This window comes from Leisingera sp. JC11, assembly GCF_040704725.1.
Classification (GTDB): domain Bacteria; phylum Pseudomonadota; class Alphaproteobacteria; order Rhodobacterales; family Rhodobacteraceae; genus Leisingera.
This window is the reverse complement of record NZ_JBFCVS010000008.1, coordinates 1-55,652: the sequence shown is the minus strand read 5'-3', so window position 1 is coordinate 55,652 and position 55,652 is coordinate 1. Positions and strand designations below refer to the sequence as shown.

Annotated in this window: 49 protein-coding genes; 25 read left to right on the top strand and 24 right to left on the bottom strand. The window is 65.1% G+C overall.

What is annotated here, in order from left to right:
• Positions 1–186: 186 nt before the first annotated feature.
• The 3 genes from AB1A62_RS10765 to AB1A62_RS10755 all read right to left on the bottom strand — a co-directional run bounded on the left by AB1A62_RS10765 (position 187) and on the right by AB1A62_RS10755 (position 2,183).
• A complete protein-coding gene (locus AB1A62_RS10765) occupies positions 187–636 on the bottom strand; it encodes a MarR family transcriptional regulator (RefSeq protein WP_366661496.1) in 450 nt (149 codons plus the stop codon).
• A 5-nt stretch (positions 637–641) separates the two neighbouring features.
• Positions 642–935 (bottom strand): putative quinol monooxygenase, encoded by a 294-nt coding sequence (locus AB1A62_RS10760; RefSeq protein WP_366661495.1) that lies wholly within the window; start codon positions 933–935, stop codon positions 642–644.
• Positions 936–1,001: 66 nt separating this feature from the next.
• Positions 1,002–2,183 carry an NAD(P)/FAD-dependent oxidoreductase gene (locus AB1A62_RS10755; RefSeq protein WP_366661494.1) on the bottom strand — a complete coding sequence of 394 codons (1,182 nt, stop codon included), beginning with the start codon at positions 2,181–2,183 and terminating at the stop codon, positions 1,002–1,004.
• Positions 2,184–2,419: 236 nt separating this feature from the next.
• Here AB1A62_RS10755 and ftsW point away from each other — a divergent pair, with 236 nt between their 5' ends.
• The 14 genes from ftsW (at position 2,420) to AB1A62_RS10685 (ending at position 19,037) form a co-directional block, all read left to right on the top strand.
• Entirely contained in the window at positions 2,420–3,586 is a 1,167-nt protein-coding gene (gene ftsW, locus AB1A62_RS10750; RefSeq protein ID WP_366661493.1) for a putative lipid II flippase FtsW, read from the top strand.
• Between the two features lie 25 nt (positions 3,587–3,611).
• Entirely contained in the window at positions 3,612–4,703 is a 1,092-nt protein-coding gene (locus tag AB1A62_RS10745) for a UDP-N-acetylglucosamine--N-acetylmuramyl-(pentapeptide) pyrophosphoryl-undecaprenol N-acetylglucosamine transferase (protein WP_366661492.1), read from the top strand.
• Between the two features lie 5 nt (positions 4,704–4,708).
• On the top strand, positions 4,709–6,106 hold the full coding sequence (gene murC / locus AB1A62_RS10740) for a UDP-N-acetylmuramate--L-alanine ligase (RefSeq protein ID WP_366661491.1): 1,398 nt from the start codon (positions 4,709–4,711) through the stop codon (positions 6,104–6,106).
• 4 nt (positions 6,107–6,110) lie between these two features.
• Entirely contained in the window at positions 6,111–6,365 is a 255-nt protein-coding gene (locus tag AB1A62_RS10735) for a DUF2484 family protein (protein WP_366661490.1), read from the top strand.
• A 126-nt stretch (positions 6,366–6,491) separates the two neighbouring features.
• Positions 6,492–7,415, top strand: a complete 924-nt coding sequence (murB, locus tag AB1A62_RS10730) for a UDP-N-acetylmuramate dehydrogenase (RefSeq protein ID WP_366661489.1) — start codon at positions 6,492–6,494, stop codon at positions 7,413–7,415.
• A gap of 294 nt (positions 7,416–7,709) precedes the next feature.
• On the top strand, positions 7,710–8,630 hold the full coding sequence (locus AB1A62_RS10725; protein ID WP_366661488.1) for a D-alanine--D-alanine ligase: 921 nt from the start codon (positions 7,710–7,712) through the stop codon (positions 8,628–8,630).
• The gene (locus AB1A62_RS10720) at positions 8,618–9,511 is read left to right on the top strand and encodes a cell division protein FtsQ/DivIB (protein WP_366661487.1); all 894 of its coding nucleotides are present in this window, start codon (positions 8,618–8,620) and stop codon (positions 9,509–9,511) included. Before AB1A62_RS10725 ends, AB1A62_RS10720 begins: the two co-directional genes overlap by 13 nt.
• Position 9,512: 1 nt before the next feature.
• Positions 9,513–10,847: a cell division protein FtsA gene (ftsA, locus tag AB1A62_RS10715; protein WP_366661486.1), complete on the top strand. Its 1,335-nt coding sequence runs from the start codon at positions 9,513–9,515 to the stop codon at positions 10,845–10,847.
• Between the two features lie 383 nt (positions 10,848–11,230).
• Positions 11,231–12,967, top strand: coding sequence for a cell division protein FtsZ (gene ftsZ / locus AB1A62_RS10710; RefSeq protein ID WP_366661485.1), 1,737 nt, complete (start codon positions 11,231–11,233; stop codon positions 12,965–12,967).
• Between the two features lie 199 nt (positions 12,968–13,166).
• Positions 13,167–14,114 (top strand): UDP-3-O-acyl-N-acetylglucosamine deacetylase, encoded by a 948-nt coding sequence (gene lpxC, locus AB1A62_RS10705; RefSeq protein WP_366661484.1) that lies wholly within the window; start codon positions 13,167–13,169, stop codon positions 14,112–14,114.
• Positions 14,115–14,352: 238 nt separating this feature from the next.
• Positions 14,353–15,201, top strand: a complete 849-nt coding sequence (locus tag AB1A62_RS10700; protein ID WP_366661483.1) for an outer membrane protein assembly factor BamD — start codon at positions 14,353–14,355, stop codon at positions 15,199–15,201.
• 27 nt (positions 15,202–15,228) lie between these two features.
• Positions 15,229–16,878 (top strand): DNA repair protein RecN, encoded by a 1,650-nt coding sequence (gene recN / locus AB1A62_RS10695; protein ID WP_366661482.1) that lies wholly within the window; start codon positions 15,229–15,231, stop codon positions 16,876–16,878.
• A gap of 89 nt (positions 16,879–16,967) precedes the next feature.
• The gene (locus AB1A62_RS10690; protein WP_366661481.1) at positions 16,968–18,650 is read left to right on the top strand and encodes a chloride channel protein; all 1,683 of its coding nucleotides are present in this window, start codon (positions 16,968–16,970) and stop codon (positions 18,648–18,650) included.
• A gap of 195 nt (positions 18,651–18,845) precedes the next feature.
• Entirely contained in the window at positions 18,846–19,037 is a 192-nt protein-coding gene (locus AB1A62_RS10685) for a hypothetical protein (RefSeq protein ID WP_174147387.1), read from the top strand.
• Between the two features lie 152 nt (positions 19,038–19,189).
• Here the strand turns inward: AB1A62_RS10685 and AB1A62_RS10680 are convergent, their stop codons facing one another.
• The 3 genes from AB1A62_RS10680 to cobT all read right to left on the bottom strand — a co-directional run bounded on the left by AB1A62_RS10680 (position 19,190) and on the right by cobT (position 23,639).
• Complete coding sequence (locus tag AB1A62_RS10680) at positions 19,190–19,531, bottom strand: DUF427 domain-containing protein (RefSeq protein ID WP_366661480.1); 342 nt, start codon at positions 19,529–19,531, stop codon at positions 19,190–19,192.
• Between the two features lie 74 nt (positions 19,532–19,605).
• Positions 19,606–21,396 (bottom strand): aminopeptidase P family protein, encoded by a 1,791-nt coding sequence (locus tag AB1A62_RS10675; protein ID WP_366661479.1) that lies wholly within the window; start codon positions 21,394–21,396, stop codon positions 19,606–19,608.
• Positions 21,397–21,761: 365 nt separating this feature from the next.
• Entirely contained in the window at positions 21,762–23,639 is a 1,878-nt protein-coding gene (gene cobT, locus AB1A62_RS10670; protein WP_366661478.1) for a cobaltochelatase subunit CobT, read from the bottom strand.
• A 560-nt stretch (positions 23,640–24,199) separates the two neighbouring features.
• Between cobT and AB1A62_RS10665 the strand changes: the two genes are divergently transcribed.
• The gene (locus AB1A62_RS10665; protein WP_366661477.1) at positions 24,200–25,639 is read left to right on the top strand and encodes a hypothetical protein; all 1,440 of its coding nucleotides are present in this window, start codon (positions 24,200–24,202) and stop codon (positions 25,637–25,639) included.
• Between the two features lie 77 nt (positions 25,640–25,716).
• Here the strand turns inward: AB1A62_RS10665 and cobS are convergent, their stop codons facing one another.
• Both cobS and AB1A62_RS10655 read right to left on the bottom strand, forming a co-directional pair.
• A complete protein-coding gene (cobS, locus tag AB1A62_RS10660; protein WP_366661476.1) occupies positions 25,717–26,697 on the bottom strand; it encodes a cobaltochelatase subunit CobS in 981 nt (326 codons plus the stop codon).
• A gap of 411 nt (positions 26,698–27,108) precedes the next feature.
• Positions 27,109–27,732, bottom strand: coding sequence for a DnaJ domain-containing protein (locus tag AB1A62_RS10655; protein ID WP_366661475.1), 624 nt, complete (start codon positions 27,730–27,732; stop codon positions 27,109–27,111).
• 105 nt (positions 27,733–27,837) lie between these two features.
• Between AB1A62_RS10655 and AB1A62_RS10650 the strand changes: the two genes are divergently transcribed.
• Positions 27,838–28,092 carry a BolA family protein gene (locus AB1A62_RS10650; protein WP_366661474.1) on the top strand — a complete coding sequence of 85 codons (255 nt, stop codon included), beginning with the start codon at positions 27,838–27,840 and terminating at the stop codon, positions 28,090–28,092.
• Between the two features lie 41 nt (positions 28,093–28,133).
• Here AB1A62_RS10650 and AB1A62_RS10645 read toward each other — a convergent pair whose 3' ends face one another.
• The 4 genes from AB1A62_RS10645 to AB1A62_RS10630 form a co-directional block, all read right to left on the bottom strand.
• The gene (locus AB1A62_RS10645) at positions 28,134–28,631 is read right to left on the bottom strand and encodes a DUF4177 domain-containing protein (RefSeq protein ID WP_366661473.1); all 498 of its coding nucleotides are present in this window, start codon (positions 28,629–28,631) and stop codon (positions 28,134–28,136) included.
• A 184-nt stretch (positions 28,632–28,815) separates the two neighbouring features.
• On the bottom strand, positions 28,816–30,057 hold the full coding sequence (gene pepT, locus AB1A62_RS10640) for a peptidase T (RefSeq protein ID WP_366661472.1): 1,242 nt from the start codon (positions 30,055–30,057) through the stop codon (positions 28,816–28,818).
• A 197-nt stretch (positions 30,058–30,254) separates the two neighbouring features.
• Positions 30,255–31,766: an Asp-tRNA(Asn)/Glu-tRNA(Gln) amidotransferase subunit GatB gene (gene gatB, locus AB1A62_RS10635; protein ID WP_366661471.1), complete on the bottom strand. Its 1,512-nt coding sequence runs from the start codon at positions 31,764–31,766 to the stop codon at positions 30,255–30,257.
• A 179-nt stretch (positions 31,767–31,945) separates the two neighbouring features.
• Positions 31,946–32,680, bottom strand: coding sequence for a hypothetical protein (locus tag AB1A62_RS10630; protein ID WP_366661470.1), 735 nt, complete (start codon positions 32,678–32,680; stop codon positions 31,946–31,948).
• A gap of 105 nt (positions 32,681–32,785) precedes the next feature.
• Here AB1A62_RS10630 and AB1A62_RS10625 point away from each other — a divergent pair, with 105 nt between their 5' ends.
• Positions 32,786–33,118, top strand: a complete 333-nt coding sequence (locus AB1A62_RS10625) for a helix-turn-helix domain-containing protein (RefSeq protein WP_366661469.1) — start codon at positions 32,786–32,788, stop codon at positions 33,116–33,118.
• Positions 33,119–33,217: 99 nt separating this feature from the next.
• Entirely contained in the window at positions 33,218–35,572 is a 2,355-nt protein-coding gene (locus AB1A62_RS10620; protein WP_366661468.1) for a Tex family protein, read from the top strand.
• A 42-nt stretch (positions 35,573–35,614) separates the two neighbouring features.
• On the opposite strand, the gene AB1A62_RS10615 is transcribed toward AB1A62_RS10620, so the two are convergent.
• From AB1A62_RS10615 to pepN, 3 genes are all read right to left on the bottom strand, one after another.
• On the bottom strand, positions 35,615–36,898 hold the full coding sequence (locus AB1A62_RS10615; protein WP_366661467.1) for a hypothetical protein: 1,284 nt from the start codon (positions 36,896–36,898) through the stop codon (positions 35,615–35,617).
• A gap of 160 nt (positions 36,899–37,058) precedes the next feature.
• A complete protein-coding gene (locus AB1A62_RS10610; protein WP_366661466.1) occupies positions 37,059–37,517 on the bottom strand; it encodes a hypothetical protein in 459 nt (152 codons plus the stop codon).
• Positions 37,510–40,062, bottom strand: a complete 2,553-nt coding sequence (gene pepN / locus AB1A62_RS10605; protein WP_366661465.1) for an aminopeptidase N — start codon at positions 40,060–40,062, stop codon at positions 37,510–37,512. Before pepN ends, AB1A62_RS10610 begins: the two co-directional genes overlap by 8 nt.
• Positions 40,063–40,283: 221 nt before the next feature.
• On the opposite strand from pepN, the gene AB1A62_RS10600 reads away from it, so the two are divergent.
• Entirely contained in the window at positions 40,284–42,431 is a 2,148-nt protein-coding gene (locus AB1A62_RS10600) for a malate synthase G (protein WP_366661464.1), read from the top strand.
• A gap of 114 nt (positions 42,432–42,545) precedes the next feature.
• Positions 42,546–42,974 carry a heme-binding protein gene (locus AB1A62_RS10595; RefSeq protein ID WP_366661463.1) on the top strand — a complete coding sequence of 143 codons (429 nt, stop codon included), beginning with the start codon at positions 42,546–42,548 and terminating at the stop codon, positions 42,972–42,974.
• Positions 42,975–43,060: 86 nt separating this feature from the next.
• Here the strand turns inward: AB1A62_RS10595 and AB1A62_RS10590 are convergent, their stop codons facing one another.
• Entirely contained in the window at positions 43,061–43,540 is a 480-nt protein-coding gene (locus AB1A62_RS10590) for a fasciclin domain-containing protein (RefSeq protein WP_366661462.1), read from the bottom strand.
• A gap of 157 nt (positions 43,541–43,697) precedes the next feature.
• Here AB1A62_RS10590 and AB1A62_RS10585 point away from each other — a divergent pair, with 157 nt between their 5' ends.
• Both AB1A62_RS10585 and AB1A62_RS10580 read left to right on the top strand, forming a co-directional pair.
• Positions 43,698–44,318: a cupin domain-containing protein gene (locus tag AB1A62_RS10585; protein WP_366661461.1), complete on the top strand. Its 621-nt coding sequence runs from the start codon at positions 43,698–43,700 to the stop codon at positions 44,316–44,318.
• Between the two features lie 106 nt (positions 44,319–44,424).
• Positions 44,425–45,204, top strand: coding sequence for a gamma-glutamyl-gamma-aminobutyrate hydrolase family protein (locus AB1A62_RS10580; protein ID WP_366661460.1), 780 nt, complete (start codon positions 44,425–44,427; stop codon positions 45,202–45,204).
• Positions 45,205–45,245: 41 nt separating this feature from the next.
• Here the strand turns inward: AB1A62_RS10580 and AB1A62_RS10575 are convergent, their stop codons facing one another.
• The 4 genes from AB1A62_RS10575 to AB1A62_RS10560 form a co-directional block, all read right to left on the bottom strand.
• Complete coding sequence (locus AB1A62_RS10575; protein ID WP_366661459.1) at positions 45,246–45,716, bottom strand: SRPBCC family protein; 471 nt, start codon at positions 45,714–45,716, stop codon at positions 45,246–45,248.
• Positions 45,694–46,053, bottom strand: a complete 360-nt coding sequence (locus tag AB1A62_RS10570; RefSeq protein WP_366661458.1) for a metalloregulator ArsR/SmtB family transcription factor — start codon at positions 46,051–46,053, stop codon at positions 45,694–45,696. The genes AB1A62_RS10575 and AB1A62_RS10570 overlap by 23 nt, the downstream gene beginning before the upstream one ends.
• A gap of 140 nt (positions 46,054–46,193) precedes the next feature.
• Positions 46,194–48,434, bottom strand: a complete 2,241-nt coding sequence (locus AB1A62_RS10565; RefSeq protein ID WP_366661457.1) for a molybdopterin cofactor-binding domain-containing protein — start codon at positions 48,432–48,434, stop codon at positions 46,194–46,196.
• A 3-nt stretch (positions 48,435–48,437) separates the two neighbouring features.
• Complete coding sequence (locus tag AB1A62_RS10560; protein WP_366661456.1) at positions 48,438–48,902, bottom strand: (2Fe-2S)-binding protein; 465 nt, start codon at positions 48,900–48,902, stop codon at positions 48,438–48,440.
• Positions 48,903–48,995: 93 nt separating this feature from the next.
• Here AB1A62_RS10560 and AB1A62_RS10555 point away from each other — a divergent pair, with 93 nt between their 5' ends.
• The gene (locus AB1A62_RS10555) at positions 48,996–49,577 is read left to right on the top strand and encodes a helix-turn-helix domain-containing protein (protein WP_366661455.1); all 582 of its coding nucleotides are present in this window, start codon (positions 48,996–48,998) and stop codon (positions 49,575–49,577) included.
• A gap of 33 nt (positions 49,578–49,610) precedes the next feature.
• On the opposite strand, the gene kynA is transcribed toward AB1A62_RS10555, so the two are convergent.
• The 4 genes from kynA to AB1A62_RS10535 all read right to left on the bottom strand — a co-directional run bounded on the left by kynA (position 49,611) and on the right by AB1A62_RS10535 (position 52,998).
• Positions 49,611–50,444, bottom strand: a complete 834-nt coding sequence (gene kynA / locus AB1A62_RS10550) for a tryptophan 2,3-dioxygenase (RefSeq protein WP_366661454.1) — start codon at positions 50,442–50,444, stop codon at positions 49,611–49,613.
• A 149-nt stretch (positions 50,445–50,593) separates the two neighbouring features.
• Positions 50,594–51,787: a kynureninase gene (gene kynU, locus AB1A62_RS10545; protein ID WP_366661453.1), complete on the bottom strand. Its 1,194-nt coding sequence runs from the start codon at positions 51,785–51,787 to the stop codon at positions 50,594–50,596.
• An 81-nt stretch (positions 51,788–51,868) separates the two neighbouring features.
• On the bottom strand, positions 51,869–52,246 hold the full coding sequence (locus AB1A62_RS10540) for an MmcQ/YjbR family DNA-binding protein (RefSeq protein ID WP_366661452.1): 378 nt from the start codon (positions 52,244–52,246) through the stop codon (positions 51,869–51,871).
• A complete protein-coding gene (locus AB1A62_RS10535; RefSeq protein WP_366661451.1) occupies positions 52,246–52,998 on the bottom strand; it encodes an SDR family oxidoreductase in 753 nt (250 codons plus the stop codon). The genes AB1A62_RS10540 and AB1A62_RS10535 overlap by 1 nt, the downstream gene beginning before the upstream one ends.
• A 354-nt stretch (positions 52,999–53,352) precedes the next feature.
• Between AB1A62_RS10535 and AB1A62_RS10530 the strand changes: the two genes are divergently transcribed.
• Together AB1A62_RS10530 and AB1A62_RS10525 are read left to right on the top strand one after the other, a co-directional pair.
• Positions 53,353–53,802: an isoprenylcysteine carboxylmethyltransferase family protein gene (locus AB1A62_RS10530; RefSeq protein WP_366661450.1), complete on the top strand. Its 450-nt coding sequence runs from the start codon at positions 53,353–53,355 to the stop codon at positions 53,800–53,802.
• Positions 53,803–53,940: 138 nt separating this feature from the next.
• Positions 53,941–55,512 (top strand): Re/Si-specific NAD(P)(+) transhydrogenase subunit alpha, encoded by a 1,572-nt coding sequence (locus AB1A62_RS10525; RefSeq protein ID WP_366661449.1) that lies wholly within the window; start codon positions 53,941–53,943, stop codon positions 55,510–55,512.
• The last annotated feature ends 140 nt before the right edge of the window (positions 55,513–55,652 follow it).

Genomic DNA, 55,652 nt, shown 5'->3' with positions numbered 1-55,652 from the left:
GCCTCTGACCCGCCTTCACCTGGCCTTGGCCTGCCAGGGCTGCCGCGCGCGCCCAAGCGAAACAGCGGTATCCGCCTGCGGCGGAGCCTCCGCGATTTCCCTTGGCCCCGCCCGTCCTCCCCGGCCGTCTGTGCCCAAGCGAAGGCGGCTCCGAAGCGGAAAATCCCCAGGCAGCAGGCTGGAGGCTCAATCCCCGGCGGCGGGCGGCCGGGCCATTTCCTCCGACAGAATCCTGAAATAGCCGGGCAGGGCATCTTGCAGCTGCTGCCGCCCTGCCGCTGTCAGCGCGGCTTCTTTGGATCTCTTGTCGGTCTGGCTGGCCGCAAGGCTGATCAGCCCGTCCTGCTGCAGGGATTGCAGGGTGCGTGTCATGACTGGTTTTGACACATCAATGCGGCTGGCTATCTCATTCGGCGTCAGCGACTGGCGGTCCGGTTCCCGGTCAATAACGATCAGCACCAGAAAGCGCAGCTGCGACAGGCCATGCGCGGCAAAATAGGCATCGAGCCTGCGGATCAGCAGGCTGGCGCGGCGCATCATCAAGAGCGCGCTGGTGATATGTGCAGGATCGGCGCCGTAGGTTTCGGCGTAAGTGCCGACCATCTGCTGCGATGGCAGTTCCTTGAGGAAGAACATGAGGGTCAGGCCAGGGCGGTCATCTTGTGGATTTCCACGGGCTTTGCCAGCCAGTCTTCGTATTTGGCGAAGATCGGGGTGATATAATCCGCCGCGTAATGCGCTGCCAGGGCATCGTCGCTGGCCCATTCTTCGTCCAGGTAAAAGCAAGTGCCGTCGCGGCCTTCGAGCAAGCGGAACTTCAGGCAGCCGGCTTCTGCGCGGGTCGGCTCCAGAACATCCAGCAGGCTTTGGCGGACATCCTGCATGTGCTCGGGTTTCGGGGTGATCTTGGCGACAAGTTTAAAGGGGCTGGTCATAATAGGCTCCATTTATGTTATCATGGTAACTAAATGGGCGGTCCCGCGTCCAAAGTCAAGCCGGCGTCATCTGCCGGCAGCGATGGCGGTGCCAGCGGCATGGCCCGACGCCCAGGCCCATTGGAAATTGAAGCCGCCGAGCCAGCCGGTCACATCCACTGCTTCACCGATCGCATAAAGCCCGCGGGCGGCCTTGGCTTCCATGGTCTTGGAGGACAGGCCATCGGTGCAGATGCCGCCCAGGGTGACTTCCGCCGTGCGGTAGCCCTCGGTGCCTGCGGGCAGCAGATGCCAGGTCTGCAGCGCCTCGCAAAGGGAGGATAGCGCGGCGTCGGACTGGTCGGCGAGACGGCCCTTGAGGCCCAGTTGCGGGGCAAGGAAGTCCACCAGCTTGCCCGGCAGGTGACGGGAGAGCTCGGTGGTCAGGTCGCGGCGGCCCTCGGCCTGACGCTGGTCGCGCAGGAGATCGAAGAGCGGCGTGTCCGGGATCAGGTTCACCGTGATCTCCTCTCCCTCGCGCCAGTAGGAGGAGAGCTGCAGCACCGACGGGCCGGAGAGGCCGCGGTGGGTGAACAGCAGCGCCTCGTCAAACGAGGTGCGGGTGTTCGACAGCCGCGCGGGCAGGGAGACGCCGGCCAGCGGCTGGAAGCGTCCGTCCGGGAAAGTGAACGGCACCAGCGCCGGGCGGGTCTCGGTCAGCTCCAGCCCGAACTGGCGGGCGAGGTCATAGGCAAGGCCGGTGGCGCCCATTTTGGGGATCGACTTGCCGCCGGTGGCCAGCACCAGGTTGCGGCAGGTGACAGTCTGCGGCTTGCCCTCGCGCAGCAGCCTGACGGTGTAGCCGTCCGCGGTCTGCTCCACCGCCTCGACAGAGGTGTGCAGCCAGAGGTCCGCGCCGGCCTCGCGCATCTCCTCCAGCAGCATGGCTATGATCTGCTTGGAGGAGCCGTCGCAGAACAGCTGGCCCAGGGTCTTCTCGTGCCAGGCGATGCCGTGGCGGTCCACCAGTCCGATAAAGTCCCACTGGGTGTAGCGGGCCAGCGCCGACTTGCAGAAATGCGGATTGGCAGAGAGGAAGTTCTTCGCCTCCGCATACATGTTGGTGAAATTGCAGCGGCCGCCGCCGGAGATGCGGATCTTCTCGCCCGGCGCCTTGGCGTGGTCGATCACCAGAGTGCTGCCGCCCGAGTAGCGCGCGCACATCATGCCGGCTGCGCCGGCGCCGAGAATCAGGGTGTTTATCCGCATGGCGCGCATCCACCACGGAACCGCCGGCGGCGCAAGGGGAAGCCCGGACAGGCACCGGCTGGCGGAACGCCGCCGCCACGCGGGCAGCTTCCCGCCTGTCAAGACAGACCGCGGCGCGGGCGGTGGATTCTTGCCGAACTGTGTTCTTTTTCTGGCGCCGCGGCTCACGTTTCGTTACAGTTTCTGTGAGACCCCGAAAAATGGGGCGGAACGAGGCATATAGTGGCGGTATTCCCATGACTGAGATGGTCTATGGCGCGGTTCCCGTGCAGGCTGGTGAGCCGATTCTTCCCAAGTGGTGGCGGACGCTGGATAAATGGACGATGTCCTGCATCCTGATGCTGTTCGTGATCGGACTGCTGCTGGGGCTGGCGGCCTCGGTGCCGCTGGCGGAAAGAAACGGGTTCGGCAATTTCCACTATGTGCAGCGGCAGGCGGTGTTCGGGCTGACGGCGCTGATGGCGATGCTGGTCACCTCGGTGATGTCGCCGACGCTGGTGCGGCGGCTGGCGGTCATCGGCTTTGCGCTGGCCTTTGTGGCGCTGGCGTTCCTGCCGATCTTCGGCACCGATTTCGGCAAGGGCGCGGTGCGCTGGTACTCGCTTGGGTTTGCCTCGCTGCAGCCGTCGGAGTTTCTGAAGCCGGGTTTCATCGTGGTGGCCGCCTGGATGATCGCCGCCAGCCAGCAGATCAACGGCCCGCCGGGCACGCTGATGTCCTTCGCGCTGTGCATGATGGTGGTGATGATGCTGGTTTTGCAGCCGGATTTCGGCCAGGCAAGCCTGATCCTGTTTGGCTGGGGCGTGATGTATTTCGTGGCGGGCGCACCGATGCTGCTGCTTGTGTGCATGGCCGCCGTGGTCGTGATGGGCGGTGTCTTTGCCTATAACAGCTCGGAGCATTTTGCCCGCCGCATCGACGGCTTCCTGAACCCGGATGTCGATCCCACCACCCAGCTGGGTTATGCCACCAACGCCATCCGCGAGGGCGGGCTGTTCGGGGTTGGCGTCGGCGAGGGGCAGGTGAAATGGTCGCTGCCCGATGCCCATACCGACTTCATCGTCGCGGTGGCGGCTGAGGAATACGGGCTGGTGCTGGTGGCGGTTCTGATTGCGCTTTACGCCTCTATCGTGGTGCGCTCGCTGTTCCGGCTGATGCGGGAGCGCGATACCTTCATCCGCCTGGCAGGCACCGGTCTGGTCTGCATGTTCGGCGTTCAGGCGATGATCAACATGGGGGTTGCGGTGCGGCTTCTGCCCGCCAAAGGCATGACCTTGCCGTTTGTCAGCTATGGCGGATCCTCGCTGATTGCCACCGGGATCGCGGTGGGTATGCTCCTGGCCTTTACCCGGACGCGCCCGCAGGGCGGGATTGCCGATTACCTGAACGGCCGCGGCCGCTGACGAGATAGAGAAGAGACCAGCTGCGATGGCACAGAAATTGCTCTTGATGGCTGCCGGGGGAACCGGCGGCCATATGTTTCCTGCACAGGCGCTGGCCGAGATGATGCTGGCGCGCGGCTGGCGGGTGAAGCTGTCGACCGACGCCCGCGGCGCGCGTTACACCGCGTCCTTTCCAAGCGCGGTGGAAATCTCGCAGGTGTCCTCTGCCACCTTTGCCCGCGGCGGGCTGCTGGCCAAGGCGCTGGTGGGGCCGAAGATCGCCGGCGGCGTCTTGTCGATGGCAATGCAGATGCGCAGCGACCGGCCGGATGCGGTGATCGGTTTCGGCGGCTACCCGTCGATCCCGGCGCTGGGGGCGGCGACGCTGTTGAAGCTGCCGCGGATGATCCATGAGCAGAACGGCGTGCTGGGCCGCGTCAATCAGATCTTTGCCACCCGCGTGGCGGGGGTCGCCTGCGGCACCTGGCCGACCACGCTGCCGGACGGGGTCTCGCATGAGCATGTGGGCAACCCGGTGCGCGGCGCGGTGAAAGAGCGGGCCGGTGCCGGTTATATCCCGCCGGGCGATTACCCGATGTCGCTGCTGGTGATGGGCGGCAGCCAGGGCGCGCGCATCCTGTCCGACGTGGTGCCCGCCGCGGTGGCGGCACTGCCGGAGGGGATCCGCCGGCACCTGCGAGTGTCGCATCAGGCGCGCGGGGAGGACCTGGAACGGGTCAATGCCTTCTACGCCGAACATGGCATCAATGCCGATGTGCAGACGTTCTTTACCGATGTGCCCGCCCGCATGTCGGAGGCGCAGCTGGTGATCTCGCGCTCCGGCGCGTCTTCGGTCGCCGATATCTCGATCATCGGGCGGCCGTCGATCCTGATCCCTTTTGCCGCCGCCGCAGGCGACCACCAGACCGCCAACGCCCGCGGGCTGGTTGACGCCAATGCCGCCGTGATGATTCCCGAAAGCGCCCTTGATATCCCGGTGCTGGCAGAGCATATGGGCGCGATTCTGAGTAACCCGCAGGCTGCCGTGCAGATGGCAACCGCTGCACTGAGCGCCGGGGTCCCCGATGCCGCCGAACGTCTGGCGGCACTGGTGGAACAGCTGGCCGAGGAAGGATAAACGTTATGAACCCTGCAACCAAACTGCCCGGTGACGTCGGCCCGATCCATTTTGTGGGTATCGGAGGTATCGGCATGTCGGGCATCGCCGAGGTGCTGTTGAACCTCGGGTACATGGTGCAGGGCTCGGACCTGAAATCCTCCAAGATCACTCAGCGGCTGGAGAAGCTGGGCGCGCGCATCTTCGTGGGCCAGAAGGCAGAGAACCTGGAGGAGGCCGCGGTTGTGGTGATCTCCTCGGCGATCAAGCCGGGCAACCCGGAATTGGACGAGGCCCGCCTGCGCGGCCTGCCGGTGGTGCGCCGCGCCGACATGCTGGCGGAGCTGATGCGGCTGAAATCCAACGTCGCCATTGCCGGCACCCACGGCAAGACCACCACCACCACCATGATGGCAGAGCTGATGGTGGCCGGCGGCTTTGACCCCACCATCGTCAACGGCGGCATCATTCACGCCTATGGCTCGAACGCGCGGATGGGGCAGGGTGAATGGATGGTGGTCGAGGCGGATGAGAGCGACGGTTCCTTCAACCGGCTGCCCGCAACCATCGCCGTGGTGACCAATATCGACCCGGAGCATATGGAGCACTGGGGCGATTTCGACACGCTGCGCGACGGCTTCCTGGAGTTTGTCTCCAACATCCCGTTCTACGGTGTCGCGGTCTGCTGCACCGACCACCCCGAGGTGCAGGCGCTGGTGGGCCGGATTTCCGACCGCCGCGTGGTGACCTATGGCTTCAACGCCCAGGCTGACGTGCGGGCGGTGAACCTGACCTACAAGGGTGGTGTGGCGCATTTCGACGTCGTACTGCAGGCCGAGGACCGGGTGATCGAGGGCTGCACACTGCCGATGCCGGGCGACCACAATGTCTCCAACGCCTTGTCTGCCGTTGCGGTGGCGCGGCACCTGGGCATGAACAGCACCGAAATCCGCGAGGCGCTGGCCAACTTCGGCGGCGTGAACCGCCGCTTCACCAAGGTGGGTGAAGTGAATGGCGTCACCATCATCGACGACTACGGCCACCACCCGGTGGAAATCGCCGCGGTGCTGAAAGCGGCGCGCCAGGCCTGCGAGGGCCGGGTGATCGCAGTGCATCAGCCGCACCGCTACTCGCGCCTGTCCAACCTGTTCGACGATTTCTGCGCCTGTTTCAACGAGGCCGACGTGGTGGCGATTGCCGAAGTGTTTGCCGCCGGCGAGGAGCCGATCGAGGGCGCCAGCCGCGATGATCTGGTCGAGGGCCTGATCCGCCACGGCCACCGCCACGCCCGCGCCATCCTGAGCGAGGAGGACCTGGAGCGCCTGGTGCGCGAGCAGGCCCGGCCCGGCGACATGGTGGTCTGCCTCGGCGCCGGCACCATCAGCACCTGGGCCAACGGCCTGCCTGAACGGCTGGGGCGCTGAGGGCATGACGCTGTCGCTGACCCTGGCCGCCGTCTGGGCGCTGGCAGCCAATATCCTGGCGATGATCCCCAGCCGCGACAACCACTGGCGCCGCGCCTATGTGCTGATTGCGCTGGGCATTCCGCTCTTGGGCTATGTCACTTATGAAAACGGCCCCTGGTGGGGGCTGGCGGTGCTTTTGGCGGGGATGTCGGTGCTGCGCTGGCCGGTGCTGTATTTCGGGCGCTGGCTGCGGCGGGTTGCAAGCGCGGGGAAGTGATCGTGCCGATCCGGAATTTCCGGGCGGGATGGCAAAATACCGCCGCTAGCAATAGCGACTGACGCATTGTCTTGCTGTATGCTTCCTTGCTAGAGGCTTGCGGCAAAGCTGCGAGGGACGGGCGACATGAATTTGAATGGTATCCGGGGGAAGGTGACTCCCAACCGCGATCTTGCGGATCTGACCTGGCTGCGGGTAGGCGGGCCTGCGGAGCATCTGTTTCAGCCTGCCGACATTGATGACCTGGCGGATTTCCTGCGCCAGCTCGACCCGGCGGTGCCGGTGTTTCCGATGGGCGTGGGGTCCAACCTGATCGTGCGCGACGGCGGCATGCGGGCGGTGGTGATCCGGCTGGGCCGCGGCTTCAACAGTATCGAGGCAGACGGCGGCACCGTGACTGCGGGTGCCGCGGCGCTGGACGCGCATGTTGCGAAACGCGCGGCGGATGCAGGGATCGACCTCACTTTCCTGCGCACCATTCCCGGCTCGATCGGCGGCGCGGTGCGGATGAACGCGGGCTGCTACGGCAGCTATACCGCTGATGTGTTCGTGTCGGCCACCATCGTCACCCGCGAGGGCGAGGTCCGCGAGATCACCGCTGAGGAACTGGATTTCCAGTACCGCCAGACGGCGTTCCCGGAGGGTGCGGTGCTGGTCTCTGCCACCCTGCGCGGGCCGAAGGGCGACCCGGCGGAGCTGCACGCGCGCATGGAAGCGCAGCTGCAGAAGCGGGACGAGACCCAGCCGACCAAGGACCGTTCGGCCGGATCCACCTTCCGCAACCCGGCGGGGTTTTCCTCGACGGGACGTGCCGATGACGTGCATGACCTGAAAGCGTGGAAGGTGATCGACAACGCCGGCATGCGCGGCGCCCGCCGCGGCGGCGCCCAGATGAGCGAGAAGCATTCCAACTTCATGATCAACACCGGTGGCGCAACTGCCGCAGATCTGGAGGGGCTGGGCGAAGATGTGCGGAAAAAGGTTTACGAAGATTCCGGCATCACGCTAGAGTGGGAAATCATGCGGATTGGTGATCCGCTTCCCGAATAACCGGAAAACCCCTGCGCTGACAAAGGTTTGTCCGGCCGCAGCCTGAGGTGGACTGTCGCCCCGGAGCGGGCTTGGGAAGCGTGATTTCTTAACCGTGGTAAAGGCAGTGTTAACATCCCGGTAAGACTTCGGGCGTTAGGGTGCCGGAGAGGCGGCAATGCACTGCCGGATACAGGGGCGTAACGCCCTGCACGCATCAGCCGGCGGCAAGCCGGCGCAAAGAGATAAAACGGGTCTGTTGCAGGCCCTAAGAAACAGGGGCGCAAAGCCCCGCATATATTGAGGCGCTTCGTGGTGAGTAAGTCGAGCAGGGCACTCCCGAAAGTCGCGGTGCTGATGGGCGGACCGTCAGCCGAACGCGAGGTATCGCTGTCCAGCGGCCGTGAATGCGCGGCGGCGCTGCGCGGTGAGGGGTTCGAGGTTGTTGAAGTGGATGCAGGCGCCGACCTGCATGCGCGCCTTTTGGAAATCAAGCCGGATGTGGCGTTCAACGCGCTGCACGGGCGCTGGGGCGAGGACGGCTGCGTTCAGGGCGTGCTGGAATGGCTGCAGATCCCCTATACCCATTCCGGGGTGCTGGCCTCGGCGCTGGCGATGGACAAGCAGCGCTCCAAGGAGGTCTACCGTGCCGCCGGATTGCCGGTGGTCGAGAGCGGCCTGTTTGCCAAGGACGACGTGAGCGCCGGCCATGTGATGGCGCCGCCCTATGTGGTGAAGCCCAACAATGAAGGCTCCAGCGTCGGTATCTATATCGTGCATGAGGCCGCCAACGGCCCGCCGCAGCTGTCGGAGGAAATGCCGCAGCAGGTAATGGTCGAGACCTATGCGCCGGGGCGCGAGCTGACCACCACCGTAGTCGGCGACCGGGCGCTGACCGTCACGGATATCCTGACCGACGGCTGGTATGATTATGACGCCAAGTACAAGCCGGGCGGCTCGCGCCATGTGCTGCCCGCCGACCTGCCGCGGGAAATCTTCGACCTCTGCCTGGAATACGCGCTGACCGCGCATGAGGTGCTGGGCTGCCGCGGTGTCAGCCGCACCGATTTCCGCTGGGATGAGGCCCGCGGCGCCAGCGGTCTGGTGCTCCTGGAGACCAATACCCAGCCCGGCATGACGCCGACCTCGCTGGCGCCGGAACAGGCGGCCCATTGCGGCATGACTTTCGGCCAGCTCTGCGCCTGGATGGTGGAGGATGCCTCATGCAACCGCTGAGAGGCTGGTTCCGCAAGCCGGAGGAAGGGCGCTGCGATCCGGCGCCCTCGCGGCTGAAGTACCGTTTGCAGCGCTGGATGCTGACGCCGGGCATCCGTTTCGGCCTGCGCTTCGGGGTGCCGTTCTGCCTGATCTTTGCCGCGGGCAGCGCCTATCTGGCCGACGAGACCCGGCGCGCGGGGCTGGTGGGGCTTTACAATGACGCTCGCGCCGCGATCCAGGAGCGGCCGGAGTTCATGGTCAAGGTGATGGCGGTGGACGGCGCGGGCGCCAGCGTGGCGCGCGACATCCGCGAGGTGGTGCCGGTGGATTTCCCGGTCAGCTCATTCGATCTGGATCTGGAGCAGATCCGCGACGTGATCACCGGGCTGGACCCGGTGAAAGCCGCCAGCGTCAGGATCCGCCCCGGCGGCATCCTGCAGGTCGATGTCGAGGAGCGCGAGCCGGCGCTGATCTGGCGCAGCCGCGAGGGGCTGGCGCTCTTGGACGAAAACGGCATTCACGTGGCCGAGCTGGGCCGCCGCAGCCTGCACCCGGACCTGCCGCTGATCGCGGGCAAGGGCGCAGCCAAGCATGCGGCGCAGGCGCTGCGGCTGTTTGCGGCAGCAAAACCGCTGGGGCCGCGGCTGCGCGGGCTGGTCCGCGTCGGTGAACGGCGCTGGGACGTGGTGCTGGACCGCAAGCAGCGCATCATGCTGCCGGCCAAGGATCCGGTCCGGGCGCTGGAGCGGGTGCTGGCGGTCAGTGAAGTGCAGGATTTGCTGGAACGCGATGTGGCAGCGGTGGATATGCGTCTGGCTGGGCGCCCTACCGTGCGGATGACCGAAAGCTCAGTGGAAAACTGGTGGCGGATCCGGCAGTTGAACGGGGGCGGGCAGTAACATGACAGATCTCTATCAGTCGCAAAGGGCGATGCGGCAGATGCGGCGCCAGGCGATGCAGCGCGGCGTGGTCGCGATCCTGGACGTGGGCAGTTCCAAGATCGCCTGCCTGGTGCTGCGTTTTGACGGCACCGGGCGGCTCAGCGAGGACGGCTCCATCGGCGCCCTGGCCGGGCAGTCGGGGTTCCGGGTGATCGGAGCCGCCACCACGCGGTCGCGCGGGGTGCAGTTCGGCGAAATCAACGCCATGCAGGAGACCGAGCGCGCCATCCGCACCGCGGTGCAGGCGGCGCAGAAGATGGCGGAGGTGCGGGTCGATCACGTGATCGCCTGTTTCTCCGGCGCCAATCCGCGGTCTTACGGGCTGGATTCCAAGCTGGACCTGGAGGGGCAGGTCGTGTCGGAGCATGAGGTGGCGCAGGTGCTGGCCTCCTGCGAGGTGCCGGAATACGGGGCGGGCCGCGAGGTGCTGCACGCCCAGCCGGTGAACTTCGCGCTCGACAACCGCTCCGGCCTGGGCGATCCGCGCGGCCAGATGGGGCAGACGCTGGCGGTCGACATGCACATGCTGACGGTGGATGCCATCGCGGTGCAGAACCTGGTGCGCTGCATCCAGCGCTGCGACCTGGAGCTGGCGGGGATTGCCTCCTCGGCTTATGCCTCCGGCTTTTCGGCGCTGGTCGAGGATGAGCAGGAGCTGGGCGCGGCTTGCATCGACATGGGCGGCGGCTCCACCTCGATCTCGATCTTCATGAAGAAGCACATGATCTATGCCGACGCGGTGCGCCTCGGCGGCGATCACATCACCAGCGACATCTCGATGGGGCTGGGCATTCCGATGGCCAATGCGGAGCGGATCAAGACCTTCAACGGCGGGGTGCATGCCACCGGCGCCGACGACCGCGAGATCATCGACATCGGCGGCGACACCGGCGACTGGGAGCATGACCGCCGCACCGTCAGCCGGGCGGAGCTGATCGGCATCATGCGGCCCCGCGTCGAGGAAATCCTGGAAGAGGTGCGGGCGCGGCTGGATGCGGCCGGGTTCGAATACCTGCCCAGCCAGCAGATCGTGCTGACCGGCGGCTCCAGCCAGATCATGGGACTGGACGGTCTGGCGAGTCGCATCCTGGGCCAGCAGGTGCGCCTGGGCCGCCCGCTGCGCGTCCACGGCCTGCCGCAGTCGGCGACCGGTCCGGGCTTTGCCTCAGCCGTCGGCCTGTGCCTGTTTGCCGCCCATCCGCAGGATGAATGGTGGGACTTCGAGATGCCGGCGGGCCGCCATCCGGCGGGCACCCTGGGCCGCGCGGTGCGCTGGTTCCGCGACAACTGGTAGGCATCAGCGCGGGCGAAAATCAATTCAGCCGGAACGGGAAAAGAGGGCGTGACAGCGCCCCGGTCACCCGTTAAGTTGTGCTTAACGTCCGCAAAAATGCGGCGAGTCAGCAGGCCGGGCAGTGGCCAGCCAGATTTCGGAACCGACCCTCTCCGCAGAGCGATTTTGCGGCTGGAGAGGATTTGTTGTGTGTGGCTTGTGCTCAATCCGCAATATCTGCTAGGGACGGCGAAATACCGCGGTTTTTGCCTTAGAATGAGGCCTTATTTTGTGGTTCGTCGTGCTTTTTGGGATGACGAAACACCCTCTCCGCGGTAGATTATGGTGAATAGGACAGGAATAAGCCCTTTGCGGGAAGGGCAGGTAACACAGGCGGTATGAGCATGACGTTGAACCTTTCGATGCCCGGGAATGAAGAGTTGAAGCCGAAGATCACCGTGTTCGGTGTCGGCGGCGCCGGCGGCAATGCCGTCAACAACATGATCGCCAAGGAATTGGATGGCGTCGAATTCGTCGTGGCCAACACCGACGCGCAGGCGCTGCAGCAGAGCGCCGCCAAGAGCCGGGTTCAGCTGGGCATCAAGGTCACCGAGGGCCTGGGCGCAGGCGCCCGTCCGCAGGTCGGCTCCGCCGCCGCCGAGGAAAGCATCGAGCAGATCGTCGACCACCTGGCGGGCGCGCATATGTGCTTCATCACCGCGGGCATGGGCGGCGGCACCGGCACCGGCGCCGCGCCGATCATCGCGCAGGCCGCGCGTGAGCTCGGCGTGCTGACCGTCGGCGTTGTCACCAAGCCGTTCCAGTTCGAGGGCCTCAAGCGGATGCGCCAGGCCGAGGCCGGTGTCGAAAGCCTGCAGAAGGTGGTCGACACGCTGATCATCATCCCGAACCAGAACCTGTTCCGCCTCGCTAACGAGAAGACCACCTTCACCGAGGCGTTCTCGATGGCGGATGACGTGCTGTACCAGGGCGTCAAGGGCGTCACCGACCTGATGGTCCGCCCGGGCCTGATCAACCTCGACTTTGCCGACGTCCGCGCCGTGATGGACGAGATGGGCAAGGCGATGATGGGCACCGGCGAGGGTGAGGGCGAGGACCGCGCGGTCCAGGCCGCCGAGAAGGCGATTGCCAACCCGCTGCTGGACGAGATCAGCCTCAAGGGCGCCAAGGGCGTGCTGATCAACATCACCGGCAGCCACGACCTGACCCTGTTCGAGCTGGACGAGGCCGCCAACCGCATCCGCGAGGAAGTGGACCCGGATGCCAACATCATCGTCGGCTCCACCCTGGACACCGGCATGGAAGGCAAGATGCGGGTCTCCGTCGTTGCCACCGGCATCGATGCAACCGATGTGAACACCGACATGCCGGTGCCGCGCCGCCCGATGTCGGCGCCGCTGCGCCAGACCGTCAGCGTTGAGGAAAACCGCGCTGCGCCGCTGGAGCTGGAAACCCCGGTTCAGCAGCCCGCTGCTGCCGAGGCCGCACCGGCTCCGGTGCAGGAAGCCCCGGCCGCCGCTGCCGCCCTGGAAGAGCCGTCGCTGTTCGAAGAGCTGAACGTGCAGCAGGCTGCCGCCCAGGAGCAGTCCGAGGACGTGTTCGAAGAGGTGGAGCAGATGGACGACGACGGCCTGCCGCCGCCGGCCTATCAGCCGCAGGTGCCGGAGTTCCGCCCGCAGGCGGATACTGCTGAAACCCCGCAGGCTGCCTTTGTTGCGCCCAAGGCGCCCGCGCCGGGCACCCCGTCGCCGCAAGCGCTGGAGCGCCTGCAGGCCGCGGCCCAGCGGGTGCAGCAGCCGCAGCAGCAGGCCCCGCAGCCCGTGCGTCCGGCAGCCCCGGCCGCCCAGGCGCCGCAACAACAGCAGCCGCAGCAGCAGCCGCAACAGGCGCAGCAGCAGCCCGAGGGGCAGCGCCGCTTTGGCCTGAATTCGCTGATCCACCGGATGACCGGCAGCAATGACGCGCCTGCCGCGAAGCAGCAGCCGCAGGCGGTGCGCCAGCAGCCCGCGATGCACGCGCACGCTCCGGCGGCCCAGCCGCAGCCGGTGCAGCAGCAGCAGGCCGATCCGGATCAGGAACGCATCGAAATCCCCGCATTCCTGCGCCGCCAGGCCAACTGACGCATCACATATCACGCTGGAAAAGCCGCCTTCGGGCGGCTTTTTATTTTTTAATAACAGTCATTTACGTCGTTCTGAGCGGTGTTTTGCCGACCTGTTACATCCATGTTTCAATCCGTTACAAAGATTGAGTTGTGCGTATTTAAGCAAAACCTTAACTCTCATCCGCAACACGGCCCCGGAGGCCGGAAACAGTGGAATGAGGCGCAACGTGCAGAATACGCTCAAGGCATCGGTGGCATTCGAAGGGGTCGGCCTGCACTCCGGCAAATCCGCACGCATGGTTCTGATCCCGGCTCCGGCGGGGCACGGCATCGTCTTCAAGCGCACCGACATTGCATTGGGCAACACCGTGGTTCCGGCGCGCTGGGACCTGGTTGAGCGCAGCCCGCTCTGCACCCGCCTGGTCAATGAGGCCGGTGTCAGCGTTTCCACTGTCGAACACATCATGGCAGCCCTGGCAGGCTGCGGCGTGCACAACGCGCTGATCGAGATCGACGGACCGGAAGTGCCGATCGCCGACGGCTCCTCGGCACCGTTCGTACGCGGGATCATGCAGCACGGCGTGCAGCGCCTGGGCGCGCCGATCGTGGCCTATGAAATCCTGAAGCCGGTGACGGTGGAGAGGGATGGCGCCCGCGCCACCCTGCTGCCCAGCGACCGGCTGACCATCGAATTCCACATCGACTTTGCCGAGGCCGCCATCGGCCGCCAGAGCAAGGTTCTGGATATGCGCAACGGCAGCTTTGCGCGCGAACTGTGCGACAGCCGCACCTTCTGCCGCCAGGCAGATGTCGAAACTATGCAGGCCAATGGCCTCGCCCTGGGCGGCAAGCCCGGCGAGAATGCCGTTGTGTTTGACGGAGAACGGGTCGAGAGCGGCGCAGGGCTGCGCCACTCGGACGAGCCTGTACGCCACAAGATGCTGGATGCGCTTGGCGATCTGGCACTGGCCGGGGGGCCGATCTTGGGGCGCTATGTTGGCGAGCGCGCGGGGCACGCGCTGACCAACACTTTGCTGCGGGCCCTGTTTGCGGAGCCGGGTGCAGTCCGGGCCGTCGCTTGCGATGCAGCGATGACCGCACGGCTGCCGGGGCAGGGGCTGATTTGGTCGGAGATCCCGGCCGAACAGCGCCGCGTGGCATAAGGCAGAGAACCAAGGAACGAGCGGCAGACTGGCCCGGGACGCGAATTGTCCCGGGTCTTTTCCTGTGCGGCGGACGCGGAACGGGGCGGGAACGGATTGGCAGCCTTGACCATCGCCAGCTTTCTCTGCCATGTGAGTGCGGAAATGGCGAAAGGCGTTTTGCGCGCCATTTGAATATGCTAGAGACGGCATAACCGGGGCATACACCCGTAAGGCAATGACGGTGAGGTGAGGCATAATGAACGGCATCAGGGCAGGAGCCAAAACCCTCGGCGCGGTGCTTTTGATGGCGGCCCTTGCTGGCTGCGGCGGCGACGGCGGCGCGGTGAAGCGCGGCGAGTCTGTCGAAGCCTTCCCGCCCGATCAGATCTATGAGCGGGCCGAGTTCGAACTGGCCAACCGGCGTCCAAAGGATGCGGTCTATTACTTCGCCGAGATCGAGCGCCTGTACCCCTATTCCGAATGGGCCAAGCAATCGGTGATCATGCAGGCCTTTTCCTATCATCAGATCAAGGACTACGAGAACAGCCGCGCCGCGGCGCAGCGGTTCATCGACTTCTACCCGGCGGATGAGGATGCGGCTTACGCCCAGTATCTGCTGGCGCTGAGCTATTACGACCAGATCGACGAGGTCGGCCGCGACCAGGGGCTGACCTTCCAGGCGCTGCAGGCGCTGCGCACGGTGATCGAGGTCTACCCGGACAGCGAATACGCCAATTCGGCGATCCTGAAATTCGACCTGGCCTTTGACCATCTGGCCGGCAAGGAGATGGAGATCGGCCGCTACTACCTGCGCCGCGGCCACTACTCCTCTGCGATCAACCGCTTCCGGGTGGTGGTCGAGGATTTCCAGACCACCAGCCACACGCCGGAGGCGCTGCACCGGCTGGTCGAGTCCTACCTGTCACTGGGCCTGACCGCCGAGGCGCAGACCGCGGCGGCCATTCTGGGCCATAACTTCCAGTCCACCGATTGGTATGAAGACAGCTACCAGCTGCTGAGCGCTAACGGGCTCAAGCCCAAGGACCGCGGCAACAACTGGCTGAGCCAGATTTACCGCCAAACGGTGAAAGGGCAGTGGCTGTAACGGCCGCTGCGGCAATGGGGCGGGGCAATGCTGCGCGCGCTTGATATCCGGGATATCCTGATCATCGATCACCTGGAGCTGAATTTTCAGCCCGGTTTGAACGTGCTGACCGGTGAAACCGGGGCCGGAAAATCCATTCTTCTCGACAGCCTTGGCTTTGTGCTGGGCTGGCGCGGACGCGCTGAACTGGTGCGCCAGGGCGCCAAGCAGGGCGAGGTGCTGGCGGAGTTCGAGCTGGGCGCGGGCCATCCCGCGCATGCGATCCTGGAAGAGGCCGGGCTGCCGGGCGGTGACGAGCTGATCCTGCGCCGGGTCAATACTGCCGAGGGGCGCAAGACCGCCTGGGTCAACGACCGGCGCTGCTCCGGCGAGGTGCTGCGGGCGCTGTCGGAGACATTGGTGGAGCTGCACGGGCAGCATGACGACCGCGGGTTGCTGAACCCGCGCGGGCACATGGCGCTGCTCGATCAGTATGCCGGGGTGCAATCGCTGCTGGCGGCGGTGCGCGGCGCCTGGACAGAGGCCGCCGGGGCCCGCAAGACGGTGGCGGCCACCCGCGCCGCGCTGGAGGCGGTGCGGGCCGAGGAGGAGTTCCTGCGCCACGCGGTGGGCGAGCTGGACAAGCTGGATCCGCAGCCGGGCGAGGACGAGGCGCTGGACACCCGCCGCCGCCAGATGCAGGCGGCCGAACGCATCCGCGGCGACATCGCACGCGCCCATGCGCTCCTCAGCGAGGGCGCCGAGAGCGCCATGGGCGAGGCGCAGCGCTGGCTGGAAGGTGTCGCAGGGCAGGAAGCCGAGGGCGGGTTGGATGAACCGCTGGCGGCGCTCAGCCGGGCGATGATCGAACTGGGCGATGCCCAGGACGGGGTGGAGCGGGTGCTGGACAGCCTGGATTTCAATCCCGGCGAGCTGGAGGACTGCGAGGAGCGCCTGTTTGCGATCCGCGGGCTGGCGCGCAAGCATGATGTGCAGCCGGATGAGCTGGCAGGCTATGCCGAGACCCTGCGCGGCAAGCTGGCGGCGCTGGATGCCGGCGATCAGGATCTGGCCGATCAGGAGGCGGCGCTGAAGGCGGCAGAGGCGGCCTATGCCGAGGCCGCCAAGCAACTGGGCGCGGTGCGCCGCGAAAGCGCCGCGGCGCTGGATCAGGCGGTGATGGCGGAACTGGCACCGCTCAAAATGGAACGCGCGGTGTTCGAAACCCGCATCACCACCGCAGAGCCGGGGCCGGAAGGCATGGACGCGGTGGCCTTTACCGTCGCCACCAACCCCGGCGCCCCCGCCGGCCCCCTGAACAAGATCGCTTCGGGCGGCGAATTGAGCCGCTTCCTGCTGGCGCTTAAGGTCTGCCTGCGCGGCGAGGATGCCAGCAAGACGCTGATCTTCGACGAGATCGACCGCGGTGTCGGCGGCGCCACCGCGGATGCCGTGGGGCGCAGGCTCCGGAACCTTGCAAGCGGCGGCCAGGTCCTGGTGGTTACCCACTCGCCGCAGGTGGCGGCGCTTGGCGGCCATCACTGGCAGGTGCGCAAACAGGTGGTCGATGGCATGACCCTGTCGCAGGTGGTGCCGCTGGCGGAGGCGGAGCGGGTGGACGAGCTTGCCCGCATGGTCTCAGGCGATACCATCACCGAGGAGGCCCGCGCCGCGGCCCGCGCTTTGCTGGCGGGATGACCCGCCGGATCCATCGCCTGGGTGAGGGTTCTTTAACCGGACTGTGGCAGCTAGGGGCCGCAGAACAGAAAAAGATCCGCTGACAGGTTATGGTAGAAGAAATCCGCAGATCCCTTTCCGCAATTTTCCTGCAATGGCTGGCCGGCCTGAAGGACATCTGGCGGGTGCTGCGCCACCGCGGCCCCAGCCAGTTCCAGTTCTGGTTGATCGCGCTGCTGATCGGCATCGCGGCGGGGTTTGCGGCGCTGTTCTTCCGCAAGGGGATCGCGGCGCTGCAGGCCTGGGTCTATGGCGCGCCGGATGTCGATTACCTGCATTCCTTTGCGCAGGACCTGCCATGGTATGTGCTGGTCAGCATTGCGGCTGGCGGCGGGCTGGTGGTGGGGCTGATCCTCGACCGGTTCACCCCGGATGCGCGGGTGCGCTCGGTCGCCGACGTGATCGAAGGCGCGGCGCTGCATGACGGCCGGGTCGAGCACAAGGAGGGCCTCGCCTCGGCGCTGGCGTCCTTCATCACGCTCTCCACCGGCGGCTCCACCGGGCGGGAAGGGCCGGTGGTGCATCTGGCGGGGGTGATCTCCACCTGGGTCAGCAACCGGATCAACGCCGACGGCATCACCGGGCGCGACCTGCTGGGCTGCGCGGTGGCTGCCGGGGTCTCGGCCAGCTTCAACGCGCCGATTGCGGGCGCGCTGTTTGCGATGGAGGTGGTGCTGCGGCATTTCTCGGTCAACGCCTTTGCGCCGATCGTGGTGGCCTCGGTGGCGGGCACGGTGATCAACCGGCTGGAATACGGCGACGTGACCGAATTCACCCTGAACACGCCGGGCGCGCTGCAGTTCTATGTGGAGCTGCCCGCCTTCCTGATCCTCGGCCTGATCTGCGGCCTGGTGGCGGTGGCGCAGATGCGGGCGATCTTCTTTGCCGAGAAGGTGGGGAATACGGTGCAGGAGAGGCTGCATCTGCCGCGCTGGCTGCGCCCCGCCGTGTCCGGCGTGATGCTGGGCGTGATTGCCGTCTGGTTCCCGCATATCATCGGCGTCGGCTATGAAACCACCGTGCTGGCGCTCACTGGCGGGCTGCTGCTGGGGCAGGCGGTGATCTTCACCGTGGTCAAGACCGCCGCCGTGGCGATCACCATGGGCGGGCGCATGGGTGGCGGGGTGTTTTCGCCGTCGCTGATGATCGGGGCGCTGACCGGGCTGGCCTTCGGGCTGATTGCCACCTCGGTGCTGCCGGATGTGTCGGGCACCCACACGCTTTACGCCTTTGCCGGCATGGGGGCGGTGGCTGCCGCGGTTCTGGGGGCGCCGATCTCCACCACGCTCATTGTGTTCGAGCTGACCGGCGACTGGCAGATCGGCCTGGCGGTGATGGTGTCGGTCTCCATGTCCACCGCGCTGGCGTCGCGCATGGTGGACCGCTCCTTCTTCCTGACCCAGCTGGAGCGGCGCGACATCCATTGCGCCGCCGGGCCGCAGGCCTATTTGCTGGCGCTGATCCGGGCAGGCGCGGTGATGCGTCCGATGGGCGACAGCCGCTGTGCCAGCCTGGAGGACTGCCAGGCGCTGGTGGAGGAAGGCCTGTGCGTCCGCGCCTCCGCCTCGCTGGAGGCGGCGATGCCGGTGTTCGACCGCGCCGATGCCCCCTACCTGCCGGTGGTGATGGAGGAGGGCGGCACGGCGGAAGTCATCGGCGCGCTGTACCATGTGGATGCGCTGAAGGCCTACAACCGCGCCCTGGCTGCCACCGCGGCGGAGGAGCACCGGTAGGGCAGGCGGAAGAGTTGCGATTCTGCCCGCGCAAACCCGTGCCGGTTTAGGGGAAACTTTCCCCGTTGCTCCCCGGATATGTGCGATTTCGGATACAGGTTAAGGATTAATTAATCTGTGCATTGCTCTGCATCAAAGTCTGCCTGAACATTACGTGAGAATACCGCAAAAACACTCACATCGGCAGGCAACAAAATGCGAAACTTCGAAACTGGCCCGCAAGAGGCTGGTGCGAAACACAAGGCGGAAGAGCGGGAAAACGAGCGGGCGGCACTGGAAGCGGTGATCAACTACGCGATTCAGTGCGCGCGGGAAACGGATATTCTCGGCGCGGGAGACTCTCTGGAGCAAGCCAGACAGAACCTCAGCCGGGCTGTGCTGACCTGACGCTCCCAGGCCTTTTCCAACGGTAAGCGGCCGCTGCCGTTCTGCGCGGCGGCGCAAAAAAACACCGGCGCCAGGGCGCCGGTGCGGGATGTTTCAAACTGTCCGCCCAGTGGCGGGAAGCCCGGGGCTGCGCCGCAGCCGGGCGGGCCGGCTCAGACCTGCTCCACCTTGACGGAGTCGCTCAGCACAAAGGCCAGGTGGCCCTTGATCTCCGCCACCTCTTCCTTGGGATCCTCATAGCTCCAGGCGGCGTTTTCCGTCACTGAGGACTTGTTGGCGATCGAGAAGTAGCTGGCGTCGCCCTTGTGCGGGCAATGGGTGGTCTTGCTGGTGCGGTCCAGGAACGCCATGGCGATATCTTCGCGCGGGAAATAGATGACCGGATCCAGATCGCCCTCCGACAGCTCCAGTGCATTGGCGGTCTCCCCCAATACGGCGCCGCCGGAGCGGACGGTCCAGGTGCCTTCGGCCTTGCGGATACGGATAGTGGTCATGCGTGTTTTCCCATTCTCTTCGGTCTTGTCGTCTTTGGTTCAGTCTATGTAGCAGCCTATGTAACACCGCAGTGTCACAAGGGGGCGGTTGCGGCATCAAGCCACGCCTTTGCGGCGGGGCTGAGCAGCGGGCCGATTTTTGCCAGAACCTCCTGGTGATAGCTGTCGAGCCAGTCTTTCTCGTCTGCTGTCAGCATGGAGGCATTCACCAGCCGCCGGTCAACCGGGGCAAAGGTGAGCGTGCGCCAGCACAGCATGTCGCGCTCCGGGTCGCTGGTGTCAAGGGCCGGGGCGGTCTCAACAACCAGAAGGTTCTCGATCCGGATGCCGAATGCGCCCTCCCGGTAGTATCCAGGCTCATTCGACAGGATCATCCCGGGCTCCAGCGGCACATGGCTGGTGCGCGCCAGCCGCTGCGGGCCTTCATGCACGCTGAGGTAAGCGCCGACGCCGTGGCCGAGCCCGTGGTTGAAATCCTGCCCCGCCAGCCACAGCGGCATCCGGCCGATGCATTCGATGTCGCGGCCCGCCAGCCCCTTGGGCCAGCGCAGGCGGGACATGGCGATCATGCCCTGCAGCACGCGGGTGAAGGCGGCGCGCTCCTCTTCGCCCGGCGTGCCGATGGCGATGGTGCGGGTGATATCGGTGGTGCCGTCCAGATACTGGCCGCCGCTGTCCATCACCAGCAGGTGGCCGTCCTCCAGCCTTGTGTCGGTTTCCTCGGTCACGCGGTAGTGCATGACGGCGCCGTTCTCGCCGGTGCCTGCAATGGTTTCAAAACTGATGTCGCGCAGGGCCGGATCTTCGCTGCGCAGCGCTTCCAGCTTCTTCACGACGTCGATCTCGCTGATGGTGCCGGGGGCCTGCGCATCCAGCCAGGCCAGCATCTCCACGATGGCGGCACCGTCGCGCAGATGGGCGGCGGCGCTGCCCGCGATCTCAGCTGCGTTCTTGCGCGCCTTGGGCAGGGCGCAGGGGTCGCCTGCGGGCACCAGCCGTTCGCCAAGCGCATCGGCCACGATCTGCGGCACGGTGCCGGAGTCCGCTGCAACGGAGCCGTTGAGCGCCCCGGCGGCATTGAGGAAGTCTTCCGGGGCATGCACGGTGACGGAGCCGTCAAAGTGGCCCTCCAGCCCTGCCAGCTTCTCCGCCGCCATGAACAGGTCCACCCGCGCGTCGCCGTGCAGGATGGCAAAGCCATGCGCCACCGGATTGCGGGCCACGTCGCTGCCGCGGATGTTCAACAGCCACATGATGCTGTCGGGCAGGGTGATGACAGCCGCGGCCTGGCCCGCCTCGCGCAGGTCCTTGGCCAGCCGCGTGCATTTGTCCGCCGCGCTTTCGCCCGCGTAGTCCAGCGGGTGCGCCGCCACCGGCTGCATCGGCGGGGCGGGCTGGTCATCCCAGATCCGGTCCACAAGGTTCCCGCATTGCGCCAGGGTGATGCCGCTGCCCTTCAGCTCCTTTTCCAGCGAGGTGATCTGCCCCGCCGCATGCAGCCAGGGGTCGAAACCCACCTTGCCGCCGTTGGGCAGCTGCTCCTTCAGCCAGTCCGCCAGCTGCACATCGGGCCAGGGCACCGGTGTGTAGTCTGCCGCCACCTGGCGTTTCACCTGGGTGCGGTAGCGGCCGTCGATGAAGACGCCGGCAATGCCCTGCAGCACTGCGCAGAACCCGGCCGAGCCGGTGAATCCGGTGAGCCAGGACAGGCGCTCGTCATGCGGTGCCACGTATTCGCCCTGATGCGCGTCGGCGCGCGGCACCAGGAAGCCGTCGAGACCTTCCGCCGCCAGTTCCTTGCGCAGCGCGGCCAGCCGCGGCGGGCCCTGTTCCGGGCGGGCAGTCACATCGAAGGTCTGGTACATCGGCGTCTCTCCAGCAGAAGGGCGGGGCGGCAGCAGGGGAAACCCTGAGGGCCGCGGCAAAGAAAAGGCGCGGGGCTGAGAAGCCGCGCGCCCCTTCTTGTCCCAAATACCCCTGCGGCTGGCAAGGGCGGCGGCAGAGAGATTTGCCGGGACCTGACGGAACAAGCGGGAAGGCTTGGAACGGGAGTGCTCCCGCCCGGCCTTGGCGCATCTTAGATGCCCCGCGGCCCGTTGGGCCACGCGCCGGATGCAGGGCATCCGGCGCTGCCGCGCGCGTCAGCGCGCGGCCATGCCCAAGGCTGAGGGCGGCATCTTTGATGCAGGCCAAAGGCGCGGGAGCGCCCCTGGCCGTTTCCGGTGCGGGATCAGCTGGCGCGCTTGATGCCCATGACGCGGGCGCGGGCGCGCGGGTCGCTGTCGAACAGGGCGGCCAGCTGCTCTGTCATGGCGCCGGCCAGCTGTTCGACATCCGTGATCGTCACCGCGCGCTCGTAATAGCGGGTCACGTCATGGCCGATGCCGATCGCCAGCAATTCCACCTGCTTGCGCTTTTCCACCATCGCAATCACGTCGCGCAGGTGTTTCTCCAGGTAATTCGCCGGGTTCACCGACAGCGTCGAATCATCCACCGGCGCGCCGTCGGAGATCACCATCAGGATCTTGCGGGCCTCGCGCCGCGCCACCATGCGGCGGTGCGCCCATTCCAGCGCCTCGCCGTCGATGTTCTCCTTCAGCAGGCCCTCTTTCATCATCAGGCCCAGGTTGGCGCGGGTGCGGCGCATCGGGGCGTCGGCGGCCTTGTAGATGATGTGGCGCAGATCATTCAGGCGCCCGGGCTGCTGCGGACGGCCCTCGTTAAGCCAGGCCTCGCGCGCCATGCCGCCTTTCCAGGCGCGGGTGGTGAAGCCGAGAACCTCAACCTTCACGTTGCAGCGCTCCAGGGTGCGGGCCAGAACATCGGCGCAGATCGCCGCGATGGAGATCGGGCGGCCGCGCATCGAGCCGGAGTTGTCGAGCAGCAGCGTCACCACGGTGTCGCGGAACTCGGTGTCCTTTTCGACCTTGAACGACAAGGGCGTGGTCGGGTTGGCAACCACCCGCGCCAGGCGGCCGGCATCCAGGATGCCTTCCTCGCGGTCGAACTCCCAGCTGCGGTTCTGCTGCGCCTGCAGGCGGCGCTGCAGCTTGTTGGCGAGGCGGCTGACGGCGCCCTTCAGCGGCTCCAGCTGCTGGTCGAGATAGGCGCGCAGGCGCTCCAGCTCAGCAGGCTCGGCCAGTTCCTCGGCGTTGATTTCCTCATCATGGGCATCCAGGAACACCTTGTAGTCCGGGTCGGCGTCAGAGACCGGCGGCGGGGCAGGCGGCTCCAGCGGCGCCTCGCCGTCAGGCATCTCGGTGTCCTCGGCCAGATCATCATCGGCCATCTCGTCCATCGAGACCTGGGCCTGGCTTTCGTCCTGCTGCTGCTCCTGGCTCTGCTCGGGGGATGCGTCGGCCTGCTCCTCCTCGCTATCGTCCTGGCCGGTGCTGTCCGGGTCCTGCTGCTCCTCGGCGTTGTCCTCGGCCTCGTCGTTTGCCTCGTCGTCCAGCTCATCCGGGTCATCGCCCAGCTGGTCGCCGTAGCCAAGATCAGAGATCACCTGCCGCGCCAGCTTGGCGAATGCAGCCTGGTCGGCAATGGTCTCGTCCAGGTTCTCCAGCGTGCCGCCGGCCTGGGATTCGATGAAGCCGCGCCACAGCTCCATGATGTTGCCCGCGCCCTCGGGCAGCTCGCGCCCGGTGGCCAGGTGGCGGATCAGATAGCCCGCGGCCGCCGCCAGCGGCGCCTCGGAGGAGGATTTCATCTGGTCATAGCCGCGGCGGATCGACTCGTTGCGGATCTTGACGTCGATGTTCGAGGCGGTGCCGGGCATATGCCGCGCGCCCATCGCCTCGCAGCGGGCGGTTTCCATCGCCTCATAGAGATCGCGGGCCATTTCGCCCTGCGGCACGTATTTGGCGTGGGTGGCGTCGTCGTGGAACTTGTGGCGCAGCGCCAGCGCATCCGCCGTGCCGCGGGCCAGCAGCACCTCCTCGCGCGTCATCCGGCGGGAGACCTGCGGCAGCCGCATGGAGTCTCCGGACAGGCCCGAGGGATCAACCGTGTAGCTGACCGAAAGCTCCGGATCGTCAGCCATCACCTTGGTGGCTTCGGCCAGCGCCTTCTTGAACGGGTCGGCGGGGTTGTCGTTCGGCTTTTTCATCTGCTTCTGGTCCGCATCTCAAGGTTTCAGCGCAACCTAGAATCTATTCAACAGCTTGGCCATAGGTCCAGGTGTGAATCCCGGTGCGGCCAGGGGCCGAAAACAGCCCGTCCGGGGCGGCGGCGGGATGCCGGCGGCTCATGATGGCCCCTGTGCGGCTCCGCGGCGGAACAGGCTGGGAAGGGCGGGCGCAGCGCCGGTTCCTGCGGAATGCAGGCCAGACGAAGGCCCGGCTGCGGACAGGAGAATCAATCCAGGATTGTATCGCTTTGCAGGGAATCCCTGAAGCTGCCGCCATTTGCGGAGATTTGATGTGGCTTGGCGGGCAAGCAAACTCCTGAATTATTGCTTGGATTGCAGGCGGTTGAGTTGGGGCTTGAGGAGAGGTTGCCCGCATTTTAGCCAAAACCTGCCTACTCCTGCAGTTGGCGTGCGGAATATTTGTGCAACCTGAAATTGCGCTCATGGCCGGGGATTGCCGCGGGAAACCGGCATCCCCGTTCCCGGCTGAGCGGTCATTCGATGCAAAAGTAAATCTCTAGCAAAAAAGGAAGTGCCGAATGGACGGAAGCAATTTCAACGAAGTCACACCTGCCGATCAGATCATCGACTATCTGAAGGATCAGGCCAACACGATCCTGTCCTCGGCGCTGGGATCGTCCAAGCTGCAGGGGTTTGCAGTGACCAGCCTTGGCAACATGCCCTATGTCTGGCAGGACCCTTCCACACTGAAGTTCAACAGTCAGACCTACACCTGGATCAAGAGCAACCTGCGCTCAAGCACGGTGCCGTACCAGTTCGATCCGGGCACGGACTTCACCAACCAGTATCTGAACACCGCCTCCAAGATCGGCTGGTCGCTGAGCAGCGGCGATCAGGCGAAACTGAACGCAGCGGCGGCAAATGCAACCCAGCAGCAGGCCGCGGTGCTGAACACCTGGCAATCCCAGATGGGCGCTCTGCCGCCGGGCAAGCAGCCGATCGACGGCATTGCCGAAATCGTCACAACCGAATGGGCGGATCCGCCCACCACGCTGACCGCGCTGCAGAATTCGATCAATCCTGATCAGCTGCTGAACAAGGTGCCGGCCTCGGGCGGCCCGGTGGTGCCGGTGTTCATGAACTGGATCAACGCGCTGGGGGCCGCGGTGCCGCTGCAGAACCAGATCACCATGAACAACGCCTATCTGAAGCGGGCGATCCAGGCGATCCAGCAGCCCAGCGAAACCAATGGCGGCCTCACCCTGAACGACGGGTCCATGCAGCCGGCCTATGCGGTCAATACGCCGGTCGCCGATATCGAGAACGCGCTGAAGAACGCCAGCAACAAGATCGAGCTGAGCATGGATGTGAAGCGCACCACCTCGGATGAGTTCCAGGTGTCGATTTCCGGCGGTGGCGGATTCTCGGTGCCGGTGTTTGATTTCCTGACCTTGGACGTGGGAGGCAGCAGTAGTTACTTCTCTTCTGACATTGCCACCACCAGCAATGAAACAACGGTGAACATGACCTTCACCGGGGTCAATCTGGTGAACTATGGCCCGCCCGCCTTCAGCCAGGCAGGCCAGACCAAGTACTGGTTCTGGATGGATCCGGTGAACGAGGCGATCAAGAACGGCTATCCGGCCAAGGATGTGTCCGCTTTCAAGTTCGTGTCTCAGCCGCCGGTGAGCGATTGGGGCGACAGCGGCCCGTTCGGCTATCTGGCGGGGGCGGCGATTTCCAACTACCCGTCGATCGAGATCGTGGTGAAGAGCTCGAGCTACCAGCAGATCGAGAAGACCTTCCAGCAAAGCGCCAGTGTCGGGATTTCCTTCTTCGGCATCCGGCTGGGCGGCGGCAAGGAGGGAAGCTACTCGCACAGCGTGACGACGGATTCCTCGTCCTCGACGGTGACGATCACCCTGACCCCGCCTGCCAGCATGGTGGCAGGCACGGTGGTGGACTCGCGCGGCTGGGTGCTGGGCGTGCAGCCGATATTCCCGGCCTCGAAAGCCTGATCCGGAGGACCCGGCACAGAGCAAACAACAAGGGCCCGCGCATCGCGCGGGCCTTCCCGTTCAATCGGCTTGCCGCCTCAGGCGACGTTGGCGGCGCTCTCCGGCAGCTCCTCGTCAAAGCAGCGCTGGTAGAACTCGGCCACGGTCTGGCGCTCCAGCTCGTCGCATTTGTTCAGGAACGACAGGCGGAAGGCATAGCCCACATTGCGGAAGATCTCGGCGTTCTGGGCCCAGTTGATCACCGTCCGGGGCGACATCACGGTCGACAGGTCGCCGTTCATGAAGGCGGTGCGGGTGAGGTCGGCAACGGTCACCATCTGGGAGATCTTCTTGCGGCCCTCGGCGGTGTTGTAATGCGGCGCCTTGGACAGGATGATGGCGCTTTCGGCGTCATGGCTCAGGTAGTTCAGGGTCGAGACCAGCGACCAGCGGTCCATCTGCGCCTGGTTGATCTGCTGGGTGCCGTGATAGAGGCCGGTGGTGTCGCCAAGGCCGACGGTGTTGGCGGTGGCAAACAGCCGGAAGAACGGGTTCGGGGTGATGATCTCGTTCTGGTCCAGCAGGGTCAGCTTGCCGTCATGCTCCAGCACCCGCTGGATCACGAACATCACGTCGGCGCGGCCGGCGTCGTATTCGTCGAACACGATGGCAACCGGGTTGCGCAGCGCCCAGGGCAGGATGCCCTCGTGGAATTCAGTCACCTGCTTGCCGTCGCGCAGCTTGATCGCGTCCTTGCCGATCAGGTCGATCCGGGAGATGTGGCTGTCCAGGTTCACCCGCACGGAGGGCCAGTTCAGCCGCGCCGCGACCTGTTCGATGTGGGTCGACTTGCCGGTGCCGTGGTAGCCCTGGATCATCACACGGCGGTTGTGGCTGAAGCCCGCCAGGATCGCCAGCGTGGTTTCCGGGTCGAACTTGTAGGTGTGGTCCATGGCCGGCACCCGCTCCGAGCCCTCGGCAAAGCCCTTGACCGTCATGTCGGTGTCGATCCCGAACACATCGCGCACCGAAATCGTCTCGGTCGGTTTCGCATTCATATCCACAAATCCGTCGGTCATCGCAGTCGGTCCTTATCCCTCTTCCCTGCCGTCAGGGGCCAATTCGCGGGATTGGTGCCTGATCTGGCGGCCAAGGGCAAGTGAAACCGTCGCGGCAAACCAGCTGAGACGGTGATTGGTGCGGAACTGGACAGGCTGAACGGCGCAGGCAGACCGGATTATTGCTGCCGCATCAGCGTCAAAGCGCCCCCAGCCGGGCAGCAGGGGGCGCGTTTTGCCGGATTTTAATGCGCTTTTGGGGGGACAGCTGCATCCGGCATGTCCTTGCGTAACCGGTCGGGACCGCACGCGTCAAAGAAATAAAATGTCTATCATAAACTTTCGGCAAAAGACCGCCCATCGCAACCTATGATGCCGCAAAGAAAAAAGGGCGGCCGCTGCCGCCCCGGTTTCCGGAAATCTGCGCTTGGATCACTTGAAGCTGCGGCTGTCCTTGATCTGGTCCCAGGCCCAGCGGACCTCCTGCAGCTGCTCCTCCTGGCTGCGGTCGCCGCCGTTCATGTCGGGGTGCAGCACCTTGATCAGCTTCTTGTAGGCCTTGCGGATGTCGGCCTTGGACCAGTCGTCCTTGGCCTCCAGGATCTCGATGGCGCGGCGCTCGGTGGGCGGCAGGCGGCGGCCCGCTTTGGCGGCGCGGCCCGGGTTCTGCGTCGCATTGGCGCCCAGCACCTGATGCGGGTCCTCGATGCCCAGCCGCGCCCAGGCGCGCGCTTCCGGGTCGCCCATCGGCTTGGTCTCGCGCTCCCACACCTTGTCCTTGGAGCGCTGCGCGTTCAGCTCCGCCTCGGTGGTGCCTTCGAAGAAGTTCCACTGGTTGTTGTACTCGCGCACGTGCTCCTGGCAGAACCAGTAGAAATCATCCAGCACATCCGGCGCCTTGGGCGCGCGGAACTTGCCGGCCTCGTTGCAGCCTTCCTTGTCGCAGACGCGCTGAGACGTCTCGGAAGCGCCCGTGGCAGCGCGCCGCCCGCGCGGGTTCTTCTTCTTGGCGGAGCGGACGGACATATCGAAGCCAAAGGGATCGGATTTGGACATGGGCGCACCTTCTAGACGCATCTGTTCGACTCGGAGGCAGCAGTTTAGTCTAAGGGGCGCCAGATTGAAGGGGGCGCAGGCAAAAAAGATGGGGATGAGCGGAAAATGAGCGTTCAGCAGGAAATGGAAGCGGCGCTGCAGGCGGCCTTTGCGCCCACCGCGCTGGAAGTGGTCAACGAAAGCCACAAACACGCGGGCCACGCCGGTGACGATGGCTCGGGCGAGAGCCATTTCGCGGTGATGATCCGGGCCGGCGCCTTTCAGGGCATGAACCGGGTTCAGCAGCACCGGGCGGTGCACAAGGCGCTGGGGGACATTGTGCCGCGCATCCACGCGCTGGCGCTGGATATCGGCGCCTGAGGCGTGCTGCGGCGGGCGGCAGCGCCCGCCGTTTGCCGGGGTTACTTGTCGCCGTCTTTCAGACCGGCCCGCGCCTTCAGCGCTGCGGTCATGCCGGACACCGGGCTCAGCTCCTCGACCCCGTCATCGGCCTGCATCTTTGCGGCGCCGGGGCCGGGCACCTGTTCCGCTTCCGGCGGTGCCTCCGGGTCGCCGGCTGCTGCCGTCAGCCGCGGTGCCGACGCTTCGCTGTGGCGGAATTCGACGGAAGGCGCGGCGGGCTCTTTGCGGCCTGTTTCCGGCGCCTTGGCGGACTTTTCCTCCGCGGCCAGCGGGCGGCGGAACACCATCACGTTGCGCCAGTTGGTGGCAGAGCCCATCATGCCGGAGCGCTCCTCGCTCGGCAGCAGCTCGGCGCGCTGGAACTCCCAGCCTTCGGCGGCCATATCGTTCAGCAGGATCTCGATCGAATTGGCAAAGCGCGCCTCCGGTGTCTTCACCCCTTTGGCCTTGGTGCCCTTGGCCGGGGCGGGAACAACCTTGTACTCAAATGCTTGCATGAACGTCTCCTGTCTCAGGCCGCAGGTTTAGCGGAATGGGGGGAACGGTCAAGACGCGGCAAGGGTCCCATGCGCGGCAGCTGGCCGGTTTCCGTCGCGGAGTGAGGCAAGAAAATGCTCCAGTGGAGCATTTTCGCGGCCGAACGGCCTGGAAGGCTCGTGTTTTCCGGCTCCGCCAGCCGGTTCAGGTCTTTTCTGCCGCCATCTGCACTAGGGTCAGGCAGACCTCCGTGGCCTTGGCCATGTCCTGCACCGAAATCCACTCCAGCGGCCCGTGCACGTTCTGCATGCCGGTGAAGATATTGGGTGTCGGCACCCCCAGCTCGGTAAGCCGCGAGCCGTCGGTGCCGCCGCGGATCGGGGCCGAGACCGGCTCGATCCCATGCACCTTGCAGGCCGCAAGCGCCAGCTCCACCGGGGTCATGTCGTTCTCCAGCCAATAGCGCATGTTGCGGTATTGCGGAAAAATTTCGCAGGCGATTTCCGCCCGCGGTTCCGTGGCCTGCACCGCCTCGCAGACACTGCGCAACAGTGCGCCCTTGGCCGCCAGCCCGTCGAGCTCAAAGTCGCGCAGGATCAGCTTGATCTCCATCTCCGAGGAGCCGCCGTTCATGTCGGTGATATGGAGGAACCCCTCGCGCCCGTCGGTGGTTTCGGGCGTCATCGTGGCCTGCGGCAGGGTCTGCACGATCTTGGCGGCCAGATGCGCGGCGTTGACCATTTTCTCCTTGGCCCAGCCGGGGTGGATCGACACGCCCTTCACGCTCACCACCGCGCGGTCGGCGGAGAAGCTCTCATAGACGATCTCGCCCGCTTCGCCGCCGTCGAGCGTATAGGCGAAATCCACGCCCAGGTCCTTGGGCAGCTCTGCGCCGACGCCGCGGCCGATTTCCTCGTCCGGGGTAAAGGCGAGGCGGATCTTCGGGTGCTCGATCTCCGGGTTCGCCAGCAGGTGCCGCGCCAGGGTCATGACGATCGCAACCCCTGCCTTGTCGTCGGCGCCCAGCAGGGTCAGGCCGGAGGCAGTAATCAGGTCATCCCCCTGCTTGGAGGCCAGATAGGGCGATTTCTGCGGCGACAGCACCAGGTCCGGGTTGTCGGGGAAAGTGATGTCAGAGCCATCGTAGCCCTTGATCACCCGCGGCTTGACGCCGGCGGCATTGAACTGCGGCGCGGTATCGACGTGAGCCAGAAGGCCGATGGCCGGCCCCGGCGTGGTGGCGGGAATGGTCGCCAGCACCACGCCGTAATCGGTGAGTTTGACGTCCTCGGCGCCAATCTCCTGCAATTCCGCCACCAGCAGGTTCAGCATATCGAACTGGATTGCGGTGCTGGGAGTGGAAGAGGACGTCTCGTCGCTCTGGCTGTCGATGGCGGCATAGCGGACCAGACGGTCCTCGAGTTCCTGATCGAAAATGCGTTCCATGAAACCTCCGGGCTTTTGGCGGGAGCAAAGCCGCTGGCTCGGCGAAGGTCAAGGCGGGGAATTCCGCTGCAGCGGCGGTAAAAGGCACCACCCGTTGCATAGGGGGTGCACAGGGGGTGTACGCATGTCACCCCAGGTTTCAGGCACGAAAAGGGGCGCCCCGAGGGGCGCCCTTTCGGTAACGGATGTGCGGCAGATCAGCCGCCCAGTTTCTTGGCGACCAGTTCGTTCACCGCCTTGGGGTTGGCCTTGCCGCCGGTGGCTTTCATCACCTGGCCGACAAACCAGCCTGCCAGCTTCGGGTTCACCTTGGCCTTCTCCACCTGCGCCGGGTTGGCGGCGATGATCTCATCCAGGGCGGTCTCGATGGCGCCGGTGTCGGTCACCTGCTTCATGCCGCGCTCCTCGACGATCTGCGCCGGGTCGCCGCCTTCGGTATAGACGATCTCGAACAGGTCCTTGGCGATCTTGCCGGAAATCGCGTCCGAGGAAATCAAGTCAATGATGCCGCCCAGCTGGGCAGGGGAGACCGGGGATTCGGTGATCGCGTGGTCTTCTTTCTTGAGGCGCCCGAACAGTTCGTTGATCACCCAGTTGGCGGCCAGCTTGCCGCTGCGGCCCTTGGCGGTTTCCTCAAAGAAAGCTGCCGATTCCACATCCGCGGTCAGCACCGAGGCGTCATAGTCGGAAAGGCCGAAGTCATTGATGAAGCGTGCCTTTTTCTCGTCCGGCAACTCCGGCAGGTTGGCGGCGATGTCATCGACCCAGGCCTGCTCGATTTCCAGCGGCAGCAGATCCGGGTCGGGGAAATAGCGGTAGTCATGCGCCTCTTCCTTGGAGCGCATGGAGCGGGTCTCGCCCTTGTCCGGATCATAGAGGCGGGTTTCCTGCACGATCTCGCCGCCAGCCTCGAGGATGGCGATCTGGCGGCGCGCCTCGACCTCGATGGCTTGCTGGATGAAGCGCATGGAGTTCATGTTCTTGATTTCGCAGCGGGTGCCGAGGTGGCTGAAGTCCTGGGTTTCCTGGTACTTCTCGTACTGGCCCGGCAGGCAGACCGAGACGTTCACGTCGGCACGCAGGTTGCCGTTCTGCATGTTGCCGTCGCAGGTGCCCAGGTACTGCATGATCTGGCGCAGCTTGGCGATATAGGCCGCCGCTTCCTCCGGCCCGCGGATGTCGGGGCGGGAGACGATCTCCATCAGGCAGACGCCGGTGCGGTTCAGGTCGACAAAGGACATGTGCGGGTCCATGTCGTGGATCGACTTGCCCGCGTCCTGCTCCATGTGGATGCGCTCGATCCGCACGGTGCGCGCGGTGCCGTCGCCCAGTTCCACCAGCACTTCGCCTTCGCCCACAATGGGGTGATAAAGCTGGGAAATCTGGTAGCCCTGCGGCAGGTCGGGGTAGAAGTAGTTCTTGCGGTCAAAGGCGGACCACAGGTTGATGTCGGCCTTCAGGCCCAGGCCGGTGCGCACGGCCTGCTCGACGCAGAACTCGTTGATCACCGGCAGCATGCCGGGCATTGCCGCGTCCACGAAGGCCACATTGGAGTTCGGCTCGGCGCCGAACTTGGTTGAAGCGCCGGAGAACAGCTTGGCGTTGGAGCTGACCTGGGCGTGTACCTCCATGCCGATGACCAGTTCCCAGTCATGCTTGGCGCCAGCGATCACCTTGGGCTTGGGGAGTTCATATGTCAGGTCGAGCATGGTTTTCCGCCGTATCCGAATGTCCAATGTTGGCAAGCGTTCTAGGCCAGTGCGGCAAGGGGGGCAAGAGCCGCAAGGATGGGAAACAGCGGCCAAGGGGCGGAATATGGAAAGTTGCATCCAGATGGTGAAGCGGGCACCGGACAGCGGCGGCTCCGAAGAGCCGCCGCGGCGTGCAGTCAGGCGGTGGCCAGCTGCCTGCTGCTGCGGCGCAGGGCGCCCAGGGAGAACAGCTGGAAGGCAATGAACACCGGTACGAAGTATTCCGGGAACAGGGCCAGAGGATAGGCGTTGATGATGTTGGGGTTGTCAAAGGCCATCAGCTGCAGGGCCCCTGCCGAGGTTGCGATGCCAAGGCTGACCGCCACTGCGAAATCCAGCAAGCCGATGTAGCTGGCGCGGCGGACCAGGGACTCGGCGTTTGCATCGCCGCGGTTCAGTGCGCGCATCGCCTGGATCGCCGCGATGCCCGCCAGAATGTCGCCAATGCCCGCGGGCAGCGCGAATTGCCAGGGCAGGTCCCCCATCAGCCAGCCGATCAGAAACACGCCGCCCATCAGCCGGAGGCTTTGAATGCTGATAAGATGCGCGTGGCTGAGGCCGTCCAGGATGGCCCGGCCCGTGACCGTCAGGCGGCCCATGGCCCAGAGAAGCACGGCCCCGCCGATAAGCGGCATCAGTGCGTAAGGCGGATCGGTGATCTCCAGGGGCGGCATGAGAATGCCGGCTTTGGCCAGGATTGTGACCAGCGGATACCACAGCCCGAGCACGGCGGCGGTGACGGCGACACCTGCCGCCGCTTGCTTCAGCGGCAGGCCCGACTTGAAAGCGCCGATGCTGACAAGGCCGATTGCAAAGGCTGGCAGGATGACCGCGAAGGTCTGAACGTAAACGGCGGCGAGAGATTCGAACATCTTCCTTACTCCTACTGGACTGGCTGCGTGTTAGTCCTGTTGTGATAGTAACTACCAAATAAGTAGTAACTTCACATTTGCAAGCTGGATGCCTAAATTACTCTCATGAGCCAGCAGCCACGAGAAAATTGCCCGGTTCTGCGGGCGTCGAATGTCATGGGGGACCAATGGGTCCTTCTGATCCTGCGCGAGTTTTTTCTGGAGGGTCCGCGCCGGTTCCAGGATTTGCAGGACGTTTTGAAGATCTCCCCGAACACCCTGTCAGGACGGTTGCGCAGGCTGGAGGAAAACGGCGTGCTGGAGCGGCAGGCCTATTCGCAGAACCCGCCGCGGTGGGAATACCGTCTGACCAGAAGCGGCGAGGCGCTGGCCCCGGTCATGAATGCGATCCGCGCTTGGGGGGAGGCGCATACCCCGGATCTGCCGGACGCGCCCTGACACCGCTGGCGGGCGGCCGCCGGACACGCATTGAGCCCTTGGCGCGGCGCGGGCAGGCAGCTAGAACTGGCAGCCCGAGCAGAATTTCAGGAGGCCGCCTTGGACACATCCGCCCGCATCAGCCAGACCATTGCCACGGAAATTGGCGCCGCTGCCAAGCAGGTGAGCGCCGCCGTTGCGCTGCTGGACGAAGGCGCCACCGTGCCCTTTGTCGCCCGCTACCGGAAAGAGGCGACCGGCGGGCTGGACGACACCCAACTGCGGACACTGTCGGAGCGGCTGGCGTACTTGCGGGAGCTGGAAGCGCGCCGTGCGGCCATCCTCGAGTCGATCAAGGGGCAGGACAAGCTGACCGACGATTTGGCGGCTTCGATCGTCAAGGCGGAGACCAAGGCGCAGCTGGAGGATATCTATCTGCCCTACAAGCCGAAGCGGCGCACCAAGGCGATGATTGCCCGCGAAAACGGGCTGGAGCCGCTGGCGGATGCTATCCTCGCGGACCGCAGCGCCGACCCTGAAAAGCTGGCGGAAGGCTATATGACCGAGGCCGTAGCCACGGTGAAGGACGCGCTGAACGGCGCGCGCGATATCCTGACCGAGCGGCTGACCGAAAACGCCAACCTGCTGGGCCGCCTGCGGGAGTTCCTGCAGCGGGAGGCGGTGCTGACCGCCAAGGTGGTCGAGGGCAAGGAACAGGAGGGCGCCAAGTTCTCCGATTACTTCGCCCATTCCGAGCGCTGGGCAGATGTGCCCTCGCACCGGGCGCTGGCGATGCTCCGCGGCTCCAACGAGGGCGTGCTGACGCTGGATGTGGGGCCGGAGCCGGAAGAGGGCGTGGCCCGGGCGGAAGGAATGGTCGCGGCGGAGCTGGGCGCGGGCGGCCACGGCCCTGGCGACAAGTGGCTGCGCAAGGTGGCGGGCTGGACCTGGCGGGTGAAGCTGTCGCTGTCGATGATGCTGGAACTGATGGGTGATCTGCGCGGGCGGGCGCAAGAGGACGCCATCCAGGTTTTTGCCCGCAACCTCAAGGACCTGCTGTTTGCAGCTCCGGCCGGTGCGCGGCCGACCCTCGGGCTGGACCCGGGCATTCGCACCGGTGTCAAGGCGGCGGTGGTTGATGCAACCGGGAAACTGGTGGCCACGGAAACCCTGTACCCGTTCCAGCCGAAGAACGATCTGCGCGGGGCGCAGGTGTCGATTGTGAAGCTGATCGCCGAACACGGGGTGGAGCTGATCGCCATCGGCAACGGCACCGCCAGCCGCGAGACCGAGCGGATGGTGGCGGAGGTGCTGAAACATCTGCCTGCCAAGATCAAGGCGCCGACCAAGGTGGTGGTGTCTGAAGCCGGCGCCTCGGTCTATTCGGCCTCCGAGCTGGCAGCGCGGGAGTTCCCGGATCTGGATGTGAGCTTGCGCGGGGCGGTGTCGATTGCCCGGCGCCTGCAGGATCCGCTGGCGGAGCTGGTGAAGATCGAGCCCAAGAGCATCGGCGTTGGCCAGTACCAGCATGACGTGGACCAGCATAAGCTCTCGAAATCGCTGGAAGCGGTGATCGAGGATGTGGTGAACGCCGTTGGCGTCGACCTCAACATGGCGTCGGCGCCGCTGCTCTCTCATGTCTCGGGCCTTGGCCCCGGGCTGGCAGAGGCGATTGTGGCGCATCGGGACATGAACGGTGCGTTCGCCTCGCGCAAGGAGCTGCTGAAGGTCGCCCGGCTGGGGCCCAAGGCGTTTGAGCAATGCGCGGGCTTCCTGCGCATCCGCGACGGCAAGGAGCCGCTGGATGCATCCTCGGTCCACCCCGAAAGCTATGATGTGGCGCGCAAGATCGTGGCTGCCTGCGGGCGGGATATCCGCCAGATCATGGGCGACGGCGCGGCGCTGAAAGGCCTGCGAGCGGAGGAGTTCGTGGGCGGTGACGTCGGCCTGCCCACCGTGCGCGACATCTTTCAGGAACTGGAAAAGCCGGGCCGCGACCCGCGCCCGTCCTTTGTGACGGCCTCCTTCAAGGACGGAGTAGAGGAGATCACCGACCTGAAGCCCGGCATGGTTCTGGAGGGCACGGTGACCAATGTTGCGGCCTTTGGCGCCTTTGTGGATATCGGCGTGCATCAGGACGGGCTGGTGCATGTGAGCCAGCTGGCTGACCGCTTCGTGAAGGACCCGCATGAGGTGGTGAAGACCGGCCAGGTGGTGAAGGTGACGGTGACTGAGGTCGATGTGCCGCGCAAGCGGATCGGGCTGACCATGAAGAAGGACGGCGGCGCCTCTGCCAAGGAGGACCGCAATGCGCGCGGGTCCTCCAGGGGCGCAGTCCCGCGCCGCGGCGGCAAGCCGGGCAGTCCTCAGGGGGGGAAGGGCAAAATGCCTGCTGGACCAAAGGGCGGTCAGCCCAGGGATCAGGGCACCGGCGCGCTGGGCGCGGCCCTGATGGACGCCTTCAAGAAGAAATGAGGAAACGGGGCCTTGGCCCCGTTTTTCATGTTCGCAGCGTGGTTACGCGGGGCTGAATTCCAGCCCTTGTTCGGTAAAGGCCACCTTCTGCCCGCCTTCGATCTCCTCCCGGAACTGGGTGGCGATGGCCGTCAGCGCCCCAGCGTGGCCGCGGGCGGCAAAGCGGCTGACAGACCGGATGCGGGCGCTGTTGTCGAAGCCTTCTTCTGCATGGGCCCAGACCAGCGGGTGCAGTTCCGTCAGGTGGTCGCGGATCAGCCAGTTTGCGGCCTCGGCGATCTTCAGCCGGGGCGCGCCGGCCTGCGGGTCCTGGCTCATCCCCTTGGGCAGGGCAACGGTGCAATAGGCCGTCAGTAGGTTGATCATCTCCTGCGACGGGTTGGCCTGCACAATGTCGCGGAGCCCGTCCAGGAAGAAGCGGGTGTCGACGCGGGCGCAGGCCTGATCATCGATGGTGATGGCGTCGAAGTAGACCCATGTATAGCCGCCCGCGCCCCAGGCGGCTTCGGTGCGCGCGGCGGTGCGGCGGGCCTCCAGCTCCAGCGCGGCATAGGAACCGGAGCTGCGCGGCAGCATCTGGGTGCCGAGCGCGCGCATGTGGCGATGGTTCGCGGGCGCCAGATCAATCAACGCGCTGTAGGCGTCTGCCACCTGCATGGTTCCGCCGCGGTGCCCGGCAAAGAGCGCGCATTTCGCGGCCAGCAGGAACGGGCTGTTCCGGCTGGCCTCTGCAATCGGGTCCAGCAGGGCAGCAGCGCGGTCGAAGTGGGCGGCGCAGCGGCGCAGGTTCGGCTGCGGCGTGTCCTGTCCGTCTGTGCCGCGCCAGGCCCAGCCGATGTCGATATGGGCCAGCGCGACCAGAGCCGTCAGATAAGGATCGTGGCGGTTCTCTGCGCGCAGCGCCTCAAATGCCATCAGGCCGCGGATCAGGGCGCGGCTGTCTGCGTTTTCGTTCTCGGACAGGGCGTGTTCGGTGGCTGTCACCACATCGGCGCGGGCGCCATAGGCGATGAGATCGGCCAGCGGCATCCCGCAGCGGGCAGCGGCCCGGGTTTCGTCAGCCTCGCGGATCTGCCGGGACAGGTCCTCCCAGCGTTCCTGCCGGGCCAGGAACTGGCCGCGGTCCTGCGCTTCGATGCATTCCGGGTCGCCGTGTTCGCTGCGGACCGGAATGGACAGGCTGTCTTCCAGGCTCCGGGCCAGAAACTGTTCGGCAGGGGCCGGGGAGGGGGCTGGAGACTGGCGCGCAGCGGGCCGGGACCGGCTGGAAACCAGGCCTGAAATCCGGGACAGAAGATCCCGTGCCTGTCGAGACTGTGTAAGCATTTGTGCTTCCTGATACGTGGCAGCTTATCGTTGTTCACAGTTTCGTCAGGCAATGGGGCGCAAAGATGGCGGCACTGAGGAAGTTAACGCCTGCAGGCGGTTAATCGCGCAAGCCTGTTTAAAATCCGAATTGGAATTGGCGGGGTTTTGACGGGCGGGCTCAGAACGCAGTGAAGTGGTGGCGTTCCGTGCGGATACCGCGCAACTGAAATTCCGCGTCAGCCTCGGCATGCGGCGGGGTGGCCTCTTGCGGCAGGCGGATTCGTTTGCCGCTCTTCAGGATCAGCGTGGCGCGCACAGAAAAGTCCCAGCGGGTGTCGAACCGCACCCGGTCTATCTCGTCCAGCTGGGCCTGTCCGGTCAGCTTGCCGGTGAACCATTCGATGCGGTTCCGGGAAATCTTCAGCCCGGACAACGGGTTGCGGATCAGGTCGGCGATGGCGGGCAGAACGGGCAGGGCCAGCAGGATCACCAGCCACAGGGCCGCATCCAGCAGTTGCCACAGCACCAGAAGCGCCGCCAGCCAGCCGCCTGCCGCCATGATGGCGGTGGCAGAGCGGCCCCGGCGGGAGAAGCTGTAGTCCTCCGCCGGGGCTGGTGTGCCGGGGGCCTCAGGCATCCAGGATCCGGGTGACCATTTCATTGGTGTCGCGGCTGAGGCCTTCGGTGCCTGCAATCCGGCTGAGCTGGGCGCGGATCAGCGACTGGCGGCCCGCGTCATAGCGCTTCCAGGTCTGGAAAGCCGCGCACATGCGGGCGGTGGTCTGCGGGTTCAGCTTGTCCAGCGCAATCAGGTTGTCCGCCAGCAGCTGGTAGCCCTCGCCGCTGGCATGGTGGAAGCCCGCATGGTTGCCCGCCAGCGCGCCAAAGACGGCGCGGAAGCGGTTGGGGTTCTTCATGTCAAACAGCGCGTGCTGAGTGAGGGCCTTTGCGGTGGCGGCGGTCTTTTCCGGCGCGGCGCAGGCGATCTGCAGGGCAAACCATTTGTCCATCACCAGCCGGTCGTCCTGCCATTGGTCAAAGAAGGCCCGGCTTTGGACCTCGCCCTTCTCAGCCTTCAACAGCGCGGCGAGGGCGGCATACTGCTGGGTCATGTTGTCCGCGGCAGCGTACTGGCGCGCGGCCTGGTCGCCGCCGTCGAGCCGGGTCAGCAGCGACAGGATGCGGCCGTTGAGGGCGCGCTTGCCGGCACTTTCAGCATCCGGGGAGTAGAGGCCTTCGACCGTCGTGGCCGCGTAAAGCCGGGGCAGGCTGGTTTCCAGCTGCTGCGCCAGGGTCTGGGTGAAGGTCTCAGCCGCGTCGTAGATCTTCTGCGGATCGGGGGTATAGCCGCGCTCATGCAGGGTCTGGGCGATGTCGGACTGGCTGGGCGGCGACAGCACCAGCGCCCGGAACGCCGGGTCCTGATCATCGTCGCGCACCAGTTTTTCCAGCGCGTCCAGATAGGCCGCATCAGGCGCAGCCCCGTCCAGCACCATGGCCACGCGGGTTTCCTTGGCCAGCGCGTTGCCGGCCTCCCATCGGTTGAACGGGTCGGTATCATGGGCCAGCAGGAAGGCGCGTTCGGCGTTGGTTGTCTCGCGCTCCAGGATCACCGGGGCGGAGAATTCACGCAGGATCGAGGGCACAGGTTTTGAGGCGAGGCCCTCGAAGGTGAAGCTCTGCTTGGCTTCTGTCAGTTCCAGTACCTCAGTCGCGCGGACTTCGTCGCCGTTGGGCGACAACAGGCCCACCGCCATCGGGATCACCCGCGGTGCCTTGTCGGGCTGGCCGGGCGTCGGAGGCGTCGATTGCTCGAATGTCAGGGTATAGGTGCCGCCGGCATAGTCCTCGGAGACCTTGACCCGCGGGGTGCCGGCCTGGCTGTACCACAGTTTGAACTGCTGGAGGTCGCGCCCGGTGGCGTCCTCGAACACCTTCAGCCAGTCCTCGATGGTGCAGGCCTGGCCGTCGTGGCGTTCGAAATAGAGCTTCAGCGCCTTGTAGTAGTTCTCATCCCCCACCAGCCGCTTCAGCATGCCGATCACCTCGGCGCCTTTTTCATAGACGGTGGCGGTGTAGAAGTTGTTGATCTCCTGGAACTGCTCCGGGCGCGGCGGATGGGCGAGGGGGCCGTTGTCCTCCGGGAACTGGCGGGCGCGGAGCGTAATTACGTCGTCGATCCGCTTCACCGGTTCCGAGCGCATGTCGGCGGTGAACTGGGCGTCGCGGAAGACGGTCAGGCCTTCCTTCAGGCAGAGCTGGAACCAGTCACGGCAGGTGATGCGGTTGCCGGTCCAGTTGTGGAAATACTCATGCGCGATGATTGCCTCGATGCGTTCGAAATTGGCATCTGTGGAGGTCTCGGGCGATGCCAGAACGCAGGAGGAGTTGAAAATGTTCAGCCCTTTGTTCTCCATCGCGCCCATGTTGAAGTCGTCGACGGCGACAATATTGAACAGCTCCAGGTCGTATTCGAGGCCATAGACGTCCTCGTCCCATTTCATCGACTTCTTCAGCGCTTCCATGCCGAAGGCGCATTTGCCCTCATCACCCGGGCGGACCCAGATATTCAGCTCCACCTCCTTGCCGGATTTGGTGGTGAAGCTGCCCGGGTGGTTCACCAGATCGCCCGCCACCAGCGCAAACAGATAGGCCGGTTTCGGCCAGGGATCGTGCCACTCGGCCCAGCCTTCGCCCGCGCCCGCGGGGTTGCCGTTTGACAGCATCACCGGCTCGTCGCCCTCGATCCGCACGGTGAAGGTGGACATCACGTCAGGCCGGTCGGGGTAATAGGTGATCTTGCGGAAGCCCTCGGCCTCGCACTGGGTGCAGTACATCCGGTTGGACATGTAGAGCCCCTCCAGCGCGGTATTGCCGGCCGGGTTGATCTCCACCTCGGCTTCCCAGGTGAAGGGGGCGCTGGGCACATCGCATTTCAGGCCGCCCTCGATTAGCTCCGGTGTCACGGTCTCGCCGTCGATCTTGGCCGAGATCAGCTGCAAATCCTCGCCGTGCAGGAAGAAGGTCTTGTCTGCCGCGTCCGGTTTCGGGGCAAAGCGGATTTTGCTCAGGACGCGGGTGGTTTCCGGCGTCAGGCGGAAGGTCAGGTGAACGCTTTCGACGTCGAACCCGAAGGGGGTGTAGTCTTTCAGGTAGAAGGTCTGGGGCGTGTCCTTGGCCATTCTCGTTCTCCTCTGCACTGCTTTGTTCAGGTGTAGAGGATGCGGGCGCGACTGCAAGCGGATTGGCGGCAGAATTGCGGGTTCAGAAAAATCCGCAGCACTTTCTTGAAAATCAAGAAATTGAGTTCGGTTTCATCGATGGGGTGTTTTGTTGCTGATCGGAAACTTCTGCCCTAGTTAGATGTCAGCATACAGTGGTGTACCGCCGGAAGGAGCAAGTCATGAGCCGCGTCGAAAAACAGGGAATTCAGGTTGCGCCGGAGCTGGCGGAGTTCATCGAGAAGCAGGCGCTGCCGGGCACCGGAATCGAGGCCGAGGCATTCTGGAAGGGCCTGGCGGAACTGGTGAACGGCTTTGGCTCGGAAAACCGCGCGCTGCTGGCCAAGCGGGAAGAGATCCAGGCCAAGATCGACGCTTGGCACATCGCCAACCGCGACAAGCCGCACGACCACGAGGCCTATAAGGCGTTCCTGAGCGATATTGGTTATCTGCTGCCGGAAGGCGGCGATTTCGAGATCGAAACGCAGAATGTGGACCCCGAGATCGCATCGGTGCCCGGCCCGCAGCTGGTGGTGCCGATCACCAACGCGCGCTACGCGCTGAACGCGGCGAATGCGCGCTGGGGCAGCCTTTATGACGGGTTTTATGGCACTGACGCGATGGGCACCCCGGCCCCCAAGGGCGGCTATGACAAGGGCCGCGGTGCGCGGGTTGTGGCGCGGGCGCGGGTGTTCCTGGACGAGGCATTCCCGATTGACGGGGCCAGCCATGCGGACGTGCGCCGGTATCACGTGCAGGACGGTCAGCTGCTGGTTGACGACCTGCCGCTGGCGCAGCCGGAGAAATTCGCAGGCTATCGCGGCAACCCCAAGGCGCCGGAATCCGTGCTGCTGCGCAACAACGGGCTGCATGTGGAGCTTGTGTTCGACCGCGCCCATGCGATCGGCGCCCGCGATCAGGCGGGCCTGGCCGATGTGCGGCTGGAAAGCGCGATGTCGGCGATCATGGACTGCGAGGACTCGGTCGCCTGCGTCGATGCCGAGGACAAGGTGCTGGCCTATTCCAACTGGCTGGGCCTGATGAAGGGCGACCTGGAGGCCAACCTGGAGAAGGGCGGCAAGACCATCACCCGCCGCCTGAACCCGGATTTCGGCTATACCGCGCCGGACGGCTCTGCCATGTCGGTGAAGGGCCGCGCCCTGTTGTGGGTGCGCAATGTGGGCCATCTGATGACCAACCCGGCGGTGCTGGATCAGGACGGCAATGAGGCATACGAGGGCCTGCTGGATGCGCTCATCACCGTGATGATCGCCAAACACGACCTGAAGCGCGACGGCGGCAACTCCGCCCACGGCTCGGTCTATGTGGTGAAGCCCAAGATGCACGGGCCGGAGGAGGTCGCCTTTACCGACCGGATCTTCGATAGGGTCGAGGACATCCTGGGCCTGCCGCGCCACACCGTGAAGATCGGCATCATGGACGAGGAACGCCGCACCTCGGTGAACCTCAAGGAATGCATCCGCGCCGCCAAGCACCGGGTGGCCTTCATCAACACCGGCTTCCTGGACCGCACCGGCGACGAGATCCATACTTCGATGGAGGCGGGACCGTTCTCCCGCAAGGATTTCATCAAGCGCAAGGCCTGGATCGGCGCCTATGAGAACCTGAATGTGGATATCGGCCTAGAATGCGGCCTGTCCGGCAAGGCGCAGATCGGCAAGGGCATGTGGGCGATGCCCGACATGATGGCGGCGATGCTGGAGCAGAAGATCGAACACCCTAAATCCGGCGCCAACTGCGCCTGGGTGCCGAGCCCGACCGCTGCAACGCTGCACGCGCTGCATTACCACAAGGTGGATGTGCTGGCGGTGCAGGCCAAGCTGAAAGAGGTCGGCCGCCGCGCCCATGTGGACGGCATCCTGGAAATCCCGCTGGCGACCTACCGCAAGTGGACCCCGCGCCAGATTGCCCGCGAAGTGGACAACAACGCGCAAGGCATCCTGGGCTATGTGGTACGCTGGGTTGACCAGGGGGTGGGATGCTCCAAAGTGCCGGACATCAACGACGTCGGCCTGATGGAGGACCGCGCCACCTGCCGGATTTCCGCCCAGCACATCGCCAATTGGCTGCACCATGGCGTTGTTTCCGAGGAGGAGGTGATGGGCTCTCTGCGCAAGATGGCAAAGGTGGTGGATGAGCAGAACCGCGGCGACAATACTTACCGCCCGATGGCGCCGGGCTATGACACCATTGCCTTCAAGGCGGCCTGCGATCTGGTGTTCAAGGGCCGGGTGCAGCCGTCGGGCTATACCGAGCCGGTACTGCACGCCCGCCGCCTGGAGCTGAAGGCCCGGGAAGCCGCAGGCTGACCGCGGCAAACTGACCGGATGAAACAGTTTCCCCGCAGAAAGGGGTAGTCAAAGGGGGTCTTTTGGCCTCCTTTTCTGTTCCGTAACGTCACGCGAACGGAAGGGGCAGGACCCATGGCTGATATTTCACTGGAACAGGCACGCACCATTATTCGGGTGGCCTTGGAGAAAGGACGCGAACTGAACCTGAAGCCGCTGTCGGTGGTGGTGCTGGATGCGGGCGGCCATGTGCAGGCGTTCGAGCGCGAGGACGGAGCCGCGCCGGGCCGTTTCCCGATTGCGCATGGCAAGGCCTACGGCTCAGTGATGCTGGGAATGGCGGGCAGCGCCCAGATGGCGCGGGCAGAGGCGCAGGCCTATTTCATGGCAGCGGTGAATGGCGTTTACGGCGGCCAGGTGGTCCCGGTGCCGGGCGGCGTGCTGGTGCGCGGCGCGGAGGGTGCGGTGATCGGCGCGGTCGGCGTGACCGGCGATACCTCCGACAATGATGCCATTGCAGCCCTTGCCGGCATCGAGGCCGCTGGCCTGCAAGGCGAAATCTGAAAAGAAGCCCCTCCCGTGGGGGCGGGAGGGGCTGCTCTTTGAGCGGAAGTTCTGCCCTGATCCCAGGGCTGAGGGGGGCTCCGCTCCTAGGGCAGGATGACGGTGTCGATCACATGGATGACGCCGTTTGCGGTTTCGATATCCGCAGTGGTGACCGTGGCGTCATTGACCTTGACACCGCCGTTCATGGACACCGTGATCTCCTTGCCCATCACGGTTTCCGCTTTCATCCCGTCGCTGAGATCCGACGACATCACCTTGCCCGGCACCACGTGGTAGGTGAGAATCTGGGTCAGCTGCTCGCGGTTTTCCGGCTTGAGCAGGTTTTCAACCGTGCCTTCGGGCAGGGCGGCGAAGGCTTCGTCGGTGGGAGCGAACACCGTGAACGGCCCGTCGCCCTTGAGCGTGCCCACCAGGTCCGCGGCGGTCAGGGCTGCGGCCAGGGTTTCAAAGCTGCCGGCCTCAACCGCAGTGTCGACGATGTCCTTGGATGCGGCAGGAGCGGTTGCCGGCAGGGCCAGGCCGATGGCGATCGCGAGGGCTGTCAGGGAAGGGCGGTTAAACATCTTGGAAAATCCTCTTGTCACTGGCAGGAGCAGAAAGCCCCTTGGTGAATGCAGCGTTTCATGCAAAACTTTTGCATACAGTGCACATTTACGTGATGTGCATGATTTTTGCATGAAGTTAAAAATGAGGGCGTAAGTTTGCTCTGGAGGTGAAACCGTGAACCGGACAGCGCTGTCAGACACCCTGCAGGACGGGCTGGAAGCCTACCGAATCGGCCCCAAAGTGCGGGCCTTGCGCCTGGCCAAGGACATGGGGCTGGCGCAGCTGGGGGAACATACCGGCCTGTCGGCGGCCATGCTGTCGCGGATTGAGCGCGGGCAGGTGTTCCCGACCTTGGCGACGCTGCTCCGGATTGCCCTGGTGTTCGGCGTCGGGCTGGATCATTTCTTCGGACCCGGAGAGGAAGAGCCGGTGTTCGAAGTGGTGCGGGCCAGCGACCGGCTGAAACTGGGGGATAAGACGGACGGGCCGGTGTCCTATTTGTTTGAAAGCCTGGACTTCCCGGTCGCGAAAAGCCGGTTTCAGGCATATCTGGCGGAGTTTTCGGCAACAGCGGTGCAAAGCAAGCCGCACAGCCACGAGGGTGCCGAGATGCTCTATGTCATCGAGGGCAGCCTGCAACTGGCCATTCATGGAAGGACGGAAGTGCTGCAGAAGGGGGACTCGGTCTACTTCGATGCGGGTTTCGAACACAGCTACCGGGCTGCAGACGGCCAAAGATGCAAGGTGATCGCCGTCGTGTCCGGCAGCAATCCAGCAGGCCGGGAGGGCGGCTGAGCCGGGGCCTGTGCACATGTGAACAATCTGTTGCGCCGCTGGCGCTGTTGAACCCTGGCAGTGGCAGAGCTAGGTTTTCTTTAGGACATGGACATACAGGCGGATCATGGCGCGACCCAAAGTAGGCATTATCGGCAATTCCTATCTGCTGAACGATCAGTATCCCGTGCATGCGGGCGGGACGATGAATTCGGAGGCCATTGCCGAGGTCGCAGGCTGCATGCCGCTGATGATCCCGTCGGACCCGCGCTTTGTCACCGTTGAGGAACTGCTGAACACATTCGACGGCTTCCTGCTGACCGGCGGGCGGCCCAATGTGCACCCCAACGAATACGGCGAGGCCGAGACCGAGGCGCATGGCGCCTTTGACCGGGCCCGCGACGCCATCACCCTGCCGCTGATCCGCGCCTGCGTGGAGCGCGGCCAGCCGTTCCTGGGCATCTGCCGCGGTTTTCAGGAGGTGAATGTGGCAATGGGCGGCACGCTGCATCCGGAAATCCGCGACCTGCCGGGCCGGATGAACCACCGGATGCCGCCGGATGGCACGCTGGAGGAGAAATTCGCGCTGCGCCATACGGTCAAATTCAACTCCGGCGGCGTGTTCCACCGTCTTTTCGGCGCCGAGGAAGTGATGACCAACACGCTGCACGGCCAGGGCATCAAGCGCCCCGGCGCGCGGGTGGTGATCGACGGCCACGCGCCCGATGGCACGCCGGAGGCGGTCTACATCAAGGATGCGCCGGGCTTCACCCTGTCGGTGCAATGGCATCCGGAATGGGAAGCAGCCGCAGACCCGGTGTCTCGGCCGCTGTTCGAAGCCTTCGGCACGGCCGTCCGGGCCTGGGCACAAGGCGGTCCGCAGGCCGGTTTGCAAAAGTCAGCCTGAAGACCGCAGCCGCCGTTCGGCAGGGACCAGGCCTGGCGGCGTTACCGGATAAGTGTTCTGGCGTAGGCTTCGAGCTGCTCCGCAACTGTGCCCCAGCCATCGTAGAAGCCCATCTTCTCATGTGTTTCCCGCGCCTCCGCGGACCTGTGGCGGGCAATTGCGGTATAGGTTGTGCCGCCTTTTCCGTCATCCTCAAACAGCACCATCGCGGTCATGAACGGGTCCGGCGCGGGCTTCCATCCTTCGCTGTAGGTGTCTGTGAAGACAAGTTTTCTCTGGTCGATGATCTCCAGGAAGACACCGGTGTTCTGCATTTCGTTGCCTTCGACCTCAAAGGTCGTGTTGAACCGGCCGCCAACCCGCAGGTCGATGTCGCAGGCCGTCACCTTGTGCGGCTTGGGGATGAAAAACTGCATGATGTGCTTGGGCGTGGTCCAGCATTCCCACAGGAGCGGCACCGGCGCCGCCAGGCTGCGGGTGAAGCTGAGGTCAGTCTTCGGGTCCAGGTCCATGTTCGCGTTCCTTCATGAGTTGCATTACATAGTCGTCCAATTGCTCCAGCCGCTTTTCCCAGACAGCCTTCTGCACATCCAGCCAGTTGCGGGCGGGGCGCATTGCGTCCGGCAGAAGTGAGCAGGTCCGGACGCGCCCGGACTTGGCAGTTTCTATCAGGCCGGCGTCCTCAAGCTTCTTCAGGTGGCCCAGAAAGGAAGGCAGCGCCATATCATGCGGGGCGGCAAGTTCGCTCACGCTGGCGGGGCCGCGCGCCAGCCACGACAGGATTGCGCGCCGGGTCGGGTCGCCAAGCGCAGTGAACAGGAGGTCGAGGTCCGGGTCATGCTTAGCCATGTGCCTAAGTATTGCCTGCGCGCAGCCTTGGTCAAGAAAAACTTAGGCAATCAGCTATCTTTTGGCCGGACCTGGCGCCCGGAACGGTTGCGGCCCGCGCAAAGGCGGGCCGCAACTGCTGCTTGGTGAGTGGAAACGGGTCAGATGAGCAGATCGAAATCATGCATCAGCGGCAGCCGCCGCGCGCGCTTACCGGTGAGGTCGAACAGCGCGTTTGCCAGGGCCGGGGCGGCCGGCGGGGTGCCGGGTTCGCCCGCGCCGCTGATATGGGTCTGCTCTTCCAGAATGCGCACCTCCACTTGCGGCATGGTGTGCATGCGGATGGCGTCGTAATCGGGGAAGTTGCCTTGCTCGGCGGCACCTTCGGCAAAGGTGATTTCTCCGAACATCGCCGCTGACAGCCCATAGGCCATGCCGCCGAACATCTGTGCTTCCAGGTTCTGCGGGTCGAGCGCAACCCCCAGGTCGGCGGCGATCCAGGCCTTCCTGAGGCGGATCAGCCCGTCTTCCTCTGCCACCTCGATCACCTGGGCGACCGGGGTGCCGAAGCTGTAGGTCATGGCGACGCCCCGGCCCACGCCGTCAGGCGTCTTGCCGGTCCAGCCGGACATCTCCTTGACCGCTTCCAGAACCTTGGCCGCGGGCGCCCATTCCTGGCGGGTGAGGGCCAGGCGGAACTCCAGCGGGTCGGCGCCGGCTGCATGGGCCATCTCGTCCAGGAAGCTTTCCATGAAGAACCCGTTGAAGGAGGCCCCGACCGACCGCCAGGCGCCAATCGGGACCTGCAGCTCGGCTGCATGGCCGCGGATGCGGAAGTTGGGGATGCCGTAGGGCTGGTTGAAGGCCCCGTCGACCAGCGTTGTGTCCGGGCCGGCGGGGGTCATGCCGAACCAGCGGTTCATCAGTTGCGGGGTCAGCGCCTGGCTGGCGATCTGGCCGTCCAGCAGGACCGCGCTGCCGTCCTTCACCGCGCCCCGCATCCGGGCCATGGCGCCGGGGCGGTAGAAGTCATGGGTCATGTCCTCTTCCCGGCTCCAGGTGAGCTGCACCGGGGTGCCCCGCATCTGCCGCGCCAGCTTGGCGGCGTAGACTGAGAAATCCATCTCGCCGCGCCGCCCGAAGCCGCCGCCCATCAGCGGGGTGTTCACCTCGACCTGTTCGGGGTCGATCCCCAACGCATCGGCGCAATGGTTGCGGGTGAGAAGCGGCCCCTGATTACCGCTCCAGAGCTGCAGTTTGCCGCCGTCGTACAGCGCGGTGGCATTGAGCGGCTCCATCGTCGCGTGGGCAAGGAAGGGTACCTCGTATTCGGCGGTCACTTCCTGCGCGCCCTGGGGAAGCGCCGAGACATCGCCATCATCGCGCAGGGTAGAGTTCGGCTCGGCGTCAAAGGCGGCACGGATGGCGTCCTGGATTTCCGTTTGTGTCTCCGGAATGGGCGCGGGGTCCCAGTCTGCCACTACTGCCTCGGCGGCTTGGATCGCGAGCCATGTGTTGTTTGCAACCACGGCAAAGGCATTGCCCAGGTCCACAACTTTCTCAACGCCCGGCATCTGCAGCGCATCGCTTGCGTCAAAGCCGTTCATGGCGCCGCCAAGGTGCGGGTTGGCCTTGAGGGCTGCGAATTTCATCCCCGGCAGGCGCACGTCGATACCGAACTCTGCGGTGCCGGTGGCCTTGCCGGGCATATCCACACGCGGCTGCGCCTTGCCCAGCAGTTTCCACTCGCTGCGGTGGCGCAGCTGGGCCTCGACCGGTTCCAGCTCGGCGGCCTCAGAAGCCAGATCGGTATAAGCAATCTCAATGTTGCCGGGCGCAATCACCTTGCCGTCCTTGGTCGACAGCTGGCTGGCGGAAATACCCAGCCGGTTGGCCGCGGCCAGCTTCAGTGTTTCCCGGGCAGAGGCGCCCGCCGCCCGCATCCGCTCATACCCGTCCTTCATCGAGGAGGAGCCGCCGGTCACCTGCATGTCCATCAGCTTGCCCGCATGGCCAAGCGCCTCGCCCAGCGAATGCATGAAGCGGGACTTGTCGTAGCCCTTGGAGGGGATCACCTCCCCCAGCAGGGCAGAGTTGTAATAGGCCGTGGCGGCAGGCCCGTGGATGACCTCCACCTGATCCAGCGTCACGTCCAGTTCCTCGGCGATCAGCGCGGCCCAGGTGGTGTGCACGCCCTGGCCCATTTCGGCGCGCGGGGCGATCAGGGTGATCTTCTGGTCCGAGATCATCACAAACGGGTTGAAGGCCGCTTCGCCTTCTGCCGGTTTCAGCGGGTTCGGGGCCGGACGGCTGACGTAATAGGCGCCAAAGGCGACCCCGCCAACGATGGCGGCGGACCCGATCAGGAAGGAGCGGCGGGCGATTTTCTTGAAGCTGGCCATGACTTACGCCTCCTGGATCTTCTTGGCGGCGGAATGGATGGCGGCACGGATGCGCGGGTAGGTGCCGCAGCGGCACAGGTTGCCTTGCATCGCCTCGTCAATCTCCGCGTCCGAGGGGGCCGGGTTCTCTGCCAAGAGGCTGGCTGCCTGCATGATCTGGCCGGACTGGCAATAGCCGCATTGGGCCACCTGGTGCTCCACCCAGGCCTGCTGGATTGCTGCCATCGCGTCTGGCGTGCCCAGGCCCTCAATCGTGGTTACTTCGCCCCAGACATCCGAAAGCGCCACCTGGCAGGAGCGCACCGCCTCGCCGTCGATATGGACGGTGCAGGCGCCGCAGGCGGCCACGCCGCAGCCGAACTTGGTGCCGGTGAGGCCGACCTCGTCCCGCAGAACCCAGAGGAGGGGCACATCATCAGGCAGATCCACCTGATGGGTTTTTCCATTGATGCGCAGGTCTGTTGGCATGGCGGGGCTCCCTTGCTGTGCTTCTGACAAAAATAACGAGTTTTGTCAGGGTGTCAATTGACATTTTTTACAAACAATGTCAGAAGCGGAAATATGAACATGGCAGGCATTGATCCGAAACAGCAGGCAATCCTTGAGGCCGCCTGGGCGGCGTTCTCAACTTACGGGTTCCGCAAGACCTCGATGGATGACATCGCCAAGGGGGCGGGTATGTCGCGGCCCGCGCTCTATCTGCATTTCAAGAACAAGGAAGCGATCTTCCGGGCGCTGGTGGCCGCCTATTACGGCACTGCGGCTGCCGGGGTGCGGGCCGCGCTGGCGGAACCGGGGCCGCTGCCGGAGCGGCTGCTGGCGGCCTTTGAAGGCCAGGCCGGGGAGGGCGTGCAAATGATGATGTCCTCGCCGCACGGGATGGAGTTGTTCGAGATCACCAAGAGTGTCGCAGGCGAAGTGATCGCAGAGGGCGAAGCCGCCCTGAGCGGCATCTATGCCGATTGGCTGCAGAAGGAGGCCCAGGCAGGCCGGGCGGTTCTGAGCGGCGATGCCGCAGAAGTCGCCCGCACCATCTGCGCCTCCCTGAAAGGGATCAAGCAAACGGCCGGCGACTATGCCGAGTATCAAACCGGGGTGCGCCAGCTGGCGGCCCTGGCCGGGGCCGGACTGACGCCCCGGTGATGAGCGGGCCGTCAGTGCGGCCCGTCAACTATTTCAGAGCTCGGTGCGCAGGTGCCAGAGCTCGGGGAACAGCTCCACCTCCAGCATCCGTTTCAGATAGCTGACGCCGCCGGTGCCGCCGGTGCCGCGCTTGAAGCCGATGACGCGCTCCACCGTGGTCACATGGTTGAAGCGCCAGCGGCGGAAGTAATCCTCGAAATCCACCAGTTTCTCGGCCAGCTCATACAGCTCCCAGTGGGCCTCGGTGTCGCGGTAGACCTCGGTCCAGGCGGCCTGCACCGCCTCATGCGGCTTATAGGCTTCCGACACATCCCGGTTCACCACCTCATCGGGCAGCGCAAAGCTCTGCCCCAGCGCCTTCAGCGCCACATCATAAAGCGACGGCTGCGCCAGTTCCGCCTCCAGCAGCGCCAGAATGTCCGGGCGGTGGGCATGCGGGCGCAGCATCGCCTTGTTGCGGTTGCCCAGCATGAATTCGATCTGCCGGTACTGGTGCGACTGGAAGCCTGAGCTTTGGCCCAGCTCGTCCCGGAACGCGGTGTAATCCGAGGGGGTCATGGTGCGCAGCACGTCCCAGGCAGAATTGAGCTGCTCGAAGATGCGCGCCACCCGCGCCAGCATCTTGAAGGCCTGCCGCGCCTGGCCGCCCAGCAGCCGTTCGCGGGCGGCGCTGATTTCGTGAATGGCCAGCCGCATCCACAGCTCAGAGGTCTGGTGCTGGATGATGAACAGCATTTCGTCATGGGTATTGGTCCATGTCTTCTGCGCGTTCAGCAGCATGTCGAGCGACAGGTAATCGCCATAGGACATGCGCCCGTCAAAGGACATCTGGGCGCCGTCGTCGGCGGGATCGTAGGGTTGGGTCATCGGAGTCGTTCCTTTTCCTAAGTGTAGCATAAGTCAGGGAAAGGAAGCCGTCCTCCGGTTCAGGGTGCCGCATTGGGCCAGGCGGCGCCACAGCGCAACCCAGCCCGCCGGGCGGCAGAGAGGAATGTGGTATGCTCGGCGCAGGCGCATCAGGTGACCGCGTGGCGGACCATGTATTCCGGCCGGTCCCACAGGGCGTTTGTCATGACATCTGCAATGATCTCGACCGCGGTGCGCACGTCGCCCTCGTCAATATACAGCGGGGTGAAGCCGAACCGCATGATATCCGGCGCCCGGAAATCGCCGATCACGCCGCGGGCAATCAGCGCCTGCATCGCGGCATAGCCCTCGTCGAACTTGAACGACACCTGGCTGCCGCGGAAGGCCGGATCGCGCGGCGAGGCTAGCTCCAGCTGCGGGCAGCTCTTCTCAACTTCGGCGATGAACAGGTCGCACAGCGCGATGGACTTGGCGCGCACGGAGTTCATGTCGGCCTTGTCCCAGATATCCATCGCCGCCTCCAGCGCGGTCAGCTGCAGGATCGGCGGGGTGCCGACGCGCATCCGGTCGATGCCGCTGCCGGGCCGGTAGTCGAGGTCGAAGGCAAAGGGCGCCTCATGCCCCAGCCAGCCCGACAGGGCGGGGCGGGCGGTCTCCGCGTGGCGCGGCGAAACATAGATGAAGGCCGGCGCGCCGGGGCCGCCATTGAGGTATTTATACGTGCAGCCCACCGCAAAATCCGCCTTGCACCCGGCCAGATCCACCGGAATGGCGCCCGCGGAATGGGCCAGGTCCCAGACCGTCAGCACGCCATGGGCGTGGGCCTTCTCGGTCAGCGCCTTCATGTCGTGCTTGCGGCCGGTGCGGTAGTCCACCTCGGTGATCATCAGCACCGCGATGTCCTCGGTGATGGCGTCCTCGACCGCCTCCGGGTCGACGACCCGCAGCTCATAGTCCGGCCCCAGCGACTTCAGCAGCCCGTCTGCCATATACAGGTCGGTGGGGAAGTTGCCGTTGTCCGACAGCACCACCTTGCGGCCCGGATTCAGCTCCAGCGCCGAGGCCACCGCCTGGTAAACCTTGATCGACAGCGTGTCACCCATCACCACATGGCCGGGCTCCGCCCCGATCAGCCGCCCGATCCGGTCCCCCAGCGACTTGGGCTTGTCCATCCAGCCGGCCTTGTTCCAGCCGGTGATCAGCATCTGGCCCCATTCGTCCTGCATCATCGCCCCGACGCGCTCCCTGGCTGCGCGGGGCAGGGGGCCCAGCGAGTTGCCGTCCAGGTAGATCACCCCTTCGGGCAGGTCGAACATCGCCTTGGTTGCGGCAAAATCGGTCATGGAGGGCCTCGCGTCTGATGGGTATTTTAAGCTTGAAGCTTTTCCGGTTTGCTACCGCATCCTGGCCGTTCTGTCCAGTGCCTAGCCGCCTGCCGGCTGGGGATCCGGTATTCCGGACTCGGCGCGCTTCTTCTTCGAAAGCTTCGCAGTCACCATCTGATAGGACAGGGTGATCTGTTCCTTCAGCTCCGCATCCGTCAGGCCGTTGTCGTCAAACTGCTGCAGCCATTTCATGCCCCGCGACGCCAAATAGGGCGCCGGGCGGACCCCGGGGCGCTCCTGCAGCACTTCATAGGCAATCTCTCCGGCCTTGAAGGTGAAGGCGTCCCTGCCATCGGCCCAGCCGCAAACCGCAAACAGCTTGCCGCCCGCCTTCCAGACGTCAGAATTGCCCCATTGCACCACATGCTCCGCCGCCGGGAAGGTGGCGCAGAACGCATTGAAAGCCTTGCGGTCCATCACATCTGCCCGCCCGAGATTTCGATGCATTGGCCGTTCACTGACCCGGATCCCGGCCCGCACAGCCACAAGGCGGCGGCGGCCACTTCCTCCGGCTCGATCAGCCGCTTGTGGCGGTTGGCGTTGACCATCACGTCCAGCGCCTCCACCGCGCTCAGGCCTGCGCGCTGGGCGATCGAGGTGATGTTGCGCTCGACAATCGGGGTGTCGACATAACCGGGGCACAGCGCGTTGAAGGTGAACGGCGTGCCCAGGTAATCCTCGCTCAGCGCGCGGGTCAGGCCAACCAGCCCGTGTTTGCTGGCCGTGTAGCAGGCGCCGCCCTTCAGCCCGCGCAGGCCCGCGATGGAGGACACGGTGATCACCCGCCCCCAATCGGTCTCCCGCATCGACTTGAAACACTCCCGGATTGTCAGGAAGGCCCCGTCCAGGTTGGTCGCCATCATGTTGCGCCAGAACTCCATCGAGGTCTTGTGCAGCGCTGCTCCCTCAGCAACGCCGGCATTGGCAACGCAGATCTGAATGGGGCCGCGGGCCGCCACTGCTGCGTCCGCCTTGGCCGCCACGTCCTCTTCGTCGCGCACATCCATTGCCAGCGGATGCAGCCCATCCGCTGCAACCTCCTCCAGCATTTCCTGCCTGCGTCCGGTAATGGTAACCTGCGCGCCCTCGGCAGCCAGAGCCCGGGCAATCGCCAGTCCGATCCCGGTGCCGCCGCCGGTGACCAGCGCGTGTTTGCCTTGCAATGCCATGAAATCCAGCCTCCCTGTTTTGCGGATCAGCCTAACCGGGCGGCGGCAGCTGGCAACCCCGCCGTGCCGTCACGCTGCCCCCCGGGGGCGGGAGTGCATGTCCCGGCGGCACAGCCCGGTGCAACAGCGGGCCGCCAGCCGCTCAGTACACAAAGAAATACATAGGCTTCCGGAAGAAACTATGCAGGATCATGCCGCATGCGGGAACGGATTCGCCGTTTTCGCGGCATGTGGGGCAAATTGTCCTTTTCTTTCAATCCCGGCCAAAGCGGGCTGGACGAGCAGGCCGGATAAGGGAAGGTTGCCCGCGATGCGTGTTGTTTCAGACAGAATACTGCAAGAGGGCAGGGCGTGATGCGGTGGCTGGACGTGCCGCCCCTGTGGCTTGCGGGATTTGCCGCGGCGGCCTGGCTGCAGCCGGCGCATTTTGCCTTCGGGCTATCCTTCGGCGGGGCCTGGGCGGAATTCCTGGCGGGCATTCTGGTGGGCGGCGGCATCCTGCTGGCGCTGCTGGCAATCACTGAAATGCGGCGCCAGAAAACCACCGTGATCCCGCACCAGACGCCCAGCCGCCTGGTGCAATCGGGGATCTTCAGCCGCACCCGCAACCCGATCTACCTGGGCGACGTGCTGATCCTGGCAGGCCTCATCCTGTGGTTCGATGCGGTGCTGTCTCTGCCGCTGATCCCGGTGTTCCTCTGGGTGCTGGAAAAACGCTTTGTCATTCCGGAGGAAGACAGGATGCGCCGGACGTTCCGCGCCGACTGGGCGCGCTACGAGCAGAAGGTGCGCCGCTGGATGTGACGTCAATGCGGCATTGCGGCATGACTTCGCGGCATTGCGGCAAAATCCTTGCGCAATAATCTTGCGCGATGTAGAGAAAATCATTGTGATCCGTACCCAGGCGTTGCTGGCACGGGCAAGACGAGGGGGACCAAGAAGGTGAAAATAGGTACACCAAAAGAAACTTTTCCCGGCGAGAACCGGGTTGCGATGACGCCGGAGTCTGCGGCGCAGCTGCAGAAGCTGGGCTACGATTGCGCGATCGAGGCCGGGGCCGGGGCTGCGGCGGGGTTTTCCGATGCGGCTTATGAGGCCGCGGGGGTGGAGATCATCAAGACCCCGGCGGCGCTGTGGAAGGCCTGCGACATCGTCGCCAAGGTGCGCCAGCCGGACGCCACCGAGCTGAAGCGGCTGACCAAGGGCAAGACGCTGATTTCCTTCTTCAACCCGGCCGGCAATGAAGAAGGCATGGAATTGGCCAAGTCGAAGAAGGCCAATGTCATCGCCATGGAAATGGTGCCGCGGATCTCCCGCGCGCAGAAGATGGACGCGCTCAGCTCGATGGCCAATATCGCGGGCTACCGCGCCGTCATCGAGGCGGGCAACAACTTCGGCCGCTTCTTCACCGGCCAGATCACTGCCGCGGGCAAGGTGCCCCCGGCAAAGGTCCTGGTGGTCGGCGCCGGGGTGGCGGGGCTTGCCGCCATCGGCACCTCGACCTCGCTTGGCGCTGTCACCTATGCCTTCGACGTGCGGCCCGAAGTGGCCGAGCAGGTGGAATCGATGGGCGCCGAGTTCGTCTATCTCGACTTCGAGGAGGAGCAGCAGGACGGCGCCGCCACCGGCGGCTATGCGGCGGTCTCCTCGCCCGAGTTCCGCGAAGCGCAGCTCGCCAAATTCCGCGAGCTGGCGCCGGAGATGGACATCGTCATCACCACCGCGCTGATCCCCAACCGCGAGGCGCCCAAGCTGTGGCTCGCCGACATGGTGGCGGCGATGAAGCCGGGCTCGGTGATCGTCGACCTGGCCGCCGAGCGCGGCGGCAATGTGGAAGGCACCGTCAAGGACGAGAAAGTCGTCACGGACAACGGCGTCACCATCATCGGCTACACGGATTTCCCGTCCCGGATGGCGGCGCAGTCCTCGTCGCTTTATGCCACCAACATCCGCCACATGATGGCCGACCTCACGCCGGAAAAGGACGGCCAGGTCAACCACGACATGGAGGACGACGTGATCCGCGGCGCGACCGTCACGTTTGAGGGCGAGATCACCTTCCCGCCGCCGCCGCCCAAGGTGCAGGCGATTGCGGCCAAGCCCAAGGAAACGGTGCCGGAACTGACCCCGGAGGAAAAACGCGCCAAGGAAATCGAAGCCTTCAAGGCGCAGACCAAGAGCCAGGTCACGATGCTGGCGGGCGGCGGCGCGCTCTTGCTGCTGGTGGGCCTCTTTGCGCCGGTGAGCTTCATGCAGCATTTCATCGTCTTTGCGCTGGCCTGCTTCGTCGGCTTCCAGGTGATCTGGGGCGTTGCCCACTCGCTGCACACGCCGCTGATGGCGGTCACCAACGCGATCTCCTCGATCATCATCCTGGGCGCGCTGATGCAGATCGGCTCCGGCAGCTTCCTGGTGATCCTGCTGGCGGCGCTCAGCGTCTTCATGGCCGGGATCAACATCTTCGGCGGCTTCCTCGTCACCCGGCGCATGCTCGCCATGTTCCAGAAATCTTAAGGAGGCCGGGCACATGGATTACGGTTTCACCACCGCCGCCTATGTTGTTGCGGCTGTTCTTTTCATCCTCAGCCTCGGCGGGCTTTCGAACCAGGAAAGCGCCAAACGCGCGGTCTGGTACGGCATCGCCGGCATGGGTC

What these genes read in the sequence shown, in the direction of transcription:
- AB1A62_RS10675 (WP_366661479.1), bottom strand. Translation starts at nt 21,396, where the DNA reads ATGTACCAGACCTTCGATGTGACTGCCCGCCCGGAACAGGGCCCGCCG.
- AB1A62_RS10755 (WP_366661494.1), bottom strand. Translation starts at nt 2,183, where the DNA reads ATGCGGATAAACACCCTGATTCTCGGCGCCGGCGCAGCCGGCATGATG.
- cobS (WP_366661476.1), bottom strand. Translation starts at nt 26,697, where the DNA reads ATGACCGACGGATTTGTGGATATGAATGCGAAACCGACCGAGACGATT.
- ftsZ (WP_366661485.1), top strand. Translation starts at nt 11,231, where the DNA reads ATGACGTTGAACCTTTCGATGCCCGGGAATGAAGAGTTGAAGCCGAAG.
- AB1A62_RS10765 (WP_366661496.1), bottom strand. Translation starts at nt 636, where the DNA reads ATGTTCTTCCTCAAGGAACTGCCATCGCAGCAGATGGTCGGCACTTAC.
- AB1A62_RS10690 (WP_366661481.1), top strand. Translation starts at nt 16,968, where the DNA reads ATGGTAGAAGAAATCCGCAGATCCCTTTCCGCAATTTTCCTGCAATGG.
- murC (WP_366661491.1), top strand. Translation starts at nt 4,709, where the DNA reads ATGAACCCTGCAACCAAACTGCCCGGTGACGTCGGCCCGATCCATTTT.
- AB1A62_RS10615 (WP_366661467.1), bottom strand. Translation starts at nt 36,898, where the DNA reads ATGCTTACACAGTCTCGACAGGCACGGGATCTTCTGTCCCGGATTTCA.
- AB1A62_RS10655 (WP_366661475.1), bottom strand. Translation starts at nt 27,732, where the DNA reads ATGTCCAAATCCGATCCCTTTGGCTTCGATATGTCCGTCCGCTCCGCC.
- pepN (WP_366661465.1), bottom strand. Translation starts at nt 40,062, where the DNA reads ATGGCCAAGGACACGCCCCAGACCTTCTACCTGAAAGACTACACCCCC.
- recN (WP_366661482.1), top strand. Translation starts at nt 15,229, where the DNA reads ATGCTGCGCGCGCTTGATATCCGGGATATCCTGATCATCGATCACCTG.
- kynA (WP_366661454.1), bottom strand. Translation starts at nt 50,444, where the DNA reads ATGACCCAACCCTACGATCCCGCCGACGACGGCGCCCAGATGTCCTTT.
- AB1A62_RS10575 (WP_366661459.1), bottom strand. Translation starts at nt 45,716, where the DNA reads ATGGACCTGGACCCGAAGACTGACCTCAGCTTCACCCGCAGCCTGGCG.
- AB1A62_RS10680 (WP_366661480.1), bottom strand. Translation starts at nt 19,531, where the DNA reads ATGACCACTATCCGTATCCGCAAGGCCGAAGGCACCTGGACCGTCCGC.
- AB1A62_RS10565 (WP_366661457.1), bottom strand. Translation starts at nt 48,434, where the DNA reads ATGGCCAGCTTCAAGAAAATCGCCCGCCGCTCCTTCCTGATCGGGTCC.
- AB1A62_RS10645 (WP_366661473.1), bottom strand. Translation starts at nt 28,631, where the DNA reads ATGCAAGCATTTGAGTACAAGGTTGTTCCCGCCCCGGCCAAGGGCACC.
- AB1A62_RS10540 (WP_366661452.1), bottom strand. Translation starts at nt 52,246, where the DNA reads ATGGACCGCAAGGCTTTCAATGCGTTCTGCGCCACCTTCCCGGCGGCG.
- AB1A62_RS10590 (WP_366661462.1), bottom strand. Translation starts at nt 43,540, where the DNA reads ATGTTTAACCGCCCTTCCCTGACAGCCCTCGCGATCGCCATCGGCCTG.
- AB1A62_RS10610 (WP_366661466.1), bottom strand. Translation starts at nt 37,517, where the DNA reads ATGCCTGAGGCCCCCGGCACACCAGCCCCGGCGGAGGACTACAGCTTC.
- ftsA (WP_366661486.1), top strand. Translation starts at nt 9,513, where the DNA reads ATGACAGATCTCTATCAGTCGCAAAGGGCGATGCGGCAGATGCGGCGC.
- AB1A62_RS10650 (WP_366661474.1), top strand. Translation starts at nt 27,838, where the DNA reads ATGAGCGTTCAGCAGGAAATGGAAGCGGCGCTGCAGGCGGCCTTTGCG.
- AB1A62_RS10700 (WP_366661483.1), top strand. Translation starts at nt 14,353, where the DNA reads ATGAACGGCATCAGGGCAGGAGCCAAAACCCTCGGCGCGGTGCTTTTG.
- kynU (WP_366661453.1), bottom strand. Translation starts at nt 51,787, where the DNA reads ATGACCGATTTTGCCGCAACCAAGGCGATGTTCGACCTGCCCGAAGGG.
- AB1A62_RS10595 (WP_366661463.1), top strand. Translation starts at nt 42,546, where the DNA reads ATGGCTGATATTTCACTGGAACAGGCACGCACCATTATTCGGGTGGCC.
- pepT (WP_366661472.1), bottom strand. Translation starts at nt 30,057, where the DNA reads ATGGAACGCATTTTCGATCAGGAACTCGAGGACCGTCTGGTCCGCTAT.
- AB1A62_RS10560 (WP_366661456.1), bottom strand. Translation starts at nt 48,902, where the DNA reads ATGCCAACAGACCTGCGCATCAATGGAAAAACCCATCAGGTGGATCTG.
- murB (WP_366661489.1), top strand. Translation starts at nt 6,492, where the DNA reads ATGAATTTGAATGGTATCCGGGGGAAGGTGACTCCCAACCGCGATCTT.
- AB1A62_RS10630 (WP_366661470.1), bottom strand. Translation starts at nt 32,680, where the DNA reads ATGTTCGAATCTCTCGCCGCCGTTTACGTTCAGACCTTCGCGGTCATC.
- AB1A62_RS10555 (WP_366661455.1), top strand. Translation starts at nt 48,996, where the DNA reads ATGAACATGGCAGGCATTGATCCGAAACAGCAGGCAATCCTTGAGGCC.
- AB1A62_RS10535 (WP_366661451.1), bottom strand. Translation starts at nt 52,998, where the DNA reads ATGGCATTGCAAGGCAAACACGCGCTGGTCACCGGCGGCGGCACCGGG.
- AB1A62_RS10570 (WP_366661458.1), bottom strand. Translation starts at nt 46,053, where the DNA reads ATGGCTAAGCATGACCCGGACCTCGACCTCCTGTTCACTGCGCTTGGC.
- AB1A62_RS10720 (WP_366661487.1), top strand. Translation starts at nt 8,618, where the DNA reads ATGCAACCGCTGAGAGGCTGGTTCCGCAAGCCGGAGGAAGGGCGCTGC.
- AB1A62_RS10625 (WP_366661469.1), top strand. Translation starts at nt 32,786, where the DNA reads ATGAGCCAGCAGCCACGAGAAAATTGCCCGGTTCTGCGGGCGTCGAAT.
- AB1A62_RS10600 (WP_366661464.1), top strand. Translation starts at nt 40,284, where the DNA reads ATGAGCCGCGTCGAAAAACAGGGAATTCAGGTTGCGCCGGAGCTGGCG.
- AB1A62_RS10745 (WP_366661492.1), top strand. Translation starts at nt 3,612, where the DNA reads ATGGCACAGAAATTGCTCTTGATGGCTGCCGGGGGAACCGGCGGCCAT.
- AB1A62_RS10760 (WP_366661495.1), bottom strand. Translation starts at nt 935, where the DNA reads ATGACCAGCCCCTTTAAACTTGTCGCCAAGATCACCCCGAAACCCGAG.
- cobT (WP_366661478.1), bottom strand. Translation starts at nt 23,639, where the DNA reads ATGAAAAAGCCGAACGACAACCCCGCCGACCCGTTCAAGAAGGCGCTG.
- ftsW (WP_366661493.1), top strand. Translation starts at nt 2,420, where the DNA reads ATGACTGAGATGGTCTATGGCGCGGTTCCCGTGCAGGCTGGTGAGCCG.
- AB1A62_RS10665 (WP_366661477.1), top strand. Translation starts at nt 24,200, where the DNA reads ATGGACGGAAGCAATTTCAACGAAGTCACACCTGCCGATCAGATCATC.
- AB1A62_RS10580 (WP_366661460.1), top strand. Translation starts at nt 44,425, where the DNA reads ATGGCGCGACCCAAAGTAGGCATTATCGGCAATTCCTATCTGCTGAAC.
- lpxC (WP_366661484.1), top strand. Translation starts at nt 13,167, where the DNA reads ATGAGGCGCAACGTGCAGAATACGCTCAAGGCATCGGTGGCATTCGAA.
- AB1A62_RS10735 (WP_366661490.1), top strand. Translation starts at nt 6,111, where the DNA reads ATGACGCTGTCGCTGACCCTGGCCGCCGTCTGGGCGCTGGCAGCCAAT.
- AB1A62_RS10530 (WP_366661450.1), top strand. Translation starts at nt 53,353, where the DNA reads ATGCGGTGGCTGGACGTGCCGCCCCTGTGGCTTGCGGGATTTGCCGCG.
- gatB (WP_366661471.1), bottom strand. Translation starts at nt 31,766, where the DNA reads ATGCTCGACCTGACATATGAACTCCCCAAGCCCAAGGTGATCGCTGGC.
- AB1A62_RS10685 (WP_174147387.1), top strand. Translation starts at nt 18,846, where the DNA reads ATGCGAAACTTCGAAACTGGCCCGCAAGAGGCTGGTGCGAAACACAAG.